Annotated in this window: 52 protein-coding genes (1 of these 52 cut by a window edge); 25 read left to right on the top strand and 27 right to left on the bottom strand. The window is 55.5% G+C overall.

All coding sequences use genetic code 11. The features are described 5' to 3' along the window. The 5 genes from kdpA to IAE30_RS15525 form a co-directional block, all read left to right on the top strand. Positions 1-78, top strand: the 3' end of a protein-coding gene (gene kdpA / locus IAE30_RS15545) for a potassium-transporting ATPase subunit KdpA (protein WP_038644210.1). The gene continues 1,602 nt to the left of window position 1, outside the view; the window shows 78 of its 1,680 coding nt (coding positions 1,603-1,680); the start codon falls outside the window, past its left edge; it ends in the stop codon at positions 76-78. A gap of 7 nt (positions 79-85) precedes the next feature. After that, on the top strand, positions 86-2,134 hold the full coding sequence (gene kdpB, locus IAE30_RS15540) for a potassium-transporting ATPase subunit KdpB (RefSeq protein ID WP_200680332.1): 2,049 nt from the start codon (positions 86-88) through the stop codon (positions 2,132-2,134). A gap of 11 nt (positions 2,135-2,145) precedes the next feature. Beyond that, positions 2,146-2,718, top strand: a complete 573-nt coding sequence (gene kdpC, locus IAE30_RS15535; protein WP_038644212.1) for a potassium-transporting ATPase subunit KdpC — start codon at positions 2,146-2,148, stop codon at positions 2,716-2,718. 120 nt (positions 2,719-2,838) lie between these two features. Then, the gene (kdpD, locus tag IAE30_RS15530; RefSeq protein ID WP_038644214.1) at positions 2,839-5,514 is read left to right on the top strand and encodes a two-component system sensor histidine kinase KdpD; all 2,676 of its coding nucleotides are present in this window, start codon (positions 2,839-2,841) and stop codon (positions 5,512-5,514) included. Between the two features lie 54 nt (positions 5,515-5,568). Next, positions 5,569-6,066: a TIGR00645 family protein gene (locus IAE30_RS15525; RefSeq protein WP_034819827.1), complete on the top strand. Its 498-nt coding sequence runs from the start codon at positions 5,569-5,571 to the stop codon at positions 6,064-6,066. Positions 6,067-6,351: 285 nt separating this feature from the next. On the opposite strand, the gene IAE30_RS15520 is transcribed toward IAE30_RS15525, so the two are convergent. Continuing rightward, positions 6,352-7,281, bottom strand: coding sequence for a LysR family transcriptional regulator (locus IAE30_RS15520; protein WP_200680331.1), 930 nt, complete (start codon positions 7,279-7,281; stop codon positions 6,352-6,354). A gap of 92 nt (positions 7,282-7,373) precedes the next feature. On the opposite strand from IAE30_RS15520, the gene IAE30_RS15515 reads away from it, so the two are divergent. From IAE30_RS15515 to IAE30_RS15500, 4 genes are all read left to right on the top strand, one after another. Further along, positions 7,374-8,582 (top strand): MFS transporter, encoded by a 1,209-nt coding sequence (locus IAE30_RS15515; RefSeq protein WP_200680330.1) that lies wholly within the window; start codon positions 7,374-7,376, stop codon positions 8,580-8,582. A gap of 53 nt (positions 8,583-8,635) precedes the next feature. Beyond that, positions 8,636-9,985, top strand: coding sequence for a sodium:proton antiporter (locus tag IAE30_RS15510; protein WP_038644217.1), 1,350 nt, complete (start codon positions 8,636-8,638; stop codon positions 9,983-9,985). 26 nt (positions 9,986-10,011) lie between these two features. Then, entirely contained in the window at positions 10,012-10,359 is a 348-nt protein-coding gene (locus IAE30_RS15505; RefSeq protein ID WP_038644218.1) for a YaeQ family protein, read from the top strand. Positions 10,360-10,574: 215 nt separating this feature from the next. Then, a complete protein-coding gene (locus tag IAE30_RS15500; RefSeq protein WP_038649806.1) occupies positions 10,575-11,420 on the top strand; it encodes an alpha/beta hydrolase in 846 nt (281 codons plus the stop codon). 111 nt (positions 11,421-11,531) lie between these two features. Here IAE30_RS15500 and IAE30_RS15495 read toward each other — a convergent pair whose 3' ends face one another. Next, positions 11,532-12,449, bottom strand: coding sequence for a bestrophin family protein (locus IAE30_RS15495; RefSeq protein ID WP_200680328.1), 918 nt, complete (start codon positions 12,447-12,449; stop codon positions 11,532-11,534). Between the two features lie 254 nt (positions 12,450-12,703). On the opposite strand from IAE30_RS15495, the gene IAE30_RS15490 reads away from it, so the two are divergent. Next, positions 12,704-13,345 carry a hydrolase gene (locus IAE30_RS15490; RefSeq protein WP_045814110.1) on the top strand — a complete coding sequence of 214 codons (642 nt, stop codon included), beginning with the start codon at positions 12,704-12,706 and terminating at the stop codon, positions 13,343-13,345. Position 13,346: 1 nt separating this feature from the next. Here the strand turns inward: IAE30_RS15490 and IAE30_RS15485 are convergent, their stop codons facing one another. Next, positions 13,347-14,249: a LysR family transcriptional regulator gene (locus tag IAE30_RS15485; protein ID WP_200680327.1), complete on the bottom strand. Its 903-nt coding sequence runs from the start codon at positions 14,247-14,249 to the stop codon at positions 13,347-13,349. Between the two features lie 95 nt (positions 14,250-14,344). Here IAE30_RS15485 and IAE30_RS15480 point away from each other — a divergent pair, with 95 nt between their 5' ends. Further along, positions 14,345-15,166, top strand: coding sequence for an SDR family oxidoreductase (locus IAE30_RS15480; protein WP_200680326.1), 822 nt, complete (start codon positions 14,345-14,347; stop codon positions 15,164-15,166). Here IAE30_RS15480 and IAE30_RS15475 read toward each other — a convergent pair. After that, positions 15,163-15,498 (bottom strand): DUF488 domain-containing protein, encoded by a 336-nt coding sequence (locus IAE30_RS15475; RefSeq protein ID WP_200539114.1) that lies wholly within the window; start codon positions 15,496-15,498, stop codon positions 15,163-15,165. The genes IAE30_RS15480 and IAE30_RS15475 overlap by 4 nt on opposite strands. Positions 15,499-15,793: 295 nt before the next feature. On the opposite strand from IAE30_RS15475, the gene IAE30_RS15470 reads away from it, so the two are divergent. Then, positions 15,794-16,810: an NAD(P)-dependent alcohol dehydrogenase gene (locus IAE30_RS15470; RefSeq protein WP_200680325.1), complete on the top strand. Its 1,017-nt coding sequence runs from the start codon at positions 15,794-15,796 to the stop codon at positions 16,808-16,810. 44 nt (positions 16,811-16,854) lie between these two features. Here the strand turns inward: IAE30_RS15470 and IAE30_RS15465 are convergent, their stop codons facing one another. The 4 genes from IAE30_RS15465 to IAE30_RS15450 form a co-directional block, all read right to left on the bottom strand. Further along, on the bottom strand, positions 16,855-17,634 hold the full coding sequence (locus tag IAE30_RS15465) for an L-threonylcarbamoyladenylate synthase (protein WP_200680324.1): 780 nt from the start codon (positions 17,632-17,634) through the stop codon (positions 16,855-16,857). 258 nt (positions 17,635-17,892) lie between these two features. Further along, positions 17,893-18,825, bottom strand: a complete 933-nt coding sequence (locus tag IAE30_RS15460; protein WP_038644224.1) for a nucleoside recognition family protein — start codon at positions 18,823-18,825, stop codon at positions 17,893-17,895. A 216-nt stretch (positions 18,826-19,041) separates the two neighbouring features. Then, positions 19,042-20,655, bottom strand: coding sequence for an FGGY-family carbohydrate kinase (locus IAE30_RS15455; RefSeq protein ID WP_200680323.1), 1,614 nt, complete (start codon positions 20,653-20,655; stop codon positions 19,042-19,044). Between the two features lie 19 nt (positions 20,656-20,674). Continuing rightward, on the bottom strand, positions 20,675-21,424 hold the full coding sequence (locus IAE30_RS15450; protein ID WP_200539117.1) for an SDR family oxidoreductase: 750 nt from the start codon (positions 21,422-21,424) through the stop codon (positions 20,675-20,677). A 108-nt stretch (positions 21,425-21,532) separates the two neighbouring features. Between IAE30_RS15450 and IAE30_RS15445 the strand changes: the two genes are divergently transcribed. Continuing rightward, positions 21,533-22,531 carry a LacI family DNA-binding transcriptional regulator gene (locus tag IAE30_RS15445; RefSeq protein ID WP_200539118.1) on the top strand — a complete coding sequence of 333 codons (999 nt, stop codon included), beginning with the start codon at positions 21,533-21,535 and terminating at the stop codon, positions 22,529-22,531. Positions 22,532-22,558: 27 nt separating this feature from the next. On the opposite strand, the gene gorA is transcribed toward IAE30_RS15445, so the two are convergent. Further along, positions 22,559-23,911: a glutathione-disulfide reductase gene (gorA, locus tag IAE30_RS15440; RefSeq protein ID WP_200538727.1), complete on the bottom strand. Its 1,353-nt coding sequence runs from the start codon at positions 23,909-23,911 to the stop codon at positions 22,559-22,561. A gap of 125 nt (positions 23,912-24,036) precedes the next feature. On the opposite strand from gorA, the gene rnz reads away from it, so the two are divergent. Continuing rightward, positions 24,037-24,948: a ribonuclease Z gene (gene rnz / locus IAE30_RS15435; RefSeq protein WP_038644227.1), complete on the top strand. Its 912-nt coding sequence runs from the start codon at positions 24,037-24,039 to the stop codon at positions 24,946-24,948. Here rnz and IAE30_RS15430 read toward each other — a convergent pair. Next, the gene (locus tag IAE30_RS15430) at positions 24,945-25,760 is read right to left on the bottom strand and encodes a CPBP family intramembrane glutamic endopeptidase (RefSeq protein WP_038644228.1); all 816 of its coding nucleotides are present in this window, start codon (positions 25,758-25,760) and stop codon (positions 24,945-24,947) included. The two genes, rnz and IAE30_RS15430, sit on opposite strands and share 4 nt — an antisense overlap. A gap of 62 nt (positions 25,761-25,822) precedes the next feature. Beyond that, a complete protein-coding gene (locus tag IAE30_RS15425) occupies positions 25,823-26,665 on the bottom strand; it encodes a 23S rRNA (adenine(2030)-N(6))-methyltransferase RlmJ (protein WP_038644229.1) in 843 nt (280 codons plus the stop codon). A gap of 223 nt (positions 26,666-26,888) precedes the next feature. On the opposite strand from IAE30_RS15425, the gene prlC reads away from it, so the two are divergent. After that, the gene (gene prlC, locus IAE30_RS15420; RefSeq protein ID WP_038644230.1) at positions 26,889-28,931 is read left to right on the top strand and encodes an oligopeptidase A; all 2,043 of its coding nucleotides are present in this window, start codon (positions 26,889-26,891) and stop codon (positions 28,929-28,931) included. A gap of 8 nt (positions 28,932-28,939) precedes the next feature. Next, positions 28,940-29,689 carry a 16S rRNA (guanine(1516)-N(2))-methyltransferase RsmJ gene (gene rsmJ / locus IAE30_RS15415; RefSeq protein WP_038644231.1) on the top strand — a complete coding sequence of 250 codons (750 nt, stop codon included), beginning with the start codon at positions 28,940-28,942 and terminating at the stop codon, positions 29,687-29,689. 101 nt (positions 29,690-29,790) lie between these two features. Here the strand turns inward: rsmJ and uspA are convergent, their stop codons facing one another. Further along, on the bottom strand, positions 29,791-30,228 hold the full coding sequence (gene uspA, locus IAE30_RS15410; protein ID WP_045814098.1) for a universal stress protein UspA: 438 nt from the start codon (positions 30,226-30,228) through the stop codon (positions 29,791-29,793). A gap of 420 nt (positions 30,229-30,648) precedes the next feature. On the opposite strand from uspA, the gene uspB reads away from it, so the two are divergent. After that, on the top strand, positions 30,649-30,984 hold the full coding sequence (uspB, locus tag IAE30_RS15405) for a universal stress protein UspB (RefSeq protein WP_034819764.1): 336 nt from the start codon (positions 30,649-30,651) through the stop codon (positions 30,982-30,984). Between the two features lie 63 nt (positions 30,985-31,047). Here the strand turns inward: uspB and pitA are convergent, their stop codons facing one another. Then, positions 31,048-32,547 (bottom strand): inorganic phosphate transporter PitA, encoded by a 1,500-nt coding sequence (gene pitA / locus IAE30_RS15400; protein ID WP_038644233.1) that lies wholly within the window; start codon positions 32,545-32,547, stop codon positions 31,048-31,050. A 243-nt stretch (positions 32,548-32,790) separates the two neighbouring features. Between pitA and IAE30_RS15395 the strand changes: the two genes are divergently transcribed. Beyond that, entirely contained in the window at positions 32,791-33,975 is a 1,185-nt protein-coding gene (locus IAE30_RS15395) for an NAD(P)/FAD-dependent oxidoreductase (RefSeq protein WP_200680322.1), read from the top strand. 228 nt (positions 33,976-34,203) lie between these two features. Here the strand turns inward: IAE30_RS15395 and IAE30_RS15390 are convergent, their stop codons facing one another. Next, positions 34,204-35,202, bottom strand: coding sequence for a glycosyltransferase family 32 protein (locus tag IAE30_RS15390; RefSeq protein WP_234465511.1), 999 nt, complete (start codon positions 35,200-35,202; stop codon positions 34,204-34,206). 276 nt (positions 35,203-35,478) lie between these two features. On the opposite strand from IAE30_RS15390, the gene IAE30_RS15385 reads away from it, so the two are divergent. Continuing rightward, positions 35,479-35,826: a hypothetical protein gene (locus tag IAE30_RS15385; RefSeq protein ID WP_038649821.1), complete on the top strand. Its 348-nt coding sequence runs from the start codon at positions 35,479-35,481 to the stop codon at positions 35,824-35,826. Here IAE30_RS15385 and IAE30_RS15380 read toward each other — a convergent pair whose 3' ends face one another. Next, complete coding sequence (locus IAE30_RS15380; RefSeq protein ID WP_200680321.1) at positions 35,827-36,522, bottom strand: cysteine hydrolase family protein; 696 nt, start codon at positions 36,520-36,522, stop codon at positions 35,827-35,829. 88 nt (positions 36,523-36,610) lie between these two features. Between IAE30_RS15380 and IAE30_RS15375 the strand changes: the two genes are divergently transcribed. Continuing rightward, positions 36,611-37,612, top strand: coding sequence for a GlxA family transcriptional regulator (locus IAE30_RS15375; RefSeq protein ID WP_200680319.1), 1,002 nt, complete (start codon positions 36,611-36,613; stop codon positions 37,610-37,612). Positions 37,613-37,809: 197 nt separating this feature from the next. Here the strand turns inward: IAE30_RS15375 and IAE30_RS15370 are convergent, their stop codons facing one another. After that, complete coding sequence (locus IAE30_RS15370; protein ID WP_038644237.1) at positions 37,810-38,298, bottom strand: helix-turn-helix domain-containing protein; 489 nt, start codon at positions 38,296-38,298, stop codon at positions 37,810-37,812. Between the two features lie 322 nt (positions 38,299-38,620). On the opposite strand from IAE30_RS15370, the gene IAE30_RS15365 reads away from it, so the two are divergent. Further along, the gene (locus IAE30_RS15365; protein WP_038644238.1) at positions 38,621-39,646 is read left to right on the top strand and encodes an alpha/beta fold hydrolase; all 1,026 of its coding nucleotides are present in this window, start codon (positions 38,621-38,623) and stop codon (positions 39,644-39,646) included. Between the two features lie 39 nt (positions 39,647-39,685). On the opposite strand, the gene IAE30_RS15360 is transcribed toward IAE30_RS15365, so the two are convergent. From IAE30_RS15360 to proP, 3 genes are all read right to left on the bottom strand, one after another. After that, positions 39,686-40,660, bottom strand: a complete 975-nt coding sequence (locus tag IAE30_RS15360; RefSeq protein WP_200538722.1) for a diguanylate cyclase — start codon at positions 40,658-40,660, stop codon at positions 39,686-39,688. A 114-nt stretch (positions 40,661-40,774) separates the two neighbouring features. Then, the gene (gene hemB, locus IAE30_RS15355; protein WP_034819746.1) at positions 40,775-41,752 is read right to left on the bottom strand and encodes a porphobilinogen synthase; all 978 of its coding nucleotides are present in this window, start codon (positions 41,750-41,752) and stop codon (positions 40,775-40,777) included. A 117-nt stretch (positions 41,753-41,869) separates the two neighbouring features. Further along, a complete protein-coding gene (proP, locus tag IAE30_RS15350) occupies positions 41,870-43,375 on the bottom strand; it encodes a glycine betaine/L-proline transporter ProP (RefSeq protein ID WP_045833759.1) in 1,506 nt (501 codons plus the stop codon). A gap of 572 nt (positions 43,376-43,947) precedes the next feature. Here proP and IAE30_RS15345 point away from each other — a divergent pair. After that, positions 43,948-44,415: a hypothetical protein gene (locus IAE30_RS15345; protein WP_200680317.1), complete on the top strand. Its 468-nt coding sequence runs from the start codon at positions 43,948-43,950 to the stop codon at positions 44,413-44,415. Here IAE30_RS15345 and IAE30_RS15340 read toward each other — a convergent pair. Continuing rightward, positions 44,407-45,366, bottom strand: coding sequence for a D-2-hydroxyacid dehydrogenase family protein (locus IAE30_RS15340; protein WP_200680315.1), 960 nt, complete (start codon positions 45,364-45,366; stop codon positions 44,407-44,409). The genes IAE30_RS15345 and IAE30_RS15340 overlap by 9 nt on opposite strands. Continuing rightward, complete coding sequence (locus IAE30_RS15335; protein ID WP_200680363.1) at positions 45,341-46,945, bottom strand: EAL domain-containing protein; 1,605 nt, start codon at positions 46,943-46,945, stop codon at positions 45,341-45,343. Before IAE30_RS15335 ends, IAE30_RS15340 begins: the two co-directional genes overlap by 26 nt. Positions 46,946-47,183: 238 nt before the next feature. On the opposite strand from IAE30_RS15335, the gene IAE30_RS15330 reads away from it, so the two are divergent. After that, on the top strand, positions 47,184-47,948 hold the full coding sequence (locus IAE30_RS15330) for a class II aldolase/adducin family protein (RefSeq protein WP_038644243.1): 765 nt from the start codon (positions 47,184-47,186) through the stop codon (positions 47,946-47,948). 9 nt (positions 47,949-47,957) lie between these two features. After that, on the top strand, positions 47,958-48,905 hold the full coding sequence (locus tag IAE30_RS15325; protein WP_045833762.1) for an ABC transporter substrate-binding protein: 948 nt from the start codon (positions 47,958-47,960) through the stop codon (positions 48,903-48,905). A gap of 58 nt (positions 48,906-48,963) precedes the next feature. On the opposite strand, the gene IAE30_RS15320 is transcribed toward IAE30_RS15325, so the two are convergent. From IAE30_RS15320 to IAE30_RS15300, 5 genes are all read right to left on the bottom strand, one after another. Continuing rightward, the gene (locus IAE30_RS15320) at positions 48,964-50,085 is read right to left on the bottom strand and encodes an RNA-guided endonuclease TnpB family protein (RefSeq protein WP_200538719.1); all 1,122 of its coding nucleotides are present in this window, start codon (positions 50,083-50,085) and stop codon (positions 48,964-48,966) included. A 152-nt stretch (positions 50,086-50,237) separates the two neighbouring features. Further along, positions 50,238-51,284, bottom strand: coding sequence for an AI-2E family transporter (locus IAE30_RS15315; RefSeq protein WP_038644245.1), 1,047 nt, complete (start codon positions 51,282-51,284; stop codon positions 50,238-50,240). Positions 51,285-51,463: 179 nt separating this feature from the next. Further along, positions 51,464-53,119, bottom strand: a complete 1,656-nt coding sequence (locus tag IAE30_RS15310; protein WP_200680313.1) for an iron ABC transporter permease — start codon at positions 53,117-53,119, stop codon at positions 51,464-51,466. Further along, positions 53,120-54,091, bottom strand: a complete 972-nt coding sequence (locus tag IAE30_RS15305; protein ID WP_197079561.1) for an ABC transporter substrate-binding protein — start codon at positions 54,089-54,091, stop codon at positions 53,120-53,122. Beyond that, positions 54,069-54,779 carry an ABC transporter ATP-binding protein gene (locus IAE30_RS15300; protein WP_045814084.1) on the bottom strand — a complete coding sequence of 237 codons (711 nt, stop codon included), beginning with the start codon at positions 54,777-54,779 and terminating at the stop codon, positions 54,069-54,071. The genes IAE30_RS15305 and IAE30_RS15300 overlap by 23 nt, the downstream gene beginning before the upstream one ends. Positions 54,780-55,007: 228 nt before the next feature. On the opposite strand from IAE30_RS15300, the gene IAE30_RS15295 reads away from it, so the two are divergent. Next, complete coding sequence (locus tag IAE30_RS15295) at positions 55,008-56,231, top strand: MFS transporter (protein ID WP_038644248.1); 1,224 nt, start codon at positions 55,008-55,010, stop codon at positions 56,229-56,231. 423 nt (positions 56,232-56,654) lie between these two features. Here the strand turns inward: IAE30_RS15295 and IAE30_RS15290 are convergent, their stop codons facing one another. Further along, a complete protein-coding gene (locus IAE30_RS15290) occupies positions 56,655-57,470 on the bottom strand; it encodes a TIM barrel protein (RefSeq protein ID WP_038644249.1) in 816 nt (271 codons plus the stop codon). Positions 57,471-57,671 lie beyond the last annotated feature (201 nt).

The raw sequence follows: 57,671 nt of genomic DNA, 5'->3' as shown, positions 1-57,671 counted from the left end.
CTGGTGGGGGCGTTGACCTTTATCCCCGCGCTGGCGCTCGGCCCAGTGGCGGAACATCTGCAATTAATTCAGGGATAACGGAATCATGAGTCGTCAACAACTGGCGCTGTTTGATGCGGCGTTAACGCGCACCGCCATGTTCGATGCGGTGAAAAAACTCGACCCGCGCGTGCAGTTTCGCAATCCGGTGATGTTCCTGGTGTGGCTGGGCAGCGTGCTGACCTCGCTGCTGGCTATCGGGATGCTCACCGGCCATCTGAGCGGCAACGCCGGATTTACCGCTGGGGTTGCCATCTGGCTGTGGTTCACCGTGCTGTTTGCCAACTTCGCCGAAGCGCTGGCGGAAGGGCGCAGTAACGCGCAGGCCAACAGTCTGAAAGGCATCAGCAAAACCAGCGATGCGAAAAAACTGGCTGAGCCGCGCCACGGTGCCCAGTGGCACAACGTGGCGGCCGACACGCTGCGAAAAGGCGATGTGGTGCTGGTGGAAGCCGGTGACATCATCCCGTGCGACGGTGAAGTGCTGGAGGGCGGTGCTTCAGTGGATGAAAGTGCGATTACCGGTGAATCGGCTCCGGTGATCCGCGAATCCGGCGGCGATTTTTCGTCGGTCACCGGCGGTACGCGCATTCTTTCCGACTGGCTGGTGATTCAGTGCAGCGTCAATCCGGGCGAAACCTTCCTTGATCGCATGATCGCCATGGTGGAGGGCGCCAAACGCCGTAAAACACCCAACGAAATTGCGCTAACCATTTTGCTGGTGTCGCTGACCATCGTGTTCCTGCTGGCAACCGCAACCTTGTGGCCGTTCTCCGCTTATGGCGGCACGCCAGTGAGCGTGACGGTGCTGGTGGCATTGCTGGTGTGCCTGATTCCGACCACCATCGGCGGCTTGCTGTCGGCGATCGGCGTGGCGGGGATGAGCCGCATGCTCGGCGCTAACGTTATCGCCACCAGCGGTCGTGCAGTGGAAGCGGCGGGCGACGTGGATGTGTTGATGCTGGATAAGACCGGCACCATCACGCTGGGTAACCGCCAGGCGACGCAGTTTATGCCCGCGCCCGGCGTTACCGAACAGCAGTTAGCGGACGCCGCGCAGTTGGCCTCGCTGGCGGATGAAACCCCGGAAGGGCGCAGTATCGTGGTGCTGGCGAAGCAAAAATTTAACCTGCGCGAACGCGATCTCAGCAGTATGGGGGCCAGCTTTATTCCGTTCTCAGCACAAACGCGCATGAGCGGCGTCAATGTGCAAGACCGCCTGATCCGTAAAGGCGCAGTTGATGCCGTTCGTCGCCATATCGAAGCCAATCACGGTCGTTTCCCCGCTGAAGTTAACGCCAGCGTGGAAGAAGTGGCGCGTGCCGGGGGCACACCGCTGGTGGTGGCCGAAGGGGCGCAGGTGCTGGGCGTGGTGGCACTGAAAGATATTGTGAAAGGCGGTATCAAAGAGCGCTTCGCTGAACTGCGCAAGATGGGTATCAAAACCGTGATGATCACCGGGGATAACCCCCTGACGGCGGCGGCGATTGCGGCAGAAGCGGGCGTGGATGATTTTCTTTCGGAAGCGACACCGGAAGCCAAGCTAGCGTTGATTCGCCAGTATCAGGCAGAAGGGCGCCTGGTGGCGATGACGGGTGACGGCACCAACGATGCCCCTGCACTGGCACAGGCCGATGTAGCGGTGGCCATGAACTCGGGTACGCAGGCGGCGAAAGAGGCTGGGAACATGGTCGATCTCGACTCCAACCCGACCAAACTGCTGGAAGTGGTGCACATCGGTAAACAGATGCTGATGACGCGCGGTTCGCTGACCACCTTCAGTATTGCCAACGACGTGGCGAAGTATTTCGCCATCATTCCGGCCGCTTTTGCCGCGACCTATCCGCAGCTCAATATGCTGAACGTGATGGCGCTGCACTCGCCGAACTCGGCGATTCTGTCGGCGGTGATCTTTAACGCGCTGGTGATTGTGTTCCTGATCCCGCTGGCACTGAAGGGCGTGAGTTATCGCCCAATGAGTGCTGCTGCCCTGTTGCGCCGCAATCTGTGGATTTACGGTGTGGGCGGACTTGTGGTGCCGTTTATTGGTATTAAAGCCATCGACCTGCTGCTGACGCTGTTTGGCCTGGTTTAAGGAGAAGAGAAATGAGTCAGTTACGTCCGGCTATTGTATTGTTAATACTGCTGACGCTGTTAACCGGCGCGGTTTATCCGTTGCTGACCACGGGTTTGGCGCAGTGGTGGTTCCCGTCTCAGGCCAACGGTTCGTTGATTGAGCAAGATGGCGTGGTGCGCGGCTCCGATCAAATCGGGCAAGCCTTTAGCCAGCCGGGACACTTTTGGGGCCGCCCGTCGGCCACCGGCGATACGCCTTACAACGCGTTGGCTTCCAGCGGTAGCAATCTGGCGGCGAGTAATCCGGCGCTGGATAAAGCCGTGGCGGAACGCGTGGCTGCGCTGCGTGCAGCCAATCCACAGGCTCCTGCTGCGGTACCGGTTGAGCTGGTGACGGCATCGGCGAGTGGACTTGATCCGGATATTTCGCCGGAAGCCGCACTTTGGCAGGCACCCCGTATCGCTGCGGCACGCAATATGGCGGTGAAGGATGTGGAAGCGTTGATTGCCCGCAACACCGAACGCCCGCTGCTGCCATTTATCGGTGAAGAGACGGTGAACGTGCTGCGACTGAATATGGCGCTGGATGCGTTGCAAGGATAAAACCCGGTGCGCATCAATGCGCACCCTACAACCGTAGGGTCGTCATTGATGGCGACCGTTTTGATGAGCGCGCCGATGACGACTACGCGATTTGTCGCAAGTTGGTATAACGGATAACGAATGAACGATGAAATCACCCGCCCGGACCCCGATGCGCTGTTGCTCAATCACAGTGACAGCCATCGCGGTAAGCTGAAAATCTACTTCGGTGCCTGTGCGGGCGTGGGCAAAACCTTCGCCATGCTGCAGGAAGCACAGCGCTTACGTGCGCAAGGCCTTGATGTGCTGGCGGGGGTGGTGGAAACCCATGGACGTGAAGAAACCGCTGCGCTGCTCAACGGCCTGGCGGTTTTGCCACGTCGCGCGACTGGGCGTTCACGGCACGCTGAATTCGACCTCGATGCGGCACTGGCACGCCATCCGGCAGTGATTCTGATGGACGAGTTGGCGCACACCAACGTACAGGGTTCGCGTCATCCCAAACGTTGGCAGGACATCGAAGAGTTGCTGGAAGCGGGCATCGACGTGATCACCACCGTCAACGTGCAGCATCTGGAAAGCCTCAACGATGTGGTTGGCGGTGTGACCGGTATTCAGGTGCGCGAAACCGTACCCGATCCGTTTTTCGATAGCGCCGATGAGGTGGTGCTGGTGGATCTGCCACCGGACGATCTGCGTCAACGGCTGAAAGAGGGCAAAGTCTACGTCGGCGATCGTGCTGAACGCGCGATTGAAAACTTCTTCCGCAAAGGCAACTTGTTTGCCCTACGCGAACTGGCGCTGCGCCGTACCGCTGATCGTGTTGACGATCAGATGCGTGCCTGGCGCGATCAGCAAGGCCGCGACAAAGTGTGGCACACGCGCGACGCTATTTTGCTGTGCATCGGTGATGACACCGGCAGCGAAAAATTGGTGCGCACCGCAGCGCGTTTAGCCGCCCGTCTCGGCAGCGAATGGCATGCGGTGTATGTAGAAACCCCGCGCCTCAATCGCCTGCCGGAAGCGCGTCGTCGCGCTATTCTGCGCACCCTGCAACTGGCACAAGAACTGGGTGCGGAAACGGCCACGCTTTCCGATCCCGATGAAGCCCGTGCCGTGCTGCGTTACGCACGTGAGCACAATCTCGGCAAAATTGTCACCGGACGCCAGCCACAGCGACGCTGGCGGCGCGACAGCTTTGCTCAGCGTTTGGGGCAGCTCGGCCCAGACCTCGATTTACTGGTGGTGGCACTGGACGAGCCGGTGCGCGACGCACCGCATCCGCTGGGCGGTAAACCGGCCAACAGTGATAAGTGGCGGCTGCATCTGCGCGGCTGCCTGATGGCGATTGCGCTGTGCATTCTGGTGACGACCGTGGGTCGCTGGCTGCTGGTGGAGTTCGATCCGGCCAACGGCGTGATGATTTATCTGTTAGCCGTGGTGTTAGTCGCGCTGCGCTTTGGTCGCTGGCCTTCGGTGTTTGCCACGGTGATCAACATCCTGGCCTTTGACCTGTTCTTTGTTGCCCCCACCGGCACCGTGGCGGTATCGGATTTGCAGTATCTGGTGACCTTCGCGGTGATGCTGGCGGTAGGAGTGATCGTCGGGAACCTGACAGCAGGCGTGCGCTATCAGGCTAAAGTGGCGCGCTATCGTGAACAGCGTGCGCGCCATCTGTATGAGATGGCAAAATCGCTCGGCAGCGCGCTCACGCCGCAGGATATCGCCGCCACTAGCCAGCGAGTGATTGATGTCACCTTGCAGGCACGCAGCCAGCTACTGCTGCCGGATGAGCAGGGCGAGTTACAGGCAGTGGGTGAGAGCGGTATTGGTACGCCGCCCGATCTCGGCATCGCCAAATGGAGCTTTAGCAAAGCGCAACCCGCGGGTGCAGGCACCGATACCTTGCCTGCGGTGCCGTATCAAATTCTGCCGTTGAAAAGCGGGAATCACTGCCGGGGTTTATTGGTGGTTGAGCCAGAGAATCTGCGCCAACTGATGATTCCCGAACAGCAGCGTCTGGTGGAAACCTTCACGGTGTTGATCGCCAACGCACTGGAGCGCATGGCGCTGTCGCAGAGTGAAGCGGCCTCACGGCTGGCGGCAGAGCGTGAGCAACTGCGTAATGCCCTGCTATCGGCACTTTCACACGACCTGCGAACCCCGCTGACGGTGCTGTTCGGTCAGGCGGAAATGCTGATGCTGGATTTGGCCGGTGAGGACTCAAAATATGTCGGGCAGGCCAATCAGATTCGCGAGCAGACGTTAAGCACCATTCGGCTGGTGAGCAATATGCTGGATATGGCGCGTATTCAGTCCGGCGGTCTTAACCTGCGCGAAGAGTGGGTGGCGCTGGATGAAGTGATTGGCGGCGCGCTGAGCAGTATGGGGCCGTCGCTAACAGGACACGATTTTGCACTCGATTTGCCGCCGGAATTGGTGCTGATCAAAGGCGACAGCGCGATGTTAGAGCGCGTGTTCACCAACCTGATTGAGAACAGCCTCAAATATGCCGGTAACGCCGCGCAGCATGGCATTCGCGCCTGGCGTGATAAAGAGCGGCTGGAGATTGCGGTGTGGGACAACGGTCCGGGCATCGCCGTTGAGAACATGACGCGTATTTTCGACAAGTTTGCGCGCGGTGATAAGGAGTCGGCTGTGCCCGGTGTCGGGCTGGGTTTGGCCATCAGCAAAACCATAATTGAATCCCATCGCGGACGCATCTGGGCGGAAAATCGACCGGAAGGGGGCGCAGAGTTTCGCTTGTCACTACCGCTGCCAGCGGCCCCTGAAATTTCTGAAGAACCGCTGAAATAACTTCACACAAGTTCGGTTATAATCGACCACTTGTCTGTTGATTAATGGGAAATTATGGAACGTTTTATCGAGAACCTGATGTATTCATCGCGCTGGTTGCTGGCACCGGTTTACATTGGACTTTCGCTGGGGCTGCTGGCGCTGACCGTTAAATTTTTCCAGGAAATTTTTCACCTGTTGCCCAACATTCTCAGCATTGCTGAGAACGATCTGATTCTGCTGCTGCTGTCGTTGGTCGACATGACGCTGGTCGGCGGCTTGCTGGTGATGGTGATGCTCTCTGGCTATGAAAACTTTGTGTCCAAGCTGGATATTGATGAGAACAAAGAGAAGCTGAGCTGGCTGGGCAAGATGGATTCCGGCTCGTTGAAGAACAAAGTCGCGGCCTCGATTGTGGCGATTTCATCGATCCATCTGCTGCGTATCTTTATGGATGCGCGCAATGTCGATGACAGCAAGCTGATGTGGTACGTGATTATCCACCTGACCTTTGTGCTGTCGGCCTTTGTGATGGGCTGGCTGGATAATATGTCGAAGGTGGAGAAGAAGTAGTTTCGTGTGCCGGGTGCGCATCAATGCGCACCTTACGAAAAACCCGCACAATTCTCGAAAATCTTCACACTATGAAAAATTCGCATAATTCCCGAAAATCTGCCCCCTATTAGAAATCAGCATCATCCCCGAAAATCTGCACCCTGGTAAAATCAGCATCATTCCGCGTAGGGGCGCCATTCAAGGCACGCTGGTCAAACACCGCAATGATATTACGCCCTGGTTAATCACGGCGAAGCTATTTCACCCTGTTCAAACACCGCAATGATATTGCGACCTGGTCAATCACCGAACCGGCTGTGCCCCGGCCAGTTTTGGCATCACTTCCCTGATCATCGCGAAAAAATGCCGCATTCTGGCGGGATAATAACTGGCCCACGGATAGGTGAGCCATACCGGTAGCGGCGGTGCTTGCCATTCGGGTACGAGCTGAATCAGATGCCCTTCCGCCAAATCTTCCTGCACCACCCACGAAGAGATAATCGCGGCGCCCATGCCCGCCAGGGCGGCTTTGCGGACGGCATATAAACTGTCACTGGCGAGACGGGGCGCAATCGCCAGGTTCATCGGCTGAGCATCACTCAGCCGCTGTAGCGCCAGCTCGTTGCGATAAAAGCTGGTTAATGCCAGCCAGGGCAAGTCGGGGAGTTGGGTGACGTCCTCCACGGGCGGATATTGCGCCAGCAGTGAGGGCGCCGCCACCACAAAGCGTGGGACCTCAGCCAGCAGAATCGCCACCAGCGAAGGATCGTTCACCACGCCAACCTGAATCGCGCAGTCAACATTTTCGCTGATGAAATCTGGCGTGCGATCATTGAGCATCCACTCCACTGTCAGGCGCGGATAGCGCTGCAGATACGCCACCAGTGGGTCAATCAGTTGGTCCTGGCCAAAAGCGTGCGGCGCCCGCACGCGCAGCGTACCGATTGGATCGTCGTTGGAACCGGTGAGCTCATCTTCCAGCGCATGCCAGGTTGCCAGCAACTGTCGCGCCTGGGCATAGCAGCGCTCACCATCATCGGTGAGTTTCAGTGCGTGGGTGGTACGCAGAATCAGCTTGAGACCCAGTCGCTGTTCCAGCGCCTGCAAACGGCGGCTAATGGTGGGCTGTGTGGTGCCCAACTGTGCCGCCGCCGCTGACAGCGATCCACTTTCAACAATGCGGATAAAGGTCTGCATCAATTCAATGCGGTCAATACTGGTTGGATTGCTCATACGTACCACGCATAACAGTTCTGTTATTGATGAGTCTACCGCGTATGGCAGAGTCGCGCTTTAATAAGCGCACTTTCACGGGGGAATTCACTATGTCAGCCATTTCGCAATCTACTGCATTGCCAGCTGAAAAACTGCCAGCGCCGCTGGTGTTCACGCTTGCTGCAGGTGCCGGGCTTAGCGTGGCATCGATTTACTACAGCCAGCCGATGCTGGATATCATCAGCAAACAATTTAACGTCGGTATCGGCAGCGTCGGCATGGTGCCAATGCTGACCCAGGCGGGATATGCACTCGGTATTCTGCTGCTGGCACCGCTCGGTGACCGCCATGACCGCCGCACCATTATTCTGATAAAGGGCCTGATGCTGGTCGCCGCGCTGTTGCTGTGTGGCTTCTCTGGCGGCATTAACGCGTTACTCATCGCCAGCTTTGTCACCGGCTTAACCGCTACCGTGGCGCAGGACATCGTGCCTGCTTCGGCAGCACTCGCGCCAGAACGCAGTCGCGGTAAAACCGTTGGCACAGTGATGACCGGCTTGCTGGTCGGTATTCTGCTGTCACGCGTGGTGAGCGGTGTGGTGGCGGAATATCTGGGCTGGCGCACCATGTACATGGTGGCGGCGGTTGCCGTGCTGATGATTAGCCTGGCGCTGTGGCGTGTGTTGCCGCGCTTCAAACCGGGCACCTCTGTCAGCTATCCGCGTCTGCTGCTGTCGCTGGCACACTTGTGGCAGCATCACCAGACTCTGCGCCGTGCGGCGATAGCACAGGGTTTGCTGTCAGTGGCATTCAGCGCTTTCTGGTCAACACTGGCGCTGATGCTGAGTGAAGGCTTCCATTTTGATAGTGCAATAGCGGGGGCATTTGGTCTGGCGGGTGCAGCGGGTGCGCTGGCGGCGCCGTTGGCGGGAAGCGTGGCGGATCGCATCGGCCCTGCACGTGTCACCCAGTATGGTGCCACGCTGGTGATGGTGTCCTTTGCGCTGATGTTCCTGCTGCCACTGTTGCCGGTTCCGGCTCAGATCGGCCTGATCATCATCAGCACCATCGGCTTCGATTTGGGCGTGCAGGCCACGCTGGTGGCGCATCAGACATTGGTCTACAGCCTGGCGCCAGAAGCGCGTAGCCGACTAAATGCGCTGATGTTTACCGTGGTATTTATCGGCATGGCGACCGGTGCGGCACTCGGAAGCCTGGCGCTGGCGCACTTTGGCTGGACCGGCGTGGTGGCGCTCTCCACACTTGCCGCTGCGCTTGCGTTAATGATTCGTCTGGCGAGTCGTCACTTGAAAAACTGATCGTCAATCCTGTGCCAGGCTTAAGGGAGAATATTATTTAAAAACGGAGCGTTATGAACTTCCTGGCCTGGACCGCCGCCACCGGTGGTCTGTTACTTCTGATGTCACTGGCTTCCGGTTGGATACACCGTGGGCCAGTGACTTCGTTTGGGCTTTACCTGCTTGCGGGCATCTTATGTGGCCCGTGGGTATTCAATCTGCTGCAAATCGACATCATCGGGCACGCCAATCTTGCCGCCCACCTCACCGAAATCGCCATGGCAGCCTCGCTGTTTATCACCGGGCTCAAGTTACGTCTCCCGCTTAACGCACATGCCTGGCGTGTCGGCGTACGATTGGCCTTCCCCGCGATGTTGCTTACCGTAGGCGGTATGACGCTGCTGGTGCATTGGATGACCGGCTTCGACTGGGCGCTGTCACTGGCATTTGGTGCCATCGTCGCACCGACCGACCCGGTACTGGCCAGCCTGATATCGGTCAACGATGCGCGTGATGATGATGCACTGCGCGTGGCACTTTCCAGCGAAGCCGGGATGAATGATGGTTCCGCTTTGCCGTTGCTGATGTTGGCGCTGCTGTTGCTGGCACCTGAAAGCATGGATATCAGCCATTGGGGCACATGGGCGTTAAAAGACGTGCTGTGGGCTATCGCGGGCGGGCTGGGTATCGGTTATTTACTGGGACGTCTTATCGGGCAATTAGCAACCCAACTGCGCAGCGCCCACGAGGATATTGCCCCCAACGATTTTCTCGCACTGGCCCTGATTGCGCTGAGTTATGCAGCGGCGCAAGCCGTGGATGCTTCTGGCTTCCTCGCCACCTTTGCGGCGGGCGTGGGGCTTCGACGCGCTGAATTGCGCGTGGTGAAGCACTATCCGCAAGAGGAGTTGTCAGAAGAAGAGCAATATCTGCCCGCCGAGGCACGCGTCAATCCTAATCAGCGACTATCGCATGGCGGTAGTGGCATGGTGAAATCGGTCGGTTTGGTGATCGGCGATGCGCTGTCATTTGGTGATACCATCGAGCGCTTGTTGGCCGCAGGCATGATGGTGGTGCTGGGTATCACGCTAGCGCAGCACTGGAATCTCACCGGTATTGGCTTAGCGCTGCTGCTGTTTGTGGTCGTGCGTCCGCTGGCGGTGTGGATCACCACCTGGCGCTGCGAAATTCCCCTGATGCGCCGCCTGCTGATTGGCTGGTTAGGGATTCGCGGCATCGGCAGTATTAATTACATCGCTTATGCCTGGGTGCACGGCATGCGTGGCCCGCAGGCAGAGCAAATGGTGGATATGGCGTTGACGTTAGTGGTGTGCAGCATCGTGCTGCACGGCATCACGGTGACGCCGTTATTAAACTGGCGTGCCGCCCGTCAGGCGGCGCGTGCGCAACATCATCAAAAGTGATTTTCTGGAAATTACTGGAGTCTGTTATGAAAGCCATATTGATCGCCCTTGTTGGGCTCTCGCTTTCCGCCCCTGTCTTCGCCGCCGACGGTGATAACACCAGCGAAGAGAATGTGTATGCCAGCCAGCTGTGCCATCTGGTGAGCACGGAAAAAAAGACCAGCGATCTGGATACCTATACCGCGAAGATGAAGTCTCAGCTGGCCGCCAGCCAGTCTTCTTCGGCGATGGATAAGCCTGAATTTAATGAAGAAACTGCGCAGGAAGTGATCAGCGCCTGGATGGAACTGGGCGAGGATGAGCGTGCGCAGCTGCGCCATAATCAGCAGCAGTGTGAGCAAACTGTGATGACCCAATTCCAGCAACAGGATTAAAAGTTTTTATCGCCAGAATACGCGCCTTTTCTGGCGCGTTTTTTAATGGATCTTTTGTACAAAATGCGTACATAATCGCCAGCGTTGAAATCAGACACGCATCACATAACGAGACGCAGCCCACAAGGCTGACATGTTTTTTTCAATACTGGCGACTGGGCATGAAACTTACACGGCGTCACTTTTTGTTGGCAACCGGGGCAACCGCTCTCTCGATGACCACAGGCAAACTGTTTGCCCGTGATGACATCATCCCATTGTGGCCTGACGATCCGCCGGGCGGCGGCGGGCCGTCTGGACTATTGAAAGTCAGCATGAACGGCTCCTGGACAAATATCGTTTCTCCAGCGATTCAACGCTTCCGGCCTGAAAATCCGAATGGCGAAGCGGTGATTGTGGCGGCTGGTGGCGGCTACCGCTTTATCGGCATGGGGCGCGAAGCCTGGCCCGTCGCGCGTTGGTTGAATGCCAATGGCTATACCGTTTATGTGCTGAGTTACCGCTTGCCAGGAGAAAAGTGGCAGGCGGGCAACCTCGCGCCCTTGCAGGATGCGCAGCGCGCTATTCGTCTGGTGCGTTCGATGGAACGTAAAGTGCACTTGCTCGGCTTCTCTGCCGGCGGACATCTGCTGGGTATGGCGGCGGCGCGCCCCGATTTCACCACCTATCCTGCGCAGGACCCGCTTGACCAGATCCGCCCAACGGCCGATAGCGTTGGCCTGATTTACCCGGTCATCACCCTTGAAGCGCCGTATCAGAACACCAAGACGCACCTGATGATGGTAGGCGATCACGCGACGCCCACCCAGGAAGCGAACTGGTCAGTGCAGAATTATGTCACCCGACAATATCCACCGACGTTCCTCGCCCAGGCGGAAGATGATCACACCTCCAATCCCCATAACACTGAAATGATGCGCGATGCCTGCCGTCGTATGCAGGTGCCGGTCGAGTTGATTGAACTCAGCAGCGGCGGGCACGGGTTTGGTCTGGGTAAAGCGGGTTCGCCTGCCGCGCTGTGGGATCAGGCGTATGTGCGCTGGCTGGATCTGCACAGCTAACCGGACAGAAAAACAGATTATCCAAAGAGACTGACCACAAAAGTGTTATCTATGGGGTCGGTCTGATCTGCTAGTCCTGTGCCGGTTGTGCGCGTCTGACACATGGACGCATTACGTCAAATTAAAATAGCGATCCGGCTGATGCGGTTCGGGCAGCGGGAAATCGTTATTCATCGCCTTCAAATTACGTTCGATATTGACGCACAGCGCATCCAGCGGCAGATGATTAGGCGCAGTGCCAAACGGATCTTCCAACTCCTCGGCCAGTGACTCCAGCGACAGGAAGGTGTAGGAAATAAACACCGACACCAGTGGCGTCATCAGATGCAAATCCGCCACCAGCGCAAACGGCAGCAGGGTACAGAACAGATACACAGTGCGGTGCAGAATCAAACTGTAGGCAAACGGGATCGGCGTGCTGGCCAGACGATCGCAGCCTCCCAGATATGCCGACAGCAGATTGAGATTCTCATCAATACTCTGCCAGACAATATCCGATGCCAACCCTTCATCGCGCCGCTGCGCCAACCACTCGCCCATACATAACAGCGTCTGCGATGTCGGCATAGGGTGGCCCAGCACCGCGCGTTGCCATTTTTCCGGCAGCAAACGCGCTAAGTCAGCCTGCGCATCGGTTTTGCGCAATCGGTGTTTCAAGGCCCAACTGAATGCCAGCTGCAATCCAATAAACTCCTGCACCTGTTCTTCACTGACGCCACGAATCGTTTTTATCTGACGCAGCAGTGAGCGCTGGGCGATATGCATATTGCCCCACAACGTACGTGCCTCAATAAAGCGTGCGTAGCTGGCGTTGTTGCGGAAGCCGAGAAACACCGCTATCGACACACCAATCAAGCTGAACGGTGCCGTGGTGAGGTGAATGCCGAACGTGGAATACCAGGGATATCCGATGATGGCAATCACCGACATCAGCAGGTTGAGTGACAGGCGAAATACAATGCTTACCAGTACCGAGCCATGCCAGTCGAACAGCCGGAGGAACCAGTGTTGATGAGGACGTACGATCATTTTTGCGATGGTGTTTTTTATGATTTAGTCAGCACAGGTTACGCCCGTCATTGCCGTATAAGCAATGCGAAAGTCAGGTATTTTCACCACAAATACAGACTCTGTAAGCTGGTTTTATCTTTATAAATCAATCTTCTAAAAACAGTTTGAACAACTTGTAAAATTCTTTGCGTTATCTCTACGCGGCCCCTTTCTCTAAAGTTCATTCCAGCAGCACAACACACAAATTTAAAAACACTTTAAAGGAATACATCATGTCTAAACTTGACCTGCTCGACCCACAGAACTCTACTCTGATCTTCATCGACCACCAGCCGCAGATGGCCTTCGGCGTCGCCAATATTGATCGCCAGCAGCTCAAAAATAACACCGTCGCTTTGGCAAAAGCAGGCAAAGTTTTCGACGTGCCGGTGATTTATACCTCTGTAGAGACCGAAAGCTTCAGCGGCTACATCTGGCCAGAACTGCTGGCAGTGCATCCGGAATCCAGGCCGATTGAGCGTACTTCCATGAACTCATGGGAAGATGCCAAATTCGTCGAAGCGGTGAAGAAAACCGGTCGTAAGAAGCTGATTATCTCCGCACTGTGGACGGAAGTGTGCCTGACCTTCCCGGCCCTGATGGCACTGAAAGAGGGCTTTGAAGTGTACGTGGTGACCGATACTTCAGGCGGCACCAGCGTCGATGCCCACGAGCGTTCGATTCAGCGCATGGTGCAGGCCGGTGCGGTGCCGGTGACCTGGCAGCAAGTATTGTTGGAGTACCAGCGCGACTGGTCACGCAAAGAAACCTACGATGCGGTGATGGATCTGGTGCGTGAGCACAGCGGCGCATACGGCATGGGCGTGGATTACGCCTACACCATGGTGCACAAAGCGCCACAGCGTCAGGCTTGAGTTACGACTGGCGCGGCAGGCTGATTTTCAGCGCATCGATAAACAGCCGCAGCGCCATCGACTGATGCTGGTTGGGCGGGAACCACAATGCTATCCCCGCCGACTGCACCCGCCAGTCGGCGAGCAGTTCCACTAACAGACCCGATTGCAGCGCCGCTTCGGCGTAAAGCGAGGGTACATAAGCAATGCCCAATCCGCTGATGGCCGCGCTGGTCATCAGCGCGTTATTGTCCAGCGTAATCAAGCCCGGTACATCGATCTCACCGCTTTCTCCCGCCTTTGCATACTCCCAGCGATAGCGCTTGCCGCTTGGCAGCCGGTGGCGAATGCACTGCTGCTGCAGCAAATCCTGTGGCTGCTGCACCGGCGGGTGTGAGGCCAGATATTCAGGGGAAGCGACGGTGATAAAGTGCAATGGACCACCCAGCGTAATCGCCACCATATCCTGCGGCACATCTTCCATTAACCGAATGCCGGCATCGAATCCGGCTGCGGTGATATCCACCAGTTCACCTTGCGCAGCTAGATCGAGCTGGATATTGGGATACGCGGCGCAAAATCCCGGCACTACCTTTTCCAGCAGGATACTAATTGCCGCATCGCTGGCGCTGATGCGCAAGGTGCCTGCGTGCTGCTGGCGGCGAGCGCTGACATCGTGCAGCACTTCATCCATTTCATTCAGTAGTGGAGCGAGGCGATCGATGAGCTGTTGCCCGGCATCGGTGAGCGATACGCTGCGGGTCGTACGCTGAAAAAGCTGTACCCCCAGATTCTGCTCCAGCGTTTTCACCAGATGGCTGAGTGAAGAGCGTTTCAGGCCAAGCATCTCAGCGGCGCGACGGAAGCTGCGCTGCTCACCCAGGGTTTTAATGGCCTGCAATTCATTCCAGGAAGGTCTTCTCATTGGTGGATTTTCCTCACCAGGTCATGCGCGATTAGGGAGACGATAGCCACCAGTAAAGCGATCTATCATCGGGTTTTCAACCGGAGGACGACAAAATGAAAACCTGGTTAATTACCGGTGCCAGCAGTGGGCTGGGCCGTTTAATGAGTGAGGATTTACTGGCGCGTGGCGATCGCGTGCTGGCCTGCGTACGCCGCACCGAGGCAATGGCAGATCTGCAAGCGCGATACGGCGAACAGTTGCAGGTCATGATGCTGGATTTGGCGAACACCGCCAGCATTGCGCCAGCCATCGTGCAGGCATTTGCCAACGTTGAACGCGTCGATGTGGTGGTGAGCAATGCCGCATATGGTCTGTTTGGTGCTGCGGAAGAGCTGAGCGATGCGCAGATTGATCGCCAGATCGCCACCAATCTCACGGGTTCCATTCAGCTGATTCGTGCCGTGATTCCATTGTTGCGCCAGCAGGGCGGCGGGCGCATCGCGCAGGTTTCCTCGGAAGGTGGGCAGGTGGCTTATCCTAACTTCAGCCTGTATCATGCCAGCAAGTGGGGCATTGAAGGATTTGTTGAAGCAGTACGGCAGGAAGTGGCCAGCTTTGGCATCGATTTCCTGCTGGTGGAGCCGGGGCCAACCGCCACTAACTTTGGTGCCGGGTTGGATATCGCCGAGCCGCTGGATGCTTATCATGATTCGGCTTCAGGTCAGCTGCGCCGCGCGATCTTGTCGGGTGATTTCGCGATTAAGGGAGATGCCGCAAAATCTGTCACCGCCATGATCGCCACACTGGATCAGCCTGCCATGCCGCTGCGCTTAGCGCTGGGCAGCACAGCGTATGACAATATTGAAGCCGCACTGGAACGGCGCCTGGCTGAGTTACGTGCGCAAAAAGCCGCCGCGTACGGGGCGGATGTTTAATCCAGCAGTTTCTGCAATACGGTAATGTGGCTCTGCTGATCGAGTTTGGTGGCGGTCAGCAGCGTCACTTTTTGCTTTTCCATCCGCTGTTTCAGCTCGGCGAGCGCTGCGTTTTGTTGCAACTCAGCACGATACTGCTTTTCGAAATGGGCGAAATCAATGGTTTCGCTGTGTAGCGCTTGACGCAATTCGGTAGAAGGCGCGATCGCCTTCAACCACTCATCGTACTGCAGATCGGTTTTTTTCATGCCGCGCGGCCATAGCCGATCCACCAAAATCCTGTAGCCGTCCTGCTCGCTGATCTCGTCGTAGACCCGTTTCACATCAACCATGATTGCCCCCCTTTAACCGCACATTGTAGCAGGCAGGGATTGAGCATAACTGCCACACTTAGCGTCAGTTTTTACCAGGTGCGCATAAATGCGCACCCTACGATTGAAGATGAAACCCTAGGATTGCCATATATCTGGTCGTATACACGGTATCCAACATAGTGGGGTCGCCATATATCTGGTCGTATACACGGTATCCAACATAGTGGGGTCGCCATGTATCTGAGCGAACACACTGCATCCAACATTGTAGGGTTGCCATTTATGGCGACCGTTACCAAGGAGAACAGCAATCATGCAAGCGATGATCCTAAAACAGCCCGGTGGTTTAGAGCATCTGCATCTGGCAGATCTGCCCGATCCGGGTAAACCCGCCGCCGGAGAGATCCGCGTGGCGATCCACGCGACGTCACTCAACTTCCACGATCTGCTGGTGGCAGATGGATCGATCCCCACCGAGCAGGATCGCATCATGATGGCGGACGGCGCGGGCGTGGTCGAAGAGGTCGGGGCAGGCGTCACGGAATTTAAACCCGGTGACCACGTGGTGTCCTGCTTCTTCCCGCAGTGGCAGGACGGTTTACCCTTTGCCCAGGTCGGCAATTTCACCCAGACACCCGGCGATGGAGCAGACGGTTTTGCCGCTGAAGTGGTGGTGCGTCCGGCCCATCACTTTACGCTCGCCCCGCGTGGCTGGCGCCATGCTGAAGCGGCAACCATTACCACGTCCGGCCTGACGGCGTGGCGCGCATTGGTAGGGGATGCACAAATCAAAGCGGGCGATACCATCGTCACGCTGGGTACCGGCGGCGTGTCGATCACCGCACTGCAAATTGCCAAAGTGATGGGTGCACGGGTGATTGTCACCTCCTCGTCAGATGAGAAGCTGGCAAGGGCGCAAGCGCTGGGTGCCGATGCGGGCATCAACTATCGCAGCACGCCGGAGTGGGGCAAAGCCGTTCAACAGCTGACGGATGGCAAGGGGGCCGATGTGGTGATTGAACTCGGTGGGCCGGGCACCATGGCGCAGTCGATTGAGGCAGTGCGCGTCGGCGGTCATATTGCGCTGATTGGCGTACTGACCGGGCGCGAAGGGGTGATCCCCACCTCGCTGTTAATGGCAAAACAGGCACGTATTCAGGGCCTGATTGTCGGGCATCGCCGCCAGCAGCAGGACTTTGTGCGGGCGTTAGAGCAAACCGGTATTCGCCCGGTGATCAGCGACAGCTACGGTACCTTGAGCGACCTGCCAGCGGCATTTAAACATCAGCAGTCAGCAGGGCATTTCGGCAAAATTACGGTGGAGTGGTAATCAGGTGAGCCTGTTTCCTCTATGAGGAAACAGGCGTCAGCACATCAGTAGTAATCACCGTGGCGGTAATCCCATGATGGGAAGATATCTGACAGCAGCGCCATGATTTTATCGACATCCAGGCCTTTACGAATCAGCACCGGGCACGGCGTGATTTTACGTTCGCCGTTTTGCTGCGGGATCAGACGACCTTCGCTATCCACCATCGATACCATCACACCCTGCTCGTAGCGCACTTTAATTTCGTCGTTAGGCTGAATGGATTTCACGTAGTCATTGGCTTCAATAATTAAATCAGCACGTGCTTCAATACGTTCGCCAATACCCTCAACCAGACCACGGTTTCCCTGACCCGATGGGTTGGCGGAACTGGCGAAGGAGAATTTCCCGTGCTCTTCCCACAGCGCTTTCGCAATATTTTCACCGGGACGGCCAAATTTAATCACGAAGCAACTGGTCTGGCGTCTATCCATCATCAGTTCTTTAGAACCGTCTGCTGGAATACGCGCCAGCGCATCTTCGCGCCACGGTAAAATACAGCCCAGCAGGATATCTTGATCCCAATGCTGCTGATAAAGCTGGTCAATTTCTGGCGTCAGTTGAGCCAGTGAACGCAGTTGTTCCAGCGAGCCACACAGCACTACGCCAGGCTTGTTGCGCTTGCGCTGCTTGGCTTCAAACTTGCGTTCCAGCCCGGCTTTATCAGAGGTCATGATGATGTAGCCGACTTTCGTTGGGCTCACAATCATGCCGCCGTCTTGTGACAGAATGTCGATGGCTTCAGGTTGTAACCCGCCATTCCACGTTATTTGTTTACCGCTCATGGATCTACCCTATCTGCGTATCAATAGATGACGTGCAGGAATATTACCTGCAATGAAATTAAGGAATTAATTAACCGGATATTAAGTCGGGATTAATTATTTTTGCAAAACCATGCTGGCGATAATAGTACGATATTTAAAAGATTTGCAACTGATGAAAATAACGATGGAATGTATAGGGTTAATTTAAAATAACACGCGGGAATTATAGTGTTATTTAAACAGGGCGCTGAATAAGCCTTTCAGCGCCAGGGTTAATTAAAATATCAGGGCGTGTGCCACACCGCGTAGCGCGATGCCAAGAATAATGCCCGGCACGGCGAAACGGAACAGACGCGGGAAACGACTCGACAGACCCAGGAAGATGCCAATACCTGGCAGGTCAAAGGTCTGAATCAGCCAGCCCGCCGAGGCATTAATGTTATGCGCGCTGTAGAGTCCCTTCTCCACCAATCCCGCCACCACGCCGTAATACGCAGTACCGCCTGCCAGACATTTGGTCAGGGCAGGCAGAATGTAGACTTCAGAGATGTTGAGCCTATCCAGCAGCGGAGAAACCAGCCGGGTGAGCATCTCAATGCCACCGGATTCTTTCAAAATGCCGACCACTGATAGCGACAGAATCAGCATCGGCAGTGAACCCAGCGCCAGGCGAATCGCATCCGCACCCGCACTGTTGATGATGGCAATCAGCCCCATCTTGCTTTCATTATTCGCAACGGCTTCATCTTCATTGAGCAGCGCCGCATCAGAAAGTTTGCGGCCAAAGAAGTGGTAAGTGGCCGCTGCGGCCAGCACGCCGCCGCAGATGGAGATCAGCAGTGCCGCAGTCCAGTTCAGTCCTGCGGGAATCAACGGATAAAATGCGTTGGCTTGCCCCATAGCAAACAGCATCGCCAGCGTGGCCGCCATATGGCGGTCGGAGGTGCCGCGTTTTTCCATAATCGCTAATGCCGCTAACGGCGCAGCGAAACTGACAAAGTTCAGCTGGATCAGGGCAAATAACGCCAGTCCGGTAATACCCAAAGGTTTTAATAACGGAGTGGAATGACGAACCACAAAATCCAGCACGCCTTTCACTTCCAGATATTTCATGATGAATAACATCACCACCATGATAGGAATTAGCGTGTACAACGCGACATCCACTGAGGCTTTGCCCGCAGACATAATAATGCTGATGATATTCATGCGGTTGCCTGAACCTCGAACCACGGCTTAATACCGATAAACATGCTGCTCCCCTTGCCTTAAAAAACGCATAAAAATGCCAGCGCGAAGGGCGCTAGCTAAGGGATAAATAGTATCCCGGTGGCGTAAGCTTGAGTAGTGAAGAAATTAAATTTTATCTTGCAGGAAATGGCAGGGTGAAATAACCGGGCGGCGCACGGAAATATTATTCGACGTTTATTCGCTTATCTGACGAATATTACGCGCGGTACTCTGCAATAATTTAAATGCATCATAACGGTGCTGATGCAGTGGCGAAACCGACGGCTCCGGATGCCAGCGCTTTTCATCGGTGGTCATGTTGGCCATCGCCGAGGTGACGTCGGAATACACGCCACTGGCGGCAGCGGCAAGAATCGCTGAGCCCAGTAATACCGGCTCAGGGCAGTGGGTAGATTGCACAGGAAGCTGGCAGCTGTCCGCCAGCAGTTGGCGCACCAGTGAGTGTTGCCCCGCACCGCCGCTGATGACAATCGACTGCGTGACAATGCCTTTGCTGGTTTGCGCCTCAATGATTTGGCGCAGGCCGTAGCCAAGGCTGCACAAGCCGGCGATATACAGTGCGATCAGGCTGGCTTCGTCATTGTCCATGCCCAGACCGCAAATCACCGCTCGCGCGTAAGGGTCGCCAAAGGGGGCGCGATTACCCGCAAATTCCGGCACGATATGCAGACCTTCGACTAAATCCACCGTTGCTGATTCACCGCGAGCTTGCTGCAAAGCCTGTTCCGCAAGGTACACCGGCAGTGAAAGGCCAGCGGTATCGGCGGCATGCTGTGCCCTTGCAGACGCTGGATGCATCTCCAGCAGGCGATCGATGGCGGCGCCCGCCGCGCTTTGTCCACCTTCACTCAACCATAAACCCGGCACCATCGCCGAGTAATACGGGCCCCACACACCTGGCACAAATGCGGCCTCACGCGTGGGGGTCATGGTGCAGGATGAGGTGCCGAATACGTAGGCGAGTTTGTCTTCCGGGCTACCGTCTGCGCCCAGCGTACCGACGCCGCCTGCATGGGCATCGATTAACCCGGCGGCCACTGGTGTGCCTGTGGGTAAACCGAAGTCGGCGGCGGCCTGAGCGGTTAAACCGCTTCCACATGGCGTGCCAGGCTCGACGATGCGTTGTCCAATGCGCGCAAACTTTTCCTGGGCGAATTCCGGTAAACCAATGGCTTGAAAGTAGTCGCTATCCCAGCGCTGTTCATGAGCCAGATAGTTCCATTTACAGGTGACGGTGCAGGATGAGCGAGCGCTATCGCCCGACGCGCGCCAGCTCAGGTAATCGGTAAGGTCAAAGAAGTGAGCGGCAGCCTGGAACGTCTGCGGGTTGTATGTTTTCAGCCACAATAGTTTTGGCATCTCTATCTCCGGTGAGATGCGTCCGCCCACATAGTCGAGCACCGGATGTTTCGTCGCGTTGATGGCATCGGCCTGCTGCGTCGCGCGATGATCCATCCACACAATGATATTACGTTCTGCCTCTCCGTTTGGGCTGACGGGCAATGGCTGGCCCTGTTCATCGATCACCACCAGCGAGCAGGTGGCATCGAAGCCAATGCCCGCCACCGCAGCGGGATCGATAGCGGCAGTGGCCACCGCCTCTCGCACGCAGCGGCTGACCGCCTGCCAAATCTCATTGGCGGATTGCTCAACCACATGACCGTGGGCGCGGAAGGTGGTGATGGACTGCTTTGCATGACCGAGCAGATTTCCCGCGCGGTCAAACACGCCCGCACGAGCGCTGGCCGAACCCACATCGACACCAATCAAATATTTTTCGTTACTCATGCTGCTGCACCTCGGCTGGTTACAGGTCAACGCTGTTGGGGAGGATAACGATATCGCGCACCGTGACACCCGGCGAACGCGTCACCATAAACAGTACCGACTCCGCCACTTCAATGGGCTGCATCAGGCTGCCATTGGCCAGCGCGTCGTCCAGCTTCTCCTGCGGCCAGTCATCGAGCAGGGCAGTGACCACCGGACCCGGCAGCACTGCACCGACGCGCACACCTTGCTGCGCCACCTGACGACGGGTTGAATGCACAAACGCCTGCACCGCAAATTTAGATGCGGTGTAGATCGGTTCCCAGACCACTGGCACCACGCCCGCAATCGAACTGGTGAAAATGATGTCACCCGATTTCTGCGCGATCAGATGCGGCAGCACCGAACGCACACAGCGAAAGGCCGCGCTGGTGTTGAGTTTCAGTACGCGATCCCAGATATCGGGATCGCCTTCCGCCACCGGCCCGCCAATGTAGGCACCGGCATTGGCGTGGAAAATATCGAGGCGGCCCGCCAGCTTGAGAATGTCATCAAGAATCCCGTCAACCTGTTTGCCGTCCATCAGGTCAATCTGCAGTGGCAGCGCTTGTGGGCCCAGTTCCGCCACCAGCTGCTGCAACTTGTCGCCGTCGCGATCGATCAGGACGACTTTCGCCCCGGCCTGCAGCAGCACTTTGCTGCATTCCAGACCGATACCGGAGGCAGCGCCCGTAATGGCGGCGACTTTTCCGTTGAGAGGGTTATGCATGGAGAAGAGGTTCGAGTTCATCTTATAATCCTTTATCAATGGCGTTTTGGGTGGTGCTCAATCGATGAAGCACAAGTATCACCCCGACTTTTAACCAGCAACAAAAAGCGCAATAAAGGGATGGGTTCTGTGACGGGGATCGGCAAAAACAAGAAAACCACCATTTATGACCTCGCGGAACTCACGGGGGTTTCGGCAAGCGCGGTGAGCGCGATTTTAAGCGGCACCTGGAAGAAGCGGCGCATCAGTGCCAGCACTGCCGAGAAAGTGAGCCGGATTGCGCAAGAGCAGGGCTATGCGCTGAATCGACAGGCCAGCATGCTGCGTACCACGCGCTCGAAAACCATCGGTATGATCGTGCCCAAATACGACAACCGCTATTTTGGCTCAATCGTGGAAAATTTTGAGCAGATGGCGCGCGATCGCGGCCTGTTCCCGGTGATTACCTGCACGCAGCGCGATCCTGATTTGGAACTGGAAGCGGCGCGCACCATGCTCTCCTGGCAGGTGGATTACATGGTAGTGACCGGGGCAACCGATCCCGATCGTATCACTGCACTGTGCCAGGCCGCGGGCGTACCCTCGCTGAATCTTGATCTGCCCGGTTCGCTGGCCCCTTCAGTGATTTCGGATAACTTTCATGGCGCATTGAGCCTGACGCGTAGCCTGCTGGAGAAGTGCCCGCAGCCGCTGATTTTTGTCGGCGGACGCGCCAGCGATCACAACAGTAAAGAGCGCCTGCGCGGCTTTTTGGCGGCACATCAGGAACGAGGCATTTCCGTGTCGGAGGAAAATCTGCTGCTGTGTGGCTATGAGCCGGAAAAAGCGCAAACGGCGTTGAAAAATCACTTTCAGCAGCATGTAACGGGGCAATTTGGCCTGTTTGTGAACTCGACCATTTCGCTGGAAGGGGTGGTGCAGTTTCTGCGTGCTGAGGATCTGTTATCTGATGATAAACATCCGGCGATTGGCTGTTTCGACTGGGATCCGTTCGTCGCGCTGCTGTGTAAAGACATCAGCATGGTGAAACAGGATGTGGCAGGCATGATGGAAACGGTGTTCCACCTGATGGAGAGCGGCGAGCAGGAAGTGACAGTTGTGGAAGTGCCGGTGCTGCAGATGCAGTAAAAAGGGCGGCAAATGCCGCCCCATTCATCAACGCATGGTGACAAACTCTTCTGCCGCCGTCGGGTGAATCGCCACGGTGTTGTCGAAGTCTTTCTTGGTAGCGCCCATCTTCAGTGCCACCGCGAAGCCTTGCAGCATCTCATCCATACCGTTACCGATACCGTGAATGCCGACAATCTTCTCTTCCGGGCCGACACACACCAGCTTCATTCGGCACGGTTGGCGATGCTGGGTGACAGCGGTGTACATCGCGGTGAAGGAAGATTTATACACTTTCACCTGATCGTCGCCGTACTGCTCGCGCGCCTGCGGTTCGGTCAATCCAACGGTACCAATCGGTGGATGGGTGAATACCACGGTTGGCACATTGCTGTAATCCAGGTGCTCGTCGGGCTTGTTGTTGAACAGGCGTTCTGACAGACGACGCCCTGCGGCGACGGCCACTGGCGTCAACTCCACAGCACCGGTGTTGTCACCGACTGCATAAATGCCCTTCACGTTGGTGTTCTGGAACTTATCAACGTTGATATAGCCTTTGTCGTTCAGCGCCACGCCGGTCACGGAGAGGTTGAGATTGTCGGTAGCCGGTTCGCGGCCAATCGCCCACACCAGGCAATCGACGGTTTGCTCATGACCGCTTTCCAGTTGCAGCGTCAGACTGCCGTCAGCGTTCTTGATCACCGCTTTTGGAATCGACTCGGTATGCAGCGTTGGGCCTTCGGCCTGCATCACTTCTACCAGCGTATCGACAATCAGCGGATCGAAGCTGCGCAGCGGGGCGTGTTTGCGCACAAAAAGATGGGTTTCGGCACCCAGTGCGTTGACCACACCGGCCAACTCCACCGCGATATACCCTGCGCCCACCACCGCGACACGCTTCGGCAACGCATCCAGCTCGAAGAAACCGTCAGAGTCGATACCGTATTCCGCGCCAGGTACTTTGGGATGACTTGGACGACCGCCGGTGGCGATCAGGATGTGATCGGCCGTGATGGTTTCGCCGTTAACTTCCACGGTATTAGCGTCAATAAAGCGGGCGAAGCCTTTGATCACTTCAACGTTATTTTTACCCAGCACGTTATCGTATGAGGTATGAATACGGTCGATGTAAGCGCTGCGGTTTTTCACCAGCACTGACCAGTCAAAATTGTTCACGGTGGTATCGAAACCGTAGTCCGGGCCGTACAGGTGGATAGCTTCGGCAATCTGCGCGGCATGCCACATCACCTTTTTCGGCACGCAGCCAACGTTGACACAGGTGCCGCCCAATTCTTTCGCTTCGATCAGCGCGCATTTCTGGCCATGCATCGCTGCACGGTTAATCGAGGCGATACCGCCGCTGCCGCCGCCGATGGCGAGGTAGTCAAAATGTCGGGTCATCCGGAATGTCCATCTGTTGGAAGAAAATTGGCATAGAGTGTAACGCTGCTTGTGCAAGCCGCGCAAAGGTTCGGCCTATGATTATGATAGGGTTAAATCTAGGTTCCGCTTACATGGAAGACATTATGCATCTGACTTTTCTCGGCACCGGCGCGGGTGCGCCGAGCCTGCAACGTAACGTCACGGCGATTGCACTGACGCTATCGAAACGGGGCGACACCTGGCTGTTCGACTGCGGTGAAGCCACTCAGCACCAGTTTATGCGCTCTGCACTCAAGCCGAGCAAGCTGGAAAAAATCTTTATCACCCATCTGCACGGTGACCACATTTTTGGCTTGCCGGGCTTGCTCACCAGCCGTTCGATGGCCGGGCTGCTGGAGCCGATGACCATTTACGGTCCAAAAGGCATCAAACTGTTTGTCGAGACGGCGCTCAGTCTCAGTGGCTCTTACACCGGCTTCCCGCTGGAGATCGTAGAGATTGAAGCGGGCGAAGTGCTGGATGATGGCGAGTTCCGCGTCATTGCTTATCCAATGAATCATGTGGTCGAGTGCTATGGCTATCGCATTGAGCAGCATGACAAGCCGGGCTTTCTTGATGCGCCACGACTGAAAGCAGAGGGCGTGCCGCGTGGGCCCTGGTATCAGGATTTGAAAGAGGGCAAATGCATCCGGCTAGAAGATGGGCGTGAGATTAACGGCGCGGCGTATCTCGGCCCGGCGACCAGGGGCAAAGTGGTGGCGATATTCGGTGATACCGGTCCGACCGAAGTGGCGCTTGAGCTGGCGGCTGGTGCGGATGTGATGGTGCACGAAACCACGCTGGAAGCCGCAATGGCCGAAAAAGCCAATGGTCGCGGCCACTCCACCACGATTCAGGCTGCCGAAGTAGCAAAACTGGCGGGGGCGAAACGCATGATTGCCACGCACTTCAGTTCGCGTTATTTATCGAGCGATCGGGAGAGACTGCTGGCGGAGTGCCAGTCGGTGTTTGCGGCGACCGAGCTGGCACGGGATTTCGCGGTGTTCGAGATTTAGTGCTGCAATGCCGGATAGGTGAAGAACAGCAGGTGCGTCATGTTGAACAGGAAGTGGACGCCGGTGGCGATCCACACGCGCCCGCTCCAGTGCCACGCCAGGCCGTAAATCAATCCGGCCAGAGTCGCGAAGACCACTAACATCATGCCGCCAGGGAAATGCGCCAGTCCAAACAGCACTGACGCAATCAACAGCGCCGCCACGCCACCGATTTTCTGGCGCAGGCGCTGTTGCACATAGCCGCGGAAGAACGCCTCTTCTGCCAGCGAGACAAAGAACAGGTTTGCCAGCATAAAGCTGCCGAGCCAGTCCGGCCAGTGTGGCTCAATCGCCAGTCCACCCAGCAGCACGGCGACGTACAGCAGCAGCGGGATCGCCGCCAGTAACAGCAGCCACAGAATTTTGTGTGGCGCAGGAAACTTCTGCGTACGGAACAGCGTAGGCAATGCAGCCAGCAGCACAAAGGGAATCAGCGCTTTATCAAAGTTGTAGTAGAAGCTGAACGGCACACTGTTGGGGCCAACCTGCATCTCCTCGATCTGGCGCGGGTTGTTAAAGCCCGGCAACAGGTGCAGGAACAGGCCACCGGCGATCAGCACCAGCAGCGCTTCGCTGATGAGCAACACGGCACGGTTGGTGGGATTCTCCACCCGCACCCACGCCAGCAAAGCGATAGCACCTAAAATGGCGAGAGCAGGCCAGTCCAGCACATCCTGGAACAGGCCCATTATCGTCGCCAATAACAGCAGTAGTACGGCAAGGCGTTTGGCAGGCGACAGCACAGTGAGTGCGCCAGCCAGAATGATCCACATAAAGAGTGTCCTTAGAAGGGCAACGGCAAAGGGCGGCCGGGGAGCCGCACCCGATCAGCACGTTATTCTGGAACGATCTGCGTCACGCTGTAGTGACCAGTACCCGCCGGCACCAGCTTCTTATGCAGCCACGGCAACAGTTCTTCCATCTGCGCTTTCAGTTTCCACGGCGGGTTAATCACGATCATGCCGGATGCGGTCATACCGCGTTGATCGCTATCAGGACGCACCGCCAGTTCGATCTGCAGAATGTTGCGGATGTTGCTGGCTTCCAGGTCTTTAATCATGTGCTTAATTTGCTGGCGCAGCACCACTGGATACCACAGCGCATACACACCGGTAGCAAAGCGTTTGTAACCTTCCTGAATGCCTTTCACCACGTCCTGATAATCGCTTTTCATTTCGTACGGCGGATCAATCAGAATCAGACCACGGCGGCTCTGCGGAGGCAGTTTAGCTTTCAACTGCTGATAGCCGTCGCCACGCGCTACGCGTGCGCGCGCATCTTTACTGAATTCAGAACGCAACAGCGGATAGTCGCTGGAGTGCAGTTCGGTCAGCTCCAGCTTGTCCTCTTCACGCAGCAGATAGCGGGCGATCAGCGGTGAGCCTGGATAGTAGCGCAAGGTGCCATGCGGGTTGAGGTTGCGAACGGCCGTCAGATAAGGCTTCAGCAGTTCTGGCGCGTCCGGCTGCTGCCAGATGCGCGCAATGCCTTCCAGATATTCACCGGTACGCTCGGCGTGCTCTCCGCTCAGCTGGTAACGTCCGGCACCGGCGTGGGTATCCAGATAGAGGAAAGGTTTTTCCTTCTCCATCAGGGCGGTGAGGATCAGGCTTTCAACGGTATGTTTGAGCACGTCGGCATGGTTGCCGGCATGAAAACTGTGGCGATAACTCAGCATAAAAAAGAGGGGTCCGCGGTTGGATCAAAGGAGATAAAAACATCGTGTGTGGCGCGATTATAGCCGCGCTGCGTAAAAATTGCTGACGTTTCGGCGCTCGCGCTTTTTTCTTTACCGGTCCATTCTCAGTAGCATTGATTTTCACGTTCACTGACCGCATGTTAGAAAGATTGCGTCGCGCCTTTGCGCGCCACCCCCACTCCATGAAGAAAGGACTGCGCTTATGACCAATCCGTTACTCACCCCTTACACGCTTCCGCCGTTTTCCGCGATCAAACCTGAGCACGTGGTTCCTGCTGTGACTGAAGCGCTGAACAACTGCCGCGCTGAAGTTGAACGCGTTGTAGCACAGGGTGCACCTTACACTTGGGACAATTTAGTGCAGCCACTGGCGGAAGTGGATGACCACTTAAGCCGCATTTTCTCACCGGTGAGCCATCTCAACTCGGTGAAGAACAGCCCGGAACTGCGTGAAGCTTACGAGCAAACGCTGCCGCTGCTGTCCGAATACAGCACCTGGGTAGGCCAGCATGAAGGCCTGTATCAGGCTTATCGCGATCTGAAACAGGGCGACAACTATGCCGCGCTGGATATCGCCCAGAAGAAAGCGGTGGATAACGCACTGCGTGATTTTGAGTTGTCCGGTATCGGTCTCGATAAAGAAAAACAGAAACGCTATGGCGAAATCGCGGCGCGTCTGTCTGAACTCGGTTCGACTTACAGCAACAACGTGCTCGACGCCACTATGGGCTGGAGCAAGCTGATCACCGACGAAGCGGATCTGGCGGGCATGCCGGAAAGTGCGCTGGCGGCGGCGAAAGCGCAGGCCGAAGCCAAAGAGCAGGAAGGCTGGTTGCTGACGCTGGATATCCCAAGCTACCTGCCGGTGATGACCTACTGCGACAACGCGGCGCTGCGTGAAGAGATGTACCGCGCTTATTCAACGCGTGCTTCTGAGCAGGGTCCAAATGCCGGTAAATGGGATAACGGCCCGATCATGGGCGAAGAGCTGGCATTGCGTCACGAGCTGGCACAGCTGCTCGGTTTTGACTCCTTCGCGCATAAATCACTGGCCACCAAAATGGCGGAAAATCCGGCGCAGGTGATCGACTTCCTGACCGACCTCGCTAAACGTGCGCGTCCGCAAGGTGAGAAAGAGTTAGCCCAGCTGCGCGCCTTCGCCAAAAAAGAGTATGGCGTTGACGAGATGAATCCCTGGGATCTCACTTACTACGGTGAAAAACAAAAACAGCATCTGTACACCATCAGCGATGAGCAACTGCGTCCGTACTTCCCGGAAGAGCGTGCGGTGAGCGGTCTGTTCGAAGTGGTGAAACGCATTTATGGCATTACAGCCAAAGAGCGTAAAGACGTCGATGTTTACCACCCAGACGTGCGGTTCTTCGACTTGTTCGATGAAAGCGGCGAGCTGCGCGGCAGTTTCTATCTTGACCTGTATGCGCGTGAGCACAAGCGTGGCGGGGCGTGGATGGACGATTGCGTCGGTCAGATGCGTAAAGCCGACGGCAGCTTGCAGAAGCCAGTGGCGTACCTCACCTGTAACTTCAACCGTCCGGTACAGGGCAAACCTGCGCTGTTTACCCACGATGAAGTCACCACCTTGTTCCATGAGTTTGGGCACGGCTTGCACCACATGCTGACGCGCATCGAAGCACCGGGCGTATCTGGCATCAGCGGTGTACCGTGGGATGCGGTCGAGCTGCCAAGCCAGTTTATGGAAAACTGGTGCTGGGAGCCGGACGCGCTGGCGTTTATCTCCGGCCACTACGAGACCGGCGAACCGTTGCCGAAAGATCTGCTGGATAAGATGCTGGCGGCGAAGAACTATCAGGCGGCGCTGTTTATCCTGCGTCAGCTGGAGTTCGGCCTGTTCGATTTCCGTATGCACACCGAATTCAATCCGGAAAAAGGCGCGCAGATCCTCGAAACCCTGCGTGAAGTGAAGAAGCAGGTTGCCGTGGTGCCAAGCCCGGAGTGGGGCCGTTTCCCGCATGCGTTTAGCCACGTCTTCGCTGGCGGTTATGCCGCAGGTTACTACAGCTACCTGTGGGCAGATGTGCTGGCAGCGGATGCTTACTCACGCTTTGAAGAAGAGGGTATCTTCAACCGTGAAACCGGCCAGTCGTTCCTCGACAACATCCTGACGCGTGGCGGTTCCGAAGAGCCAATGGAGCTGTTCAAACGCTTCCGTGGCCGTGAACCACAGCTGGACGCGATGCTGGAACACTACGGAATTCAGGGATAAGCCTGCTTGTGAAAATCGGTTTAATCGATGAATCAGGCGCCGGAGACGGCGCCTTATTGCATCTGGCGCAGCGCTGGGGCTTACAGCATGACGATCAGGCCGTAATGGCACTGGTGCTGACGCCGGAGCGCCTCGAGCTGCGCAAACAGGATGAGCCTAAACTGGGCGGCATCTTTGTGGATTTTGTCACCGGTGCCATGGCGCATCGCCGCAAGTTTGGTGGCGGTCGCGGCGAGGCGGTGGCGAAAGCGGTGGGCATTAAAGGTGGCTATTTGCCGGACGTGATCGACGCGACGGCAGGATTGGGGCGCGATGCCTTTGTGCTGGCAGCGCTGGGTTGCCGGGTGCGCATGCTGGAACGCCATCCGGTGGTTGCGGCTCTGCTGGATGATGGTTTGCGTCGTGGCTATGAAGATGCGGAGATCGGCGGCTGGCTGCGTGAACGGCTGACGCTGCTGCATGTGGTGAGTCAGCAGGCGTTGAGTGATATCACGCCCGCGCCAGATGTGGTGTATCTCGATCCGATGTATCCCCATCGTCAAAAGAGCGCGATGGTGAAGAAGGAGATGCGGGTGTTTCAGTCGCTGGTCGGTGCCGATGATGACGCCGATGCGCTGCTGGAACCCGCTCGCCGTCTGGCGAAGAAACGTATTGTGGTGAAACGCCCGGATTACGCGCCGCCGTTAGCGGGCGTGGCAACCCAATCGGCGGTGGTCACCAAAAGCCATCGCTTTGATATTTATCCGCCGTTGGTATGAGTCTGCCTGCTGGCGTCGCGACGTGATTTATCGCTCGGGGTTTAATGACGCGCGATGCATTACGCCACTACCAAAAAACAGGGCCATTACTGGCCCTGTTTTTATTCGTCTTCTTCGTCACGCAGCGGCACAATCAGCATATCAATATGTACCGTGTTGATCAGCTGTCGCGCGGATGACATCAGCTTGCTCCAGAAATCCTGATGGTGGCCACAGACCACTAAATCCACTTCATATTTCTTAATCGCATCCACCAGCACCTGGCCGAGATCGCCGCTGCCGCTCAGGGTTTCACTGATCGGATAACCGGCGTTGGTAGAAAGCTCTTTCAGCGCGGTGTGCGTCTCTTCAGAAATGCGTTTCTGCATGTCGCCCAGATTGACGTCAATTAGCCCGGTGTAAAGGTCTGAGTAATTCACATCAACGTGGATCAGCGAGATTTTTGCATCATAAGGACGGGCCAGTGAAACGGCTTTATCAACCAGCAGCTGGCTTTCCGGGGAAAGGTCTACGGCAATCAGGATATGTTTATAGGCCATGATAAAACTCCTTCTCAAGATTCTGGGGGCAACCCGTTGTTTGCCTTCACGGCAGGCGTTGTCCTTTGCGCACAATGGCGATGAAGCGCCGCCAGCCATCATTTATGCCATCAGGCGTATGTTGTTATGTTTTGAGTATAGCCAGAGTTGTTAACAAATGCTGCAATCCACGGCTCGCTTGTGAGGAAGATCAAGCGCTATCGCAATTTTCATTCGCGGCGAACGAAAATCATCGCTGGAAAAAAATTGAACAGATCTCCTACACTGAAAATGAGTGCCACTGCCGTCTGGGTAACGCGCTCGGGTTCGCATAACAACAATGCAATTCGATTCATCTGTGGCTGGTTAATTTCCCGTGGGGCGTCTGCAGCATTTCCCCGCTGCCTTCGACGTCATTGCGGCTCCAGCTGGGAGGGGAACATGATCAGCACTATCGCGCTTTTTTGGGCTCTGTGTGTGGTTTGTCTGGTGAATATGGCGCGCTACTTCTCTTCTTTGCGCTCGCTATTGGCTGTGCTGCGCGGTTGCGATCCACTGCTGTATCAATATGTGGATGGGGCGGGTTTCTTCACGTCTCATGGTCAGCCGAGCAAGCAGGTGCGACTGGTGCGTTATATCTGGGATAAACGCTATCGCGATCATCACGACGACGAATTTATTCGCCGCTGCGAGCGCGTGCGCAGGCAGTTTGTCCTGACCAGCGGGCTCTGTTTTTTGGTGGTGGTGAGTCTGGTTGGCCTGGCGATCTGGCATTAAACAGCGGCAATAAAAAAGGGCGACCTGTGTTGAACAGTCGCCCTCTTGTTTGCCGTTGAAGGCTTAGATAATTTTCAGCGCGATCCAGTAGAGCGAACCTGACAGCACAATACACACCGGCAGGGTGAACACCCACGCCATGGCGATGTTTTTGATAGTACGGCTCTGTAATCCACCGCCATCAACCAGCATGGTTCCGGCAACCGATGACGACAGGATATGCGTGGTCGAAACCGGCATTCCGGTATAGCTCGCGACACCAATCGACACGGCCGCAGTGACCTGCGCTGACATGCCCTGCGCATAGGTCATGCCTTTCTTACCGATTTTCTCACCGATGGTGGTCGCCACGCGACGCCAGCCAATCATGGTGCCAATGCCCAGCGCTAACGCCACGGCCATAATGATCCAGATCGGTGCGTACTCTACGGTGCCCAGCAGATCGCCCTTCAGCTTGTTGAGGAAGCGCTTATCGTCCGGGGTGGTCTCTGGCAGCTTCGCCGCTTTATCGGCCGTGTCCGAGACGCACATCAGCAGGCGACGCATCTGACTGCGCTGATCAACCGTCAGTTGGTCATAGCTGTTCAGATTGGTCAGCAAGAGTTGGGCACGATTAATAGCCTGCAGCGCACGGCTGCTATCGCAATGGAACTCATGCGGACCGCCCACAGATTCTTCCGGCGTTGGCACCGCTGGCGGCGCCATCTGGACGATATGCGTGAGTGAATCACTATGCTGCTGGTAATACTGCTCCAGATGATTGACCGCATCGCGCGTCCGGGTGATGTCATAACCCGAAGCGTTCATGTTGACCACGAAACCAGCGGGTGCCACACCAATCAGCACGAGCATAATCAGGCCAATGCCTTTCTGACCATCGTTAGCGCCGTGGGAGTAGCTCACGCCAATCGCTGAGACGATCAAGGCAATACGCGTCCAAAACGGTGGCTTCTTCTTGCCATCGATCTTTTCACGGTCAGCCGGTGTCATATGGATGCGCGAACGTTTAGGGGTTCCGCTCCAGTAACGACGCAGGATGAAAATCAATGAACCCGCAATCACCAGACCGACAATCGGTGACAGAATCAGAGACAGGAAAATATTGATCACTTTCGGCAGGTTGAGTGCGTCAACGACCGAGGTGCCGGTCATCAGTGCATTGGTGAGACCAATACCGATAATCGCGCCGATCAAGGTGTGAGAACTGGATGCCGGCAAGCCCAGATACCAGGTGCCAAGGTTCCAGATGATGGCTGCCAGCAGCATGGAGAACACCATGGCGAGGCCATGCGCAGAACCTACATTCAGCAGTAAATCCGTTGGCAGCATATGCACGATGGCATAGGCCACGCTTAAACCACCCAGCAAAACGCCTAAGAAGTTGAAAACACCCGCCATCACAACCGCCAATTGCGCCCGCATCGCGCGGGTATAAATGACTGTAGCGACTGCGTTAGCAGTGTCGTGGAAACCGTTGATTGCCTCATAGAACAAGACAAACAGCAGAGCTAATACCAAAAACAGGCCGGTACTGAGGTCAAGACCAGCGAACAGATGTAGCATAAACGTTACGCCATTTTTTGGAGGACATGAACGCGGCGCATTATCGGCGACAACCCGCATGATGTGAAAGGAAAATATAGCCCTTTTTTGTCTTAAAATTGCCACAAACCCGGTCAGACAAGGTAAAAAGACTGAAAAATAAGCGAGTTACAATATGACACATTTACGGCATTTTTTTGACGCTGGCGCGAAATGCCGCAGATCTCTACAATCATCGCCTTTCAATTATGTGGATTAATCACTGTGGACAAGTTTGACGTTATCGTAATAGGTGCAGGCGCTGCCGGCATGTTCTGTGCGGCGCAGGCAGGGCAGTTGGGTCGTCGTGTGCTGTTGCTGGATAACGGCAAAAAGGCGGGACGTAAAATCCTGATGTCCGGCGGTGGCCGCTGTAACTTTACCAATATGTACACCGAACCGGCGGCGTATCTCTCGCATAACCCGCATTTCAGCAAGTCGGCACTAGCGCGTTACACCCAGTGGGACTTCATCGATCTGGTGAATCGCCACAAGATTGCATATCACGAGAAAACCCTTGGCCAACTGTTCTGCGATGATTCGGCGCAGCAGATCGTGGATCTGCTGTTAAAAGAGTGCGAAGACGGACAAGTCACCGTGCGTTTGCGCAGTGAAGTGCTGAGCGTGACGCGTGATGAAAATGGCTACAGGCTACAGTTGAATGGCTCCGAGGTGCAGGCAGAAAAGCTGGTGATCGCGAGTGGGGGATTATCGATGCCGGGTCTCGGGGCAACGCCGTTTGGCTACAGAGTGGCCGAGCAGTTTGGTTTGAAAGTCTTTCCGACGCGCGCTGCACTGGTGCCTTTCACCCTGCATAAGCCGTTGCTGGAGCAGCTAAACACGCTGTCGGGTGTGGCGCTGCCCACCACCATTACGGCGCAGGACGGCACGCTGTTTAAAGAAGCGATGCTCTTTACCCATCGCGGCTTGTCGGGTCCGGCGGTGCTGCAAATTTCCAGCTACTGGCAGCCAGGTGAATTTGTCACCATTAATCTGTCGCCGGAGACCTCGCTCGATGATTTCATCAACGTGCAGCGCGAGGCACATCCAAACCTCAGCCTGAAAAACAGCCTGGCGAAAATTTTGCCAAAGCGACTGGTGGAAGTGTTGCAGGAGCTGAAACAGATCCCGGATGTGACGCTGAAGCAGCTCAACAGCAAACAGCAGGCCGAGTTGGTCACCACGTTGCATCAGTGGCGCGTGCAGCCAAATGGCACCGAAGGCTACCGTACCGCCGAAGTGACGATGGGCGGCGTCGATACCACACAGCTCTCTTCCAAAACCATGGAAGCGCGTGACGTGCCCGGCCTTTACTTCATCGGCGAAGTGGTGGATGTCACCGGTTGGCTCGGTGGATATAACTTCCAGTGGGCGTGGAGTTCAGCGTGGGCGTGCGCGCAGGCGCTGTAAATTATCACGTCGCCATTAATGGCGATGCTACTGCGCGAATACGAAATTCAGCTTGATGGTGAGGTTACAGCGCTAATGCCTGGCGCTGCGTCATGGCGTCGCTACAGCACTAACGCAAGGTTTTGCGTGATAGCGACGTTGCAACCCACATGCACGGATTGGGGGTTCGGCCACGAAACACCCTCAATGCGCGTTTTTTGCAGTGTGCGCAGTGATGCGCACCTGGCATTATTGAGTGGCTTTGCCCGCTAGCGTCGCTGCAGGTGTCAGGTTTTTCGGCTGCTCGTGCAGCAATACTTGCCCCAGCAGGCTATCGCTGTTGACCACACCGTATTTCAGATGCGTCGCGATATATTTGCGGTCAAAGCTGGTGAGTTTGTACACCGGTGGCAACACCTCTGGTAAAGCATCCACCATCAGCATGCGGCTCAGTTTCACCGGACGCCAGCCGCTCAGCGTTTGATACAATAACGCACCGGCTTCCGCTTTGCGTAAGTAGAAGTTGTAGTGATTCTCTTCCCGCAGCGCCTGCTGCTGAGCGATATACACCACCAGATAATCCGGCGTCTTGATACCCTGCAGAATCGTGTCGTAGTTCGGCAGCGCCAATAATTGCTGGAAGAAGGCCTCGGAGCCTAACTCCACAATCGGGCGGAAGCAGTGCAGCCAGCGGCCGATAAAGGCATTGTTTTTCGGCGCGGCAAGAAACCAGGATTCCATAACCGGATAAGCGCGATCGCGGGTGGATTCCTCGCGATAAAAAGCGACCAGGTCATAACGCTCATCCGCATTCACCGCTAACAGCTCATCAAGGCTGCGATTGAGGATAATGGTGGCATCCATCCAGATTCCGCCATAACGATGCAGCAGCTCCAGGCGAATCACATCGCTTTTGTGCGAAGCCCGCATCCCCGCGTGGACAAACTTCAGGTCGGGTAAATAGTCGTGCAGATTGAGATTGTTGATCACCGTCAGCGTATAGCCAGGGTTTTCACGGGCAATTTTGTCGACAAAAATCTGGACTTCAGCCGGGAGCTTTTCACTTTCCCAGTACATCCAAACCTGACGCGGAATGGGCGCAGGGGGATTAGCGCGAGCCTGCAAGTTAATATCCTGCTCGGCTGAGGGGTGGTAGGCGGGAAGGCGTTTGCGTGTGGTCAGTTTTTTTTCCGCCAGCAATGCCAGCGAAATCAAATGCATTTTAAGTTTATGGTTGGACATCATCATTCCTGTAACCCTGTCGGCCGCTATCCCAGCTTTTGCCGCTTTAAGGCGAAAAACTGGCCCTGTGACAGCGGGCACGATGAAGCGCGAATGGCGCGAAAAGTGGCTCAAAATTAACAAACAGCGCCGAACTGCTCAATAAATAAACTCTGAAAACGCTACTTTAAGAGAATACGCAGGCGGCGTTCATTTGCCGTGCCGTTGCCGTGGGTGTTTAAGGGCTGTTAACCGATGAATCTGTTAAGATCGCCGCGTTTTTTCAAACAGGCCCATGATTCCATGTTCAAACTTAAATTCCTTCTGCCCGTGCTTATCGTCATCAGCGCGGCTGTCTGGTGGCTGATGCCGCACTATAGCGATGAAGACAAAGGCTATTACATCGCCATGTTCTGCACCTTGACCCATGACGGGCGCGACAACTCACCCCAGGCAATGCAGCAGATCATTGAAGGCAGCAACTCGGACTATGCGCTGCAGAAAATTCATTTCCAGTCAGGTCTGGCAGAACATCTGCAAAGCGTGTGGCAGGATTTGTCAGTGGGGCAGCAACAGCAGGCGCGGCAGGACAGTCTGTCCTGCCGCAAGGTGATGTCTGAAAAGTTATTACCGGGTAAAGCAGTGCAGTGATTAATGAACGGGCAGCGCTAATACCGCGTCGGTGGTTTTGATCTCGGCAAACACATCAGCAACGCCTGCCAATGCGCTCTGCTGCAGCACCTTGTGATCGACCACCTTGTTATCCCAGGTCGCCAGATCGCGCGTGGCGGTGGCATCTTCCGGGATGATGACCGAGTAGCCAAGCGGTACGGCATCACGTGCGGTGGACGACACGCACATATGGGTCATCAGACCGGTGACAATTAACTGCTTGATGCCCAGACTGTCGAGTTGTTGTTTCAGATCGGTTCCCACGAAAGAACTCGGTGTGGCTTTGGTAATGACACGATCATTTTTGGCCGGCTGCAAATCCTTGTGGAATTCAGCGAAGCGGCTACCTTTGGCGAACAGCGGGCCATCTGCCGCGCCTTCATGGCGGACGAAGAACACTGGCATGCCATGCTTGTGTGCAAACTCAACCAGGCGCTTACTGTTTTGCAGCGCTTTCATACCGTCTGGAATGGGCATTTTGCCGCCAGCGAAGTATTCGTTCTGAATATCAATCACGATGACCGCGGTTTGATTGGCTGTCAGCTGGCTGGTGGCGGTGGCACCGCTCATTGTACGAATGGTCGGTGCATTTTCAGCTTTGTGTTCTTCGGCAATAGCACTGCCAGAAATTGCCATCGCTAATGCTAAGGTTCCTGAAGCAAAAAAGTTTTTCATCGCTAATAATCTCTTTGAGTGAGAAGTCAGGGTGACTTCCGATGCACAGCAGTATGGCGATTGTGCCGAAAGTGAAGGAGTACTGCGCATGACAAATAACGTTCACTTTGCGCCAAAAATGGCGCACCTGGATGCGCCCATCAAGGTCGGTATTGTGGTGTTTGACGACATCATCCCGTTTCATCTTTCCGTTCCCTGTGCGGTGTTTGAGAAGGCAGAACGCGAAGATGGCCGAGCTTGCTACCGGTTAATGATCTGTGCCACCCACGCCGGTCCGCTCCGCACCAACAGCGGTTTTTCGATTGTCGCGGAGCATGAACTGGCTATGCTGGCCGAAGCGGATATGGTGGTGGTGCCCAGCTGGAGCGATCCTGCCGTTGCGCCACCGCCCGCGTTGTTGCAAGCGTTACAGCAGGCTGCCCAGCGTGGTGCTCAGATTGTTGGCTTGTGTCTTGGCGCCTTTGTGCTGGGAGCCGCTGGCTTGCTGCAACAGCAGCGCGCCACGACACACTGGCGTTGGATGAGTGATTTTGAACGGCTTTACCCTGATGTGACGATTGACCGTGACGTGTTGTATATCGACGAAGGGCAGATTGTGACCTCGGCGGGCACTGCAGCGAGTATCGATTGCTGCCTGCATCTGGTACGTGAACAGTGTGGAGTCGATGTGGCCAACAGTGTGGCGCGCATGCTGGTGGTCCCGCCGCATCGGCAGGGCGGCCAGGCGCAATATATTGAACAGCCGGTCTATCACTCGGCGGGTAACGATCGATTTATGTCGGCGCTCAGTTGGGCCACCGAAAATTTGCAACAGGCCCTTACGCTGGATCAGTTGGCGGAGAGAGCGTTGATGAGCCGTCGCAGTTTTACGCGCCGTTTTAACCAAACCACCGGCAGCTGTTTCAGTGATTGGTTAGTGAACCAGCGCCTGGCATTGGCGCAGCGATTTTTGGAAAAAACCGACCAACCGATTGAGCTAATCGCTGAAAAAGCCGGATTCTCTTCGCCATTAATGTTAAGACGACATTTTAAAAAGAATTTGAATACGTCTCCGTTACAATATCGGAAAACATTTCGTGGTCGGGTGTGAATTAATGGTTTGTAAATCAACCTATTGATAAGAATGCATTGAAAATAGGGCGACTAAAATTATTTCCGGATCATTTTTGACAGGCTATCTGATGAGAAGAATATTTCAGCGTGGTCAATGAGGGTTATTCTTAACAACGGATGGCGTACCATCCGTTGTTATGCAAATCCTGCAAAGAAAAATAGTTACGCGGTTTATTAACGCATCACACAATCAATGCGTGAGGGAAATTGACCTGAACGCAGCGATGGCGTTCTCACTTCTTTCATTTTCTCACTGCTGTTAAATCCATGCTTACGGCAAATCACGCAGGGATCAGTGCTCTCTTTCAATTGCTGCTCGGCTTCGCTCCCCAGCTGACGCTTACGGCAGTAGAGTGGGGTGCAACCCATCACTTGCTTAAAGGAGCGAGTGAACGATTGCTGGCTTTCAAAATGGTATTTTACGGCCAGGCTGATGATCGGTGCGTTGCTGTATTTCAGCTCGCTGACACAGCATGCCAGTTTCTTTTTACGGATATACCGAGCCAGCGTTTCATTATGATAGCGGGCAAATAATTTCTGCAAATACCATTTGGAATAACCCGATTTCACGGCGATATCATCAATGCTCAAGCGCTGATCCAGATTGTCCATAATCCATTTGGTCACCGAATCAATAACCCCTTCGTTGTATTTTTGCGGCATCTTTTTGATCCTCCATTAGCTGGACACAGTGTAAAATAATTAATCTTTCCATTCATCCGATTAACGTAAAGTTTTATAAGGAATTGGCTGTTTTATTATTTGTCATCAAGACTGGTCTTGCTTTTAGTGAAATAAAGGCCGTTTATGTTGAACCGATGTTGAATATTTAGCGTAATCACGTACGTTATTTTTAACTCAAATTCCCCATCGCTTTGCCGGGCTTAACAGTTTGAGAAAACGTGGCGCTGGCACACCTCATCAATACGTCCTGGCGATTAACGTGCCAGACTGATGGTTTTTTCATAGCTCAGGAGCAGTGCGCATGGCTTTTCGTTTCCCGATAAAACAGTCACTTGCCGTGATATTGACGGCGATGGCAGCGCTACCCACCCCCTCTGCATTGGCGGCCAATGTGTATGGCGAACAGCTTGAAGGTTTTCATTACCCTTACACACTCGAGCATTTTTATTTCTCCTCTCAGCAGCAACCGCTGAGCATGGGGTATATGGATGTCAAACCCGCGCAGCAGGCCAATGGTCAAACGGTGGTGCTACTGCACGGTAAGAATTTTTGTGGTGCGACCTGGGAAGACACCATCAAAGCGCTTAGCCAGCAGGGATATCGGGTCATTGCGCCGGATCAGATTGGCTTTTGCAGCTCGACGAAACCTGCCAATTACCAATACAGCTTCCAGCAGCTGGCGCTGAATACCCATCAACTGTTAGCGCATCTTGGCGTGGCTAAAGCGGTGATGGTCGGGCATTCAACCGGTGGGATGCTGGCGACGCGCTACGCGCTGATGTATCCACAGCAGACACAGAAGCTGGTGCTGGTAAATCCGATTGGGCTTGAGGATTGGAAAGCCAAAGGTGCGCCATGGCGCTCGGTGGATCAGTGGTATCAGCGCGAACTGAAGCTCAGTGCGGCGGGCATTAAAAAGTATGAGCAGACGACTTACTACAGCGGTGAGTGGAAGCCGGAGTACGACAAGTGGGTGGATATGCTGGCAGGCCTCAACAGCGGGCCAGGCCACAAGAAGGTGGCGTGGAACTCTGCGCTCATTTACGACATGATTTTCACCCAGCCAGTCTATTACGAATTCAAAGACCTGAAAGTGCCGACAACGCTGATGATCGGAACCGCCGATACCACCGCGATTGGCAGTGATATCGCTCCGGCTGCGGTCAAAGCGCAGTTAGGTCATTACAATGTGTTGGGCAAACAGGTGACAAAGATGATTCCGGGGGCACATTTAATTGAGTTCCCAGGTATGGGACATGCGCCGCAGATGGAAGAGCCGCAGAAGTTTAATCAGACACTGATTAGCGATCTGGCGCGTCCACTGTAAGGTGCGGTGGCAGAGGGGCGTGCTTATCACGCCCTGGCATTACTGTGCCTGCTTTTTTTTGCCGTTTTTGGCTTCGTACATCCGCGCATCGCTGCCTTCCAGCAGCTGTTCCAGCGACAGCGGATGGTCGGGGTCAAACTCCACGATGCCTGATGAGAAGTGCAGTGCGTAGCGGCGGTCGAGATCCTGAGTTTGCTTTTGCAGGAAGCCATCAAAGCGCGCCAAAACGCCCTCAGCATCGGCCTGCTGTAAGCCGTTGAACAGCACCACAAACTCATCGCCACCCAGGCGGGCAAAGATATCAGCGTGGCGGAAACTCACTTTCATCGCATCCGCAAAATCCATCAATGCACGATCCCCCTCGCGGTGGCCGAGCGTATCATTGATGGCTTTAAAACGGTCGAGGTCGAGGAAGGTCAGACTGGCCGGGAGTTGTTTGGCTTCGCACTCATTCAGCGCAAGCTGTCCCAGCGTCATAAATCCGCGTCGGTTGGTGATTTGCGTCAGTTCATCTGAGGTCGCTGTCTGGAACGCCACTAACTCTGCTTCGGCCATCGCGGCCAAATCGCGCAGCGTATTCATATCATCCGCATTGAATTCGCGCGCATGGTGGTCGACGATACAGAGCGTGCCCACTTTGGCACCCGCGGGCGTACGCAGCGGACAACCGGCATAGAAACGCAGGGGATTCTCTGAGGTATTCACCAACGGATTATCGTGGAAGCGCTCATCTTCGAGGGCGTTTTCCACCACCATCACATCGTCTTGCAGGACGGCATGACCACAGAACGACGTATTTCGGGGTGCAGTCGCCGCGCTTTGGCCTGCGATGGATTTGAACCACTGGTGGTCTTCCTCCAACAGGCTAACCAGCGCAACCGGCACGCCGAATAAACGACGGGCAAGGCGGGTTAAACGGTCAAAACGCTCTTCTGCAGGCGTGTGCAGAATGTTGAGCGCACGTAACTGGGCCAGACGACGTGACTCGTCCGCAGGCAGTGCAGGTGCTTTCATCGCGTTACTCTTTCTTTTGATTTATTCGGGTACAACTTCACTGGTGTTTTGCTGCCATAACGGCATAAAGCGCTTAGCAACGGTTGCGATGCCCATTGCTAAGCGTAACGATTATCAGAGCACTTTTTGCTCGGCGAGATCAAGGGCAAAATAGCTGAAAATCAGGTCAGCACCGGCACGTTTAATCGCACCAAGGCTCTCCAGAACCACATTACGTTCGTCGATAGCACCCGCCTGCGCGGCGAATTTGATCATCGCGTATTCACCACTCACCTGGTACGCAGCCAGCGGCAGAGTAGTGCGTTCGCGGATATCACGCAGGATGTCGAGGTAAGCACCCGCCGGTTTTACCATCAGTGAATCGGCCCCTTCGGCTTCATCGATCAGGGACTCGCGGATCGCTTCACGGCGGTTCATCGGATTCATCTGATAAGTTTTACGATCGCCTTTTAATGCCGTTCCCGCCGCTTCACGGAACGGACCGTAGAATGAAGAGGCGAACTTGGTGGAGTAAGACATGATGGCCGTATCGGTGAAGCCTGCGGCATCCAGTGCCTGACGAATGGCTTTCACCTGGCCATCCATTGCCGCTGAAGGAGCGATAAAATCCGCACCGGCTTGCGCGGCGACCACGGCTTGTTTGCCGAGGTTAATCAATGTCTGGTCGTTATCCACGCCGTGATCGCACAGCACGCCACAGTGGCCGTGGCTGGTGTATTCACAGAAGCAGGTATCGGACATCACGATCATTTCTGGCACGGTGTCTTTGCAGATACGCGACATACGCGCCACCAGGCCATTCTCATTCCATGCATCGCTGCCGGTTGCATCCGTGTGATGCGAGATACCGAAGGTCATCACTGAGCGAATACCGGCTTTGGCGATACGCTCAATTTCATAAGCGAGACGTTTCTCAGGAATACGCATCACACCCGGCATGGCGTTAATCGGCACGTAATCGTCCACGCCTTCTTCAACGAAGATTGGCAGGGCCAGATCGCTCAGACGAAGGTGGGATTCCTGGAACATTTCACGCATTGATGCGCTTTTGCGCAGTCTTCTTGGACGTTGGAGAAGATTGAATTCAGACATGTTCGTACAACTTTTGCTGGTGAAAAAAGTGACAACAGTTTACCCCTTTTCGCCAGCGGGGATGAAGGATTGTGTGCGGAAACGAAAACTCCCGCCGGGCGGCGGGAGTGGGGAAGATTACTCGTTGATGTCCGGGTGCTGCTGCACCAGGTTTTTACGTTTCGCCTCGAGCTTAGCGATCTCATCATCAATATCTTCGATTTTCTGCTCAATGTTGTCGTGATGCTCCTGCAGGATTTCACGCGCTTCTTCAATATCCGACGCCGCCGGTGTGGCACCGCGCAGCGGCTTGTTGGCGGTCTCTTTCATGTAGATACCGGTGATCAAACCAATCACCGCGACCACCATCAGATAATAAGCCGGCATATACAGATTGTTGGTTGTCTCAACCAGCCATGCGGCGAAGGTCGGAGTTAAACCGGCAATCAGTACCGAGATATTGAAGGCACTGGCCAGCGCACTGTAACGAATGTGCGTTGGGAACATCGCCGGCAGCGACGAAGCCATCACGCCGGTAAAGGCATTGAGGATCACCGCCAGCAGCAGCAGACCCGCAAAAATCAGCCCCAGCACGCCGCTGTTAATCAACATAAAGGCCGGAATCGAGAAGGCGAACAGCGCGATACTGCCGATGATGATAAACGGACGACGGCCAAAGCGGTCACTCAGCATGCCCATCACCGGCTGCACAAACAGCATACCCATCATGATGGCGATAATGATCAGTACGCCGTGATCTTCCGAGTAGTGCAGGTTATGCGACAGGTAGCTCGGCATGTAAGTCAGCAGCATGTAGTAGGTCACGTTGGTGGCAATCACCAGACCGATACAGGCCAGCAGACTTTTCCAGTGCTTGGTGGCGATCTCTTTGAACGAAACTTTAGGACCGTCACGCAGACCTTCACGATCGCCTTGCTCCAGCTTCTCAACGTGCTGCTGAAACGCCGGTGTCTCTTCCAGTGCGTGACGCAGATACAGGCCGATGATACCTAACGGCAGCGCGAGGAAGAACGGCAGACGCCAGCCCCACTCAAGGAATTTCGCTTCGCCGATGACGGTGGAAATCAGCACCACGACGCCCGCACCCAGCACGAAGCCGGCAATGGAGCCGAAGTCGAGCCAGCTGCCCATAAAGCCACGTTTACGGTCCGGCGAATATTCCGCGACAAAGATCGAGGCACCGGTATATTCACCGCCCACCGAGAAGCCCTGCGCCATTTTCGCCAGCAGCAGCAGAATCGGAGCCCAGATGCCGATGGTGGCATAAGAGGGGATCAGGCCGATACAGAAGGTACTGATCGACATGATGACAATGGTAATGGAGAGGATTTTCTGACGACCGTATTTGTCGCCGAGCATACCAAAGAACAGACCACCCAGCGGGCGAATCAGGAAGGGAACAGAGAAGGTACCCAGTGCAGCAATCATCTGCACGCTTGGCGACGCATCCGGGAAGAACACTTTACCCAGCGCATACGCGACAAAGCCATAAACACCGAAATCAAACCACTCCATCGCGTTGCCCAGAGACGCGGCGGTAATGGCTTTTCGCAAACGGGCGTCATCGATAATCGTGACGTCATCCAGCCCGATAGGTTTTACACGCTTCCTACGTAGTTTCATGATGTAACCCTGTATTGGAAATCGAAAAATCCTCAACGCTGCAGACTACATTTTGTGGCCAGTCCACGCCGTTGAGAAGATTTAAGCATAGCCGTGAAAGAGGATTTTATCCGGCGTAGCAACGGTAATAATTAGGGGCGAAATGATTACGTCCCGCGACAGAGTATACCGATTTTGTGTGATATTTGTCATGTTTCAGCCAGCAACTGGCTATTTTTTGGCTAAAACTCTGGTGGAAAGACGGAGGAAACGCAGCTTATAAAATCCTGGTTATCGCGTGTCAGGCCGCGTAATGCGTGCGTTTCAGCCAGGAATGCATCCAAAGGGAGGCAAAGCGTGTCATTTATTTTTTTTATGAAAAAACGCGGAGAAAATTTTGATGATTATCAGTGATATCAACTGCGCATCGCTGATTGATTAATCCATTGTTCTGACAAGTGGCGGCTTGATTGCCATACCTGATTGTTGCGCAAATAAATAAGAATTTCTTATCATTAAGCGAGGCGGTAAGTTTGCTTGCCAGCTTGTAATCATTCGGTAATACTCTGCCGCCTGGCTCAGGTGGAGTGTTCATGTCGAGAAAAAACGCCCGATTGTTTGATAATCCCTGGCTGTCGCAAATTGACAGTGTAGAAAGAAATCTTATCAATTATGCGCCTGATGCACGGCGAACGTTTGCCGATCCTGTGGCACCGATTGGCTGGATTGACTGCGGTGAACGCGCCGATGCCCAATTGGCGTTACTGGCCCAACAACCTGATGAGCTGCTGAAACGCCTGAAAACATGGCGGCAAGCGGGATTGCTCACCAGCCAGGCGGCCGAGAGTTTGCGGCAGCTGCAACGCCTGACGCAAACCAGCATCGCGCGTAATCAACCCATTACCCAGCTTGATGAGTATCAGCAGTTGGTGGGACAGCTGACGCCGACCCTGGAACGTATTAACCAGCGCCTGAATGGCCAGCGCCCGCCGGTCTCGCTGGCGGATGACACTCTGGAAGTGGCGCTGCGTATCGCCGAAAAACGGCGTCGCTCAGAGTAGCGAGCGCAGGGGTGCGCCGCTTATCCATCCCTGAATATCTTCCACTGCCTGCGTGAAGTAGGTGCGGTAATTGGTGTCGGCGACATAGCCAAGGTGCGGCGTGGCCAGCACATTGGGCAGATGGCGCAACGGGTGGTCAGCAGGTAGCGGTTCCTGTTCGAACACATCGATTCCGGCCCCAGCCAATTGACCGGATTGCAGCGCGGCAATCATCGCTTGCTGGTCGACAAGTGCGGCGCGTGAGGTGTTGATCAACAGCGCGCCCGGCTTCATTTGCGCCAGTGCAGCCCGGTCAATCACGTGGCGCGAGCGCTCGCTGAGCACCAGGTGCACCGAGACAAAATCGCTCGCTTGCATCAAGGCGTGCAGCGAAGGCATCCGTTCTGCGCCACATTCCCTCGCGCGTGAGTCGGTGAGATTCTGACTCCATGCGCAAATGCGCATCCCAAAGGCCTGCGCCACTTTGGCCATCTCGCCACCGATTTTACCCAGCCCCACTAAGCCCAACGTTTTGCCCTGCAAACCGAGCCCCAGTGTTTGCTGCCACGGCCCGTTATTGCGCAGTGCCTGGTTTTCTACCCCAATGTGGCGTGCCAGCCCAATCAGTAAGCCCCAGCTGAGTTCCATCGGTGCAGCGCTGCTGCTAGCGGTGCCGCACACGGCTATATAGCGCTCGGCACAGGCATGCAGATCAATCGAGGCATTACGCATGCCGGAGGTGATCACTAGTTTCAGGTTAGGCAAGCGACCAATCAGTTCGGCCGTGAGCGGTGTGCGCTCGCGCATGATGACCAGAATATCGGCGTGTTCGATGTGACGAATCAGCTCGTCTTCATGATCAAAATGCCGGGTCAGTGCGGTGGTGTGGACAGTAGGTTGCAGCGATGCCCAATCGGCCAGCGACAGGGCCACGTTCTGGTAATCATCAAGAATGATGCAATTCAGGCTCATGGGATTCCTCAACGAGAAGTGGTTGGCGCCCTTGCTCATTGAGCCAGGCGCGGAGCCGGTCATTATCCATCGGACGGGCATAATAGTAGCCCTGAATCAGCACCACGCCACGCTGCCGAAGGTATTCGTATTGCAACGAGGTTTCGACCCCTTCACCCAGTACATCCAGCTTGAGTTTGTGGCACAGATTAATGATGGCATCCAGCACCGGTGTTTCTACCTCCAGACCTTCAATGGCGTTAATGAAGCCGCGATCGATTTTCAGGTAATCCAGCGGGAAGGTCAGCAGATAAGAAAGTGAGCAGTGGCCGGTACCAAAGTCATCAATCGCCACTTTCATGCCGTGTGACTGCAGGTAGCGGAGTTTACGCGCCACCAGTTCGCCATCATCAATCAGGCTGCGCTCGGTGAGCTCCAGCGTCACCACCATCTGCTTGTCTTTAATGCGGCGGGCAAAGCGCTGAATGTCCTGCACGAAATCGGCATGTTGCAAGTGTTCTGCCGCCACGTTCAGGCCAATATGGAAACCGGGCTCAACCTCCCAGCCCTGAATATCTTCCGCCATCAGATCCAGCAAATGCTGGGTCAGTTGCACAATTATCCCTTCAGATTCGGCGTGGCTGATAAAGATATCCGGACGGATCATCTCACCATTCGGCAATTGCCAGCGCAACAGGGCTTCCGCGCCTTTACAGCGCTCGATTTCCGTGCTGTAAACCGGCTGGTAATGGACCGAGAATTGACGGCTACGCATCGCGCGGCGGATTTCATCGGCCCACGAAATGCGGCGGCGCAGCCAGTTGGCGGTCAATACCATCAGCAGGATAGAGAAAATTGCCGCCATCGGCAGGAAGATAAACAGCGCCTGACGCCAGGCCTTCAGCAACTCGGAGGCGGGCACGGTGACATTCACGCTAATGGGGTAGCGGCTGGATTCGGCCTGATAAGGCTCGCTTTTTAAATACAGCTCGGGTTCGATATCGGCAGGGCCACTGGTAATCGGTGCGCCGCCGCTAAAGCGCAAGCTCATTTGATAGCCACGTGACTCACCAATGGCGTGCATAAAATCCATCAGATACTGGCCATCAATTACCGCCCAGAAACCGGTAGTGTCTGGGAGTTGACGCACGAACACCACGGCGGGTCGATTGGGCACGCCGTAAGTGCCACGAATCGAGATACTCCACCAGGCTTTGCCGGTGATTGGCGGCGGTTGCATCATCATCTGGGTCAGTGTGCCATTGGCTAAACCAAAGGCAGACGAGCAGCTAATGTTCTCGCCACTCAGCAGACCGACGGAACGGAAATAGGCGTTGAGGGTGCCAGCGCGCTGCAGCTGATCCTCGATCTTCGCACAAGGCTGATAATGGTACTGACGCAGTTGGGTGATCATATCCCAGGCGTTATCACTCATTTTTTCGGCTTGAGTGAGTAAGGAGTTAGCGGTGGAGATCTGCTGCTGGCTCACCGTGTGCCGCGCTTCAATGGCCGTACAAAGGATGCCCAGTACCAGCGGTAATAACCCGGCACAGACAATTAACAGCCAGCCAAAATCGCGATTTTTTCTTTGCGGTGGCACCTGACTTTCCTCGGTCATTTTAAGCAGCAGATGAGGGCTAAGCTGCGGCGTCAGCAGCATAACACTTCCAGGGGCCGTGCATATTAGCGTTTTGCTTTTGCTTTGGACTGACTCAGGTCAAATATCGGCGTCGCTTTGCGTTAATTGACAATGTTTTGCCGTTATTGGCATTTCCCAGCGGGAAAAGCGCTGTGCCACGATGATGGGAAAGCATATTGACCTGAAATGAGGAGCGAAAATGAGCACTGAAACCCTGGATGTGGCTTCCCTGCGCCAACGCATCAGCGAAGGCGAATGGCAGGCGCGTGTGAAGCTGGCGCAGGCCTATCACCTGGCGGCCAGGCTGCGCTGGACTGACCATATCTACACCCACTTTTCTCTGCGTGTGCCGGGGGATCAGCCCCATTTTCTGATTAACGCTTTTGGTCAAACCTTCGATGAAATCTCGGCGGAGACGCTGGTGAAAATTGATATCGACGGAAACATCATTGATGACCCGACGGGGCTGGGGATTAACCACGCGGGATTTGTGATTCACAGCGCCATTCACCGTGCGCGTCCGGATGCGCATGCCGTGCTGCATACGCATACGGCGGCGGGCATTGGTGTCTCTGCGCAGCGCAACGGTTTGCTGATGATTTCGCAGCACAGCACGCGCTTCCACAATCGCCTTGGCTATCACGATTACGAAGGCATTGCGTTGGATCTTGATGAGCAGCAACGCATTGTGGCCGATCTTGGCGATCTTAACGCGTTGATTCTGCGCAATCACGGTTTACTCACCAGCGGTGGCAGCATCGAAGAAGCATTCTATAACCTTTACTACCTGGAGCGTGCTTGCCAGGCGCAGCTAGCAGCTCAGTCGGGCGGTGCGGATTTGATCATCCTGCCTGATGCGGTATCCGAGAAAGCGGCGCAAGCCTTCGACAACAGCATCCGTAACCACAAATATCAGCTGCACTGGGATGCTTACATCCGCCAGCTCAACCGCAACGCACTCTGAGAATCCCCTATGAAATGGATGAAACCGGTTGTTTCGACGCTGTTGCTGTGCGCGGCGTTTAGCAGTCAGGCGGCACCTGATTTAAGCAAAGTCACTCTGGTGCTGGGCGATCAGGCGCGCAATCTGCGTTCGCTGATTGAGGCCGCCGATGTGATGAAAGATGCGCCCTATCAGTATCGCTGGGCGAATTTCCAGGGTGCGGCACCGCTGTTTGAAGCGCAACGTGCGGGGGCAGTCGATACCTCTTACGCCGGTGATCTCCCGGTACTGATGGCGGCATCCGGTGGGGTACCGTTGAAGATCATCGCCACCAACGTCGGCGATGCCGGTTCGAACGGGGTGATCGTCCCGGCTGATTCACCGATTCACAGTGTGAAAGATCTGGTCGGAAAGGAAGTGGTGGTGTCATCGGCGCGCGGCAGCATTTCCCAGCATCTACTGTATGAAGCGCTGGAAGAAGCGCAGGTAAAACGCGATACGGTGCCGGTGCGGTTTGTTTTGCCAACCGATGCCAGCGCCGCGTTTAATTCCGGGCAAATTGCCGCCTGGGCCACGTTCGATCCCTATCTGGGGATTGCCGAACAGCACGGTGCACGCCTGCTGCGCGATGGCAAAGGGTTAACCACGGCACTGTCGTTTGTCACTGCCACGCAGAGTTCGCTGGACGATCCCGCTAAGCGAGCGGCGATTGTCGATTTCACTCATCGTTTAGCCAAAGCCCGCGAATGGGCGCTGGAGCACCCGCAGCAGTACAACGCAGTCTATGCCCAGTTAACACGTCTTTCGCCGGAAGATGCGCAGAAGATTACGCCGCGCATTTCGCACGGCGTTCGGGGGGTGACGGCAGAAGATGTGGCGAAAGTGCAGAAGGTGTCAGATCTGTTTAGCGAACTGAAGATTTTGCCGAACAAAGTCGATGTACAGGCGATTACCGATAACAGCGTGTTTACGCATTGACTGCTCCCCGCCCTAATGGGCGAGGATTCCCACTTCAACGCAACCTACCTAAACCACCTTAAGCGGCTTTAGGGTTTACAGTCGCTCCATGGGCTAACGCGGCCAGCCCGACCGCTTTTATATTCTTCGCCGCGTTTACGTCACGATCATGGTGAGCCCCACATTCAGCGCAAGTCCATGACCTGACATTAAGCGCCATTTTTGGCAGGGTATAGCCGCAACCGCTACAACGTTTTGAGGACGGGAAAAACCGGTCAATGGCGACCACGGATCGCCCCGACCATTCGCCCTTGTATTCAAGCTGACGAACAAATTCGCCCCAGCTTGCGTCTGCTATCGCCTTGGAGAGTTTCGAATTGCGGATCATGTTTTTCACTTTAAGGGATTCGATGCAAACAACTTGGTTATCGTTAATGAGTTTGCGGGATAGTTTGTGCAGATTATCCATACGGCAATCAGCAATTTTTGCGTGAATGCGGGCGACTTTTACACGGGCTTTAGCGCGATTTTTTGAGCCTTTTTTCTTCTTGCTCAATCGACGCTGGAGCAGCGCGAGGCGCTTCGCATATTTAGCGGTGTGGCGGGGATTGCCTGTTTTGTATCCGTTATCGGTGACGAACAAATCTGTTAAACCAACATCAATGCCGACCGTTTTAGCGGTGATCGGCAGTGATACAGGTTCAAACTCGCACAGGCACGACACGAAATAGCGCCCCGCTGAATCTTTAGATACGGTGACGGTAGACGGCACGGATGGCAAAGGGCGACTCCAGCGCACGTCTAAAGGCGCTTTGCTCTTTGCCATAAACAACTTGCCATCACGGTATTTAAACGCGGCATCGGTCAGCGTAGCCGTCTGTTTATGGCGCTTGCTTTTGAATGTGGGATATTTCGCCCGACCGGCAAAGAAGTGAGAAAAGGCGGCTTGTTGGTGGCGTAGCGCCTGCTGCAATGGAACGCTGGAAACGTCATTGAGCCATGCAAAATCTGGCTCTTTTTTGAGAGCGGTTAGTCGTGCGCTGGCTTGCGTATAACCGATCTTTTCCTGGCGGTCATAGTATGCGTCAGTGCGCCAGCGCAGAATGCTGTTATAGACAAAACGCACACACCCGAATGTTTGAGCCAAAAGCTCAATCTGATCGGGGGTAGGATAGAATCTGTATTTATATGCGCGCTTCATATCTTACATATTACGGAACATCATTTAAGAAACTCAAGGGATGTTACGCAGTTACCGCGCTTATATCCCCGCCCGATTGGGCGAGGTCTTACGCGCAAATTGATAAACACCAATCTGGCGAGATGTATCGTGCCAGATTGGTTATGTGCGCATTAACGCGGACGCGATCCCGGTCGGCCATTGCCTAACATAATCGCCAGTCGGCTGCCACCCGGCGTGGTCTCCATCAATATCTTAGTGACGCTGGTCAGTGGTACTGACAGCAGCATGCCCACCGGCCCCAACAGCCAGCCCCAGAATATCAGCGACAGAAACACCACCAGCGTCGAGAGCCCCAATCCGCGCCCCATCAGCTTTGGCTCCAGCATATTGCCAAACACCATATGAATCGCGCTGAACAGCGCCACCACAAACAACGCATCGTAAGTTCCGTTCAATACCAGCGCCTGAATAAACGGCGGGATGCCGGCGATGATCGGCCCGATGTTGGGTACAAAGTTAAGGATAAAGGCCACGACGCCCCAGAACAGCGCAAACTTCACGCCGATAAGTTCCAGCACCAGCCAAACGGCGAGACCGGTCATCAGGCTAACCAGGGTTTTTAGCGCCAGGTAGTGGGTCACGCCTTTGAAGGCGCGGTGTAACCCCGCGATGCGGATTTGCGGATTCACCATAGCGTTACGCATTTTGTAAGGCAGATGACGCACTTCAAACAGCATAAACACCACGGTGAGGATCAGCAGCAGCACGTTGGTCATGGCACCGGAAAACTGTTTCAGCAGCGTGGTGGCCATATCCATCATCACATTCGGGTCGAGCCGGGCGGCTAAGGCTTCCGTGGAGATATTGATATGAAAGCGAGCGGCAAAGTGCTGCACCACGCCGAGCTTTTGTTCCAGCATGCTACGGATTTGCGGATAGGTATCGCTGAAGTCACTGGCCGAACTGGCCATCACGCCCACCAGCAACAGAATGACGATAAATATCACGCTGATCACCGCTGTGATGGCCAGACCACGCGGCACGCCGCGACGCATCAGCAGGGTGACCAGCGGATTCAGCACAATCGCCAGAAAGCTGGCAAGCAGGAAGGGCACCAGAATCTCTGACGCGGCGCGAATGCCCGCCAGAATGATCACCAGCATCGCCATCTTGACTAGCATGTTCTGGCCAATTTTTTCCTGGGGCAGGTTGTTCATTTACTCTCCTGAGTCATCAATGGCTCAGGAGAGTGTAGTTGAACGAGATTAAGTGATTGTTTATTTAGGAATAAGCGAAACGCGTGAGTGCGTTTTTCGGCAAAGACGCGGTGTAACGCGCAATAAATTGCGCCGCTAATGGCATGTGCAGCTGAGTTGTAGCGGCGCGGTTCATCGCGCTATTTATTCCCCTGGCGCTGCATCAGCATGGTGGCGCCCAGCATCAGGGTGAGGCTGGCAAGCAGTGTCACGGTGGCCATCGCCATCCCTTGTCCCACGGAACCTTGCTCGAACTGACGCCAGATAAAAATCGCCACGGTTTGCGTCCCGGCGGGTGCCAGCAGTAGCGATGTCACCAGTTCGCGCGATGCCACGGCAAACACCATCATCATCGCAGCCAGCAGACTTGGAGCGACCAGCGGCAGGACGATCAGGCGCAGCGCCTGTAAGCGTGATGCGCCGTGCACGCGCGCCGCCGGTTCCAGCGTGGGGGCCAGCTGACGCAGCGCACTGCTGACATAGCGTACCGGCCACGGCAGCAGCAGGCAGCTGTAGGAAAGCAGCAGAATAAACATCGTGTTGTAAGGTGAAACCGGCCAGAAGCCGCGGTTCCACAGCAGAATCAACCCAACACCGACCACCACACCCGGCATGGCGGCAGGCAGCAGCGCCAGGCCATCCATCATCGCCAGCAGGCGCGTTTTCCCTTCTGATACGCGCCAGGCAATCAGGAAACCGAGCAGCCCAGTGAGCAGTGCCGCGCCCAGCGCCAGCCCAATGCTGGTGGAGAAGGCCGCTAATGCATCCCCTTGCTGACTGAACAGCGCGCCGAAATGACGCAGCGTCAGGTTATTCACATGCAGGCCGCCGGAAAGGGTATTCAGTAATCCACTCAGCGTCATTGCGCCCAGCGGCAGTACCACGGCGAGTAAAACGGTGAGGATAAACGGCAGCAACATCAGCGGCAGCCAGCGCCCGCCCTCGGCCAGTTCCTGCACCACCGGTTTGCCGTTAACTGACGTCACATCGCTGCTGCCGGTCAATTTACGTTGCAGGAACCAGGCGGTGAGCGCCACCAGACTCAGCATCAACGAGAGAGATGCCGCGCCCGGTAAGTCGATTGGCCAGTCCGCCAGTTTGATTTCAATACCGACCGTCATCAACGTCAGATGCGCCTGAGTGCCGAGCGCCGCAGGCACGCCGTACTCTTCGATCGCCAGCGTGAATGCCAGCAGCACGCCACCGGCTAACGCAGGAAGCGTCAGCGGCAATGTGATCTGGGCAAAAGCGCGCCAGGCTGATGCGCCGTGGACGCGAGCCACCCAGGCGAGGCGCTGACCGCTCGCCATCAGCGAACGCGACACCGCAAAATAGACCACCGGGAAAATATTCAGCGTCATCACCAGCGTCATGCCGGTACTGCTGAACAGCAGGCTATCAAAGTTGATGCCGATGAGTTGCTCAAAATAGCCGTTGCGTTGCAGCGCCAGCGTCCATGACAGCGCCACGATATAGGGCGGCGTGAGGAAGGGGATCAGGAATAACAGATCCCACATTGCCGCACCCGGCAGGCGGAATAGGCCGCGCAGCGCGCCGAGCGGTAAGCCCAGCAGCAAACTGCACAGCGCCACGCCGCCGCCGATCTTCAGCGTGCCCAGCCACATCGGAACCAGTTGGGGATCTTCAAACAGCGCCGGTAACGCGCTGAAAGCCCCACTCCAGTTCCCCTCGCCAGGCTGTGAAAACAGTGCCTGTAGCACGATAAACAGCAGCGGCAGTGCCACCAGCAGCGTCAGCGCCAGTAGAATCAATCCATTCAGGGCACGCGACATCATTTACTGCCCGAACAGGGCGCCAAAGCGCTTCAACACCGCCGAACGCTCGCTGCTGCCATCGCTATTAGCGGGCAGTAATTTGATCTCGGTGAACAGCGGACGCTGTGCTTTGATATCGGTACGTGCAGGCATCAACCAGGCCTTCGCGACCTGCTCCTGGCCTTCATCCGACAGCACATAATCGACGAACTTCTTCGCATCATCGGCATGTTGGCTGCTTTTCAGAATCATCATCGGACGCGGTGCTACCACGGTGCCGTTCTCCGGGAAGATCACTTTGACGCTTTCACCCTGCGCGATGTTGTTATAGGTGACGTAATCCACCGCACCAAACACCGCCGCTTTCGCCCCTTGCAGCACGGGTGTGACGGCCTGGGCATTCGGGCCGCTCATCACCATGCCATTGGCTTTTAACTGATCAAACAACTGCCAGGCTTTCTCGCCTTCGCTGTTTTGCAGGCCAATCAACAGATCGAGTGAAGCGCCGGACAGAGCGGGATCCGGCGTGGTGACTTTATCTTTAAACGCGGGCGCCGTCAGATCCTGCCAGGTTTTTGGCTCTGGCGTGCCGCTTTTGGTGTTCCACACAATGCCGAGTGCAGAAATACCCTGCGCGACATAGTTTGCCGTTTTGAACTGCTCTGGTACTTTCGCCGCATTGGCGCTTTCATACGGCAGCAGCCAGCCACGATGTTGCAGATCTTCGGCGGTATCCCATGAGGCAGAGATCAGCACATCGGCTTGCGGATTAGCCTGTTCAGCTTCCAGGCGCGCCATGACTTTGCCGGTCGTGGCCTGGAAGATATTCACTTTAATACCGGTTTGCTTTTCGAATCCGGTGGCAAGACTTTTTGATAGCGAACCCGGACCGGCGGTATAAACCGTCAGCGCCTGGGCATCGTTGATCATCATAGCGGAAGTCAAAATCATCGCGCTGATGGCTCCTGTTTTAACTGACTTGAGAGATGGCATTGCGGTCCCCTGAGAGGTGAGTAACGGAAACAATCTGGCCCTGTGCCAGGTGAATAATGCGGTCGGCGAGTGTGTTGGCTTCCTCGCGGTCATGCGTGACATAAACAGCGGTAATGCCCGCACTGCGCAGCAGATCGGCCATGGTATGCACCAGGGTTTCGCGCAGATCGCGGTCAAGATTGGAGAGCGGTTCGTCGAACAACAAAATCGCGGGTTTGGCAACCAAAGCACGGGCGAGGGCGACACGCTGCTGCTGCCCGCCAGAGAGCAACGCCGGTTTGCGATCGCCAAAATCAGCCAGGCCAACCTGCGCCAGCGCTGCATCGGCTTGTTCACGCGCCGCCGCTTTTTTCACACCGCGCATGCGCAACGGGAAAGCGACGTTTTGCGCCACCGTCATGTGCGGCCACAAGGCGTAATCCTGGAAAACCATGCCGAGGTTGCGCATTTCCGGCGCATCACAATGACGTGCAGAGGCAGCGCAGCGATCGCCAATCCATAGCTCACCCGCCGTGGGTTGCAGCAAACCCGCCAGCAGTTTTAGCAGCGTGCTTTTGCCACAGCCGCTCGGGCCGAGCAGCGCAAGGATTTCGCCTGCGGGAATCGTCAGGGAGAGATCGTGCAGAATCGTCAGATTGTTCACCGACCATCTGAGATTTTTCAGTTCGATAGGCACGGCATGCGTCACTGGCTACCTCCCGTGAAGGAGTAGCACTGCGGCACGCGCGCCTGACAGCAAATCAGGAGCAGCATCAGATTGTTTATCCTCTTTGGGATTTGTTGGGCGCGAGTGTAAGTGGGCGATATGACGAAATGATGACCATAAATTAGGGCGATCACCGGATGCAGTCGGCAGGAAAAGGCGTATAGTTAGCCTTCTATACAAATATTTAGTCACCCACGAGCGCAATCACTCATGCCTGACCAGCCTGCCGCAGCCCCTGAACACGGCCGACTTCGCCTGAATCTTCTGATCCTCTCCATTGTGAAGTTCAATTTCGCCAGCTATCTCACGATTGGCCTGCCGTTGGCGGTGCTGCCGGGCTTTGTCCATGACGGATTGGGCTACAGCGCCTTTTGGGCGGGATTGGTGATCAGCCTGCAGTACATCGCCACGCTGCTGAGCCGTCCACATGCCGGGCGCTATGCTGATATGTGGGGGCCGAAGAAGGTCGTGGTGCTGGGGCTGGTGGGTTGTCTGATTAGCGGCATCTGTATCCTGCTTTCAGCACTGACGGAAGGGCAGGGCGTCGTCAGCCTGATTTTGCTGTGTCTGGGGCGCGTAATATTGGGCGTGGGGCAAAGCTTCTCTGGCACCGGCACTTCACTGTGGGGCGTGGCGCGCGTTGGGTCGCTGCATATTGGTCGGGTGATTTCCTGGAACGGTATCGTCACCTACGGCGCGATGGCGATTGGTGCACCGCTGGGTGTGGTGATTTTCCGCAGCGGCGGTTTACTGCTGCTTTCCAGCATCATCATAGCCATCTGCGTGCTGGCGATTGCGCTGGCACTGCCGCGTGCGCCGGTGAAAGGCAGCAAAGCCAAACCGCTGCCGTTTCGTGATGTGCTGGGCAAAATCTACGGTTTTGGCCTGATCCTGGCGATGGGGTCAGCAGGGTTTGGCGTCATCGCCACCTTTATCACCCTGTTCTATCAGGATAAAGGCTGGGATGGTGCCGCCTTTGCCCTAACGATGTTCAGTGCCGCCTTTGTCGGCACGCGCCTGCTGTTCCCCAACGCTATCAATAAACTCGGTGGCCTGCGCGTCGCCAGCATCTGTTTTGCCGTCGAAGCGGTTGGACTGTTTCTGGTGGCGGGTTCATTCGATCCCTGGATGGCCAAAATGGGGGCGTTTCTAACCGGTGCAGGTTTCTCGCTGGTGTTCCCGGCGATTGGCGTGGTGGCGGTGAAGGTGGTACCGCAGCAGAATCAGGGCAGCGCGCTAGCGACCTACACGGCGTTTATGGATCTGTCATTGGGCATCACCGGCCCGATTGCGGGGTTTATCATGAGTTACGCCGGAGTCTCGCTGGTGTATCTGCTGACTGCGCTGCTGGTATGTCTGGCGCTGTTCTGCACGTTACGCATGATGAAGCGCATGCCCGCAGAGGCGAACGTAGAAATCAAAGAAAATGCCTGACTCTCAATAGATAAGCATCCTCAAATTATTCATGTCAATCACTCAGGCGCCCTCGAAACAGGATGTTAAATCGCTCAGTCATCCTCTAAATAGTTTACGTCAGAGCAAGGCGGCAAGTTGGTAAGTCCCCAGGAGCTTACGTCCGTAAGTGATTAGGGTGAGAGCAAACGTTGTTAAATCGCTCAGGCATCCTCTAAATAGTTTACGTCAGAGCAAGGCGGCAAGTTTGTAAGTCCTCAGGAGCTTACGTCCGTAAGTGACTGGGGCGCACAAACGCGGCCAACGCAGCTATGACGTAAAATATGACGAGGATGGAAAAAAGGGCCTCCGACCGAGGCCTAACACTAACAAAGTGTGTCTTGTTATGGACACAGATAAGGGTAGGGGAAACGGCGACCACACACCCTCGGCCGCCGTTATAAATCAGGCTTGCAGTAACTCAATACTCTGGCGAATTTCGCGTTCAATCTCTTTCGCGCCCCACTTCTCCAGCTCCGGGGAGAATGGCTCAAATGCGTAAATGCCCTTATAACCAAGCATCTCCAGACGCTTCACCTGCGCCACGCTGTTCAGCACATCGCGGTCGCTCAGCATAATGCGCTCTTCATCCGTCAGTGCCACCGTTGGGCGGGTATCTTCCACGCCTGAGAGATGCACTAAACCAATCTGGTTCACCTCAATCTCCTGCGGGAACTCCTGCTCGGCGTTCTCGTACAGGTGATGATGGAAGGTATCCAGCAACAATTTAAACGGCACGCCCGCCTGCTTAATCAGCTTTTGCGTCTGCACCGCAGAGCGCAGTGAACTCACCGGGAAGCCCAGCGGCTCAACCAGCCCCTGAATACCGTATTCAGCGAAGCGCGGTGCCAGGATCTGCAACGCCTCCAGCGTTTTCTCTGGTGCGATGGCAATACCCTCGTTCAATGGGCACATCACCAGCGCTTTGGCTCCAATGGCTTTTGCTTCTTGCAACATCGCTTCGGCTTTGCTCAACAGCGCGTCATCAGGGCGGTTAAACGGATAGAGCGCGTTAATGGTCTCGATCTCGATGTGATACTTATCCGCCAGCGATCGCAGCTGCGACGCGCTCAGACCATCGGTGACCTTGCCGCCCGGCATATCGTTACGCAGTTCCACTTTGCTCAAACCCAGTCGCTGAACTAACTGGAAAAAAGCTTCTAGTGAGAGCGCAGGCGCAATTTTACGGTTGATACAGAAACGGGTTGGATCGATGGCCATGTGTGGCTCCTGTAATAGGATACGGATCAGATGCTGCAAAGAAAACATTTATTTCATTGTTAGTGAATTATGAAATATCAGATATTGGATCTTCCTCGCAAAAATTTCATATTTCGTTTCGCGTAACAGCATAGCGACGTGACTTAAGTAGAAAATGTTTGCTCACAGTGGGTTAGGATTGCGCCGGGGCAACAGGGTAAG

Origin of the sequence: Pantoea sp. S61, from assembly GCF_016625145.1 — a bacterium.
Lineage (GTDB): Bacteria > Pseudomonadota > Gammaproteobacteria > Enterobacterales > Enterobacteriaceae > Pantoea > Pantoea rwandensis_B.
The sequence above is the reverse complement of the archived record's forward strand: the minus strand, read 5'-3'. Positions and strand labels throughout refer to the sequence as shown.

Coding starts and splice junctions, on each gene's coding strand:
- IAE30_RS15525 (WP_034819827.1), top strand. CDS start 5,569: ATGGAACGTTTTATCGAGAACCTGATGTATTCATCGCGCTGGTTGCTG.
- IAE30_RS15425 (WP_038644229.1), bottom strand. CDS start 26,665: ATGCTGAGTTATCGCCACAGTTTTCATGCCGGCAACCATGCCGACGTG.
- IAE30_RS15320 (WP_200538719.1), bottom strand. CDS start 50,085: ATGAAGCGCGCATATAAATACAGATTCTATCCTACCCCCGATCAGATT.
- uspA (WP_045814098.1), bottom strand. CDS start 30,228: ATGGCCTATAAACATATCCTGATTGCCGTAGACCTTTCCCCGGAAAGC.
- IAE30_RS15460 (WP_038644224.1), bottom strand. CDS start 18,825: ATGAATATCATCAGCATTATTATGTCTGCGGGCAAAGCCTCAGTGGAT.
- IAE30_RS15520 (WP_200680331.1), bottom strand. CDS start 7,281: ATGAGCAATCCAACCAGTATTGACCGCATTGAATTGATGCAGACCTTT.
- IAE30_RS15510 (WP_038644217.1), top strand. CDS start 8,636: ATGAACTTCCTGGCCTGGACCGCCGCCACCGGTGGTCTGTTACTTCTG.
- uspB (WP_034819764.1), top strand. CDS start 30,649: ATGATCAGCACTATCGCGCTTTTTTGGGCTCTGTGTGTGGTTTGTCTG.
- IAE30_RS15315 (WP_038644245.1), bottom strand. CDS start 51,284: ATGAACAACCTGCCCCAGGAAAAAATTGGCCAGAACATGCTAGTCAAG.
- IAE30_RS15455 (WP_200680323.1), bottom strand. CDS start 20,655: ATGAGTAACGAAAAATATTTGATTGGTGTCGATGTGGGTTCGGCCAGC.
- IAE30_RS15390 (WP_234465511.1), bottom strand. CDS start 35,202: ATGATGATGTCCAACCATAAACTTAAAATGCATTTGATTTCGCTGGCA.
- IAE30_RS15515 (WP_200680330.1), top strand. CDS start 7,374: ATGTCAGCCATTTCGCAATCTACTGCATTGCCAGCTGAAAAACTGCCA.
- pitA (WP_038644233.1), bottom strand. CDS start 32,547: ATGCTACATCTGTTCGCTGGTCTTGACCTCAGTACCGGCCTGTTTTTG.
- IAE30_RS15380 (WP_200680321.1), bottom strand. CDS start 36,522: ATGAAAAACTTTTTTGCTTCAGGAACCTTAGCATTAGCGATGGCAATT.
- IAE30_RS15340 (WP_200680315.1), bottom strand. CDS start 45,366: ATGAGCCTGAATTGCATCATTCTTGATGATTACCAGAACGTGGCCCTG.
- IAE30_RS15375 (WP_200680319.1), top strand. CDS start 36,611: ATGACAAATAACGTTCACTTTGCGCCAAAAATGGCGCACCTGGATGCG.
- prlC (WP_038644230.1), top strand. CDS start 26,889: ATGACCAATCCGTTACTCACCCCTTACACGCTTCCGCCGTTTTCCGCG.
- hemB (WP_034819746.1), bottom strand. CDS start 41,752: ATGTCTGAATTCAATCTTCTCCAACGTCCAAGAAGACTGCGCAAAAGC.
- IAE30_RS15290 (WP_038644249.1), bottom strand. CDS start 57,470: ATGGCCATCGATCCAACCCGTTTCTGTATCAACCGTAAAATTGCGCCT.
- IAE30_RS15345 (WP_200680317.1), top strand. CDS start 43,948: ATGTCGAGAAAAAACGCCCGATTGTTTGATAATCCCTGGCTGTCGCAA.
- IAE30_RS15325 (WP_045833762.1), top strand. CDS start 47,958: ATGAAATGGATGAAACCGGTTGTTTCGACGCTGTTGCTGTGCGCGGCG.
- IAE30_RS15310 (WP_200680313.1), bottom strand. CDS start 53,119: ATGATGTCGCGTGCCCTGAATGGATTGATTCTACTGGCGCTGACGCTG.
- IAE30_RS15475 (WP_200539114.1), bottom strand. CDS start 15,498: ATGGTTGATGTGAAACGGGTCTACGACGAGATCAGCGAGCAGGACGGC.
- IAE30_RS15305 (WP_197079561.1), bottom strand. CDS start 54,091: ATGCCATCTCTCAAGTCAGTTAAAACAGGAGCCATCAGCGCGATGATT.
- kdpD (WP_038644214.1), top strand. CDS start 2,839: ATGAACGATGAAATCACCCGCCCGGACCCCGATGCGCTGTTGCTCAAT.
- IAE30_RS15470 (WP_200680325.1), top strand. CDS start 15,794: ATGCAAGCGATGATCCTAAAACAGCCCGGTGGTTTAGAGCATCTGCAT.
- rnz (WP_038644227.1), top strand. CDS start 24,037: ATGCATCTGACTTTTCTCGGCACCGGCGCGGGTGCGCCGAGCCTGCAA.
- IAE30_RS15295 (WP_038644248.1), top strand. CDS start 55,008: ATGCCTGACCAGCCTGCCGCAGCCCCTGAACACGGCCGACTTCGCCTG.
- IAE30_RS15385 (WP_038649821.1), top strand. CDS start 35,479: ATGTTCAAACTTAAATTCCTTCTGCCCGTGCTTATCGTCATCAGCGCG.
- IAE30_RS15485 (WP_200680327.1), bottom strand. CDS start 14,249: ATGAGAAGACCTTCCTGGAATGAATTGCAGGCCATTAAAACCCTGGGT.
- proP (WP_045833759.1), bottom strand. CDS start 43,375: ATGAAACTACGTAGGAAGCGTGTAAAACCTATCGGGCTGGATGACGTC.
- kdpB (WP_200680332.1), top strand. CDS start 86: ATGAGTCGTCAACAACTGGCGCTGTTTGATGCGGCGTTAACGCGCACC.
- IAE30_RS15430 (WP_038644228.1), bottom strand. CDS start 25,760: ATGTGGATCATTCTGGCTGGCGCACTCACTGTGCTGTCGCCTGCCAAA.
- IAE30_RS15505 (WP_038644218.1), top strand. CDS start 10,012: ATGAAAGCCATATTGATCGCCCTTGTTGGGCTCTCGCTTTCCGCCCCT.
- gorA (WP_200538727.1), bottom strand. CDS start 23,911: ATGACCCGACATTTTGACTACCTCGCCATCGGCGGCGGCAGCGGCGGT.
- IAE30_RS15465 (WP_200680324.1), bottom strand. CDS start 17,634: ATGAGCGGTAAACAAATAACGTGGAATGGCGGGTTACAACCTGAAGCC.
- IAE30_RS15490 (WP_045814110.1), top strand. CDS start 12,704: ATGTCTAAACTTGACCTGCTCGACCCACAGAACTCTACTCTGATCTTC.
- IAE30_RS15495 (WP_200680328.1), bottom strand. CDS start 12,449: ATGATCGTACGTCCTCATCAACACTGGTTCCTCCGGCTGTTCGACTGG.
- IAE30_RS15365 (WP_038644238.1), top strand. CDS start 38,621: ATGGCTTTTCGTTTCCCGATAAAACAGTCACTTGCCGTGATATTGACG.
- IAE30_RS15500 (WP_038649806.1), top strand. CDS start 10,575: ATGACCACAGGCAAACTGTTTGCCCGTGATGACATCATCCCATTGTGG.
- kdpC (WP_038644212.1), top strand. CDS start 2,146: ATGAGTCAGTTACGTCCGGCTATTGTATTGTTAATACTGCTGACGCTG.
- IAE30_RS15330 (WP_038644243.1), top strand. CDS start 47,184: ATGAGCACTGAAACCCTGGATGTGGCTTCCCTGCGCCAACGCATCAGC.
- IAE30_RS15450 (WP_200539117.1), bottom strand. CDS start 21,424: ATGAACTCGAACCTCTTCTCCATGCATAACCCTCTCAACGGAAAAGTC.
- IAE30_RS15370 (WP_038644237.1), bottom strand. CDS start 38,298: ATGCCGCAAAAATACAACGAAGGGGTTATTGATTCGGTGACCAAATGG.
- IAE30_RS15480 (WP_200680326.1), top strand. CDS start 14,345: ATGAAAACCTGGTTAATTACCGGTGCCAGCAGTGGGCTGGGCCGTTTA.
- IAE30_RS15360 (WP_200538722.1), bottom strand. CDS start 40,660: ATGAAAGCACCTGCACTGCCTGCGGACGAGTCACGTCGTCTGGCCCAG.